This window comes from Microcystis sp. M44BS1 (genome assembly GCF_020244875.1).
Lineage (GTDB): Bacteria > Cyanobacteriota > Cyanobacteriia > Cyanobacteriales > Microcystaceae > Microcystis > Microcystis panniformis.
In genome coordinates this window covers 1-40,732 of the sequence record NZ_JADBVM010000115.1, presented here as the reverse complement: position 1 = coordinate 40,732, position 40,732 = coordinate 1, and the positions used below count along the sequence as shown (strand labels likewise).

The 40,732-nt window shown below is 44.0% G+C and carries 40 protein-coding genes and 2 pseudogenes; 23 read left to right on the top strand and 19 right to left on the bottom strand.

The genetic code is table 11. The features are described 5' to 3' along the window. Positions 1-398: 398 nt before the first annotated feature. Both IM515_RS08630 and IM515_RS08625 read right to left on the bottom strand, forming a co-directional pair. Entirely contained in the window at positions 399-680 is a 282-nt protein-coding gene (locus tag IM515_RS08630; protein ID WP_287629694.1) for a hypothetical protein, read from the bottom strand. Positions 681-757: 77 nt separating this feature from the next. After that, positions 758-3,223, bottom strand: coding sequence for an ATP-dependent Clp protease ATP-binding subunit (locus tag IM515_RS08625; RefSeq protein ID WP_004160623.1), 2,466 nt, complete (start codon positions 3,221-3,223; stop codon positions 758-760). Between the two features lie 432 nt (positions 3,224-3,655). Between IM515_RS08625 and IM515_RS08620 the strand changes: the two genes are divergently transcribed. The 7 genes from IM515_RS08620 (at position 3,656) to IM515_RS08590 (ending at position 7,126) form a co-directional block, all read left to right on the top strand. Next, positions 3,656-3,898 (top strand): type II toxin-antitoxin system HicB family antitoxin, encoded by a 243-nt coding sequence (locus IM515_RS08620; protein ID WP_016515139.1) that lies wholly within the window; start codon positions 3,656-3,658, stop codon positions 3,896-3,898. Next, positions 3,895-4,107: a type II toxin-antitoxin system HicA family toxin gene (locus IM515_RS08615; RefSeq protein WP_287629693.1), complete on the top strand. Its 213-nt coding sequence runs from the start codon at positions 3,895-3,897 to the stop codon at positions 4,105-4,107. The genes IM515_RS08620 and IM515_RS08615 overlap by 4 nt, the downstream gene beginning before the upstream one ends. Positions 4,108-4,256: 149 nt before the next feature. Then, positions 4,257-4,685: a DUF29 domain-containing protein gene (locus IM515_RS08610; RefSeq protein ID WP_287629692.1), complete on the top strand. Its 429-nt coding sequence runs from the start codon at positions 4,257-4,259 to the stop codon at positions 4,683-4,685. A 392-nt stretch (positions 4,686-5,077) separates the two neighbouring features. After that, on the top strand, positions 5,078-6,004 hold the full coding sequence (locus tag IM515_RS08605; protein WP_036401709.1) for a restriction endonuclease: 927 nt from the start codon (positions 5,078-5,080) through the stop codon (positions 6,002-6,004). A 200-nt stretch (positions 6,005-6,204) separates the two neighbouring features. Continuing rightward, positions 6,205-6,480, top strand: coding sequence for a hypothetical protein (locus IM515_RS08600; RefSeq protein WP_002801699.1), 276 nt, complete (start codon positions 6,205-6,207; stop codon positions 6,478-6,480). A 216-nt stretch (positions 6,481-6,696) separates the two neighbouring features. Beyond that, on the top strand, positions 6,697-6,906 hold the full coding sequence (locus IM515_RS08595) for a type II toxin-antitoxin system HicB family antitoxin (protein ID WP_002734849.1): 210 nt from the start codon (positions 6,697-6,699) through the stop codon (positions 6,904-6,906). Beyond that, entirely contained in the window at positions 6,899-7,126 is a 228-nt protein-coding gene (locus IM515_RS08590; protein ID WP_149987308.1) for a type II toxin-antitoxin system HicA family toxin, read from the top strand. Before IM515_RS08595 ends, IM515_RS08590 begins: the two co-directional genes overlap by 8 nt. Positions 7,127-7,273: 147 nt before the next feature. Here the strand turns inward: IM515_RS08590 and IM515_RS08585 are convergent, their stop codons facing one another. From IM515_RS08585 to IM515_RS08570, 4 genes are all read right to left on the bottom strand, one after another. Further along, positions 7,274-8,221, bottom strand: a complete 948-nt coding sequence (locus IM515_RS08585; RefSeq protein WP_287629691.1) for a PRC-barrel domain-containing protein — start codon at positions 8,219-8,221, stop codon at positions 7,274-7,276. Between the two features lie 264 nt (positions 8,222-8,485). Further along, a complete protein-coding gene (locus tag IM515_RS08580) occupies positions 8,486-9,745 on the bottom strand; it encodes a dihydrolipoamide acetyltransferase family protein (RefSeq protein ID WP_287629689.1) in 1,260 nt (419 codons plus the stop codon). A 453-nt stretch (positions 9,746-10,198) separates the two neighbouring features. After that, entirely contained in the window at positions 10,199-10,942 is a 744-nt protein-coding gene (locus tag IM515_RS08575) for a DUF561 domain-containing protein (protein WP_287629688.1), read from the bottom strand. 92 nt (positions 10,943-11,034) lie between these two features. Next, the gene (locus tag IM515_RS08570) at positions 11,035-11,202 is read right to left on the bottom strand and encodes a hypothetical protein (RefSeq protein ID WP_002756735.1); all 168 of its coding nucleotides are present in this window, start codon (positions 11,200-11,202) and stop codon (positions 11,035-11,037) included. Between the two features lie 191 nt (positions 11,203-11,393). On the opposite strand from IM515_RS08570, the gene glmU reads away from it, so the two are divergent. Continuing rightward, positions 11,394-12,764, top strand: a complete 1,371-nt coding sequence (gene glmU, locus IM515_RS08565) for a bifunctional UDP-N-acetylglucosamine diphosphorylase/glucosamine-1-phosphate N-acetyltransferase GlmU (protein ID WP_287629695.1) — start codon at positions 11,394-11,396, stop codon at positions 12,762-12,764. Positions 12,765-13,035: 271 nt separating this feature from the next. Here the strand turns inward: glmU and IM515_RS08560 are convergent, their stop codons facing one another. After that, positions 13,036-14,481, bottom strand: coding sequence for a DUF3370 domain-containing protein (locus IM515_RS08560; protein ID WP_193960566.1), 1,446 nt, complete (start codon positions 14,479-14,481; stop codon positions 13,036-13,038). A gap of 148 nt (positions 14,482-14,629) precedes the next feature. After that, positions 14,630-14,839 (bottom strand): ISAs1 family transposase, encoded by a 210-nt coding sequence (locus tag IM515_RS08555; RefSeq protein WP_409780094.1) that lies wholly within the window; start codon positions 14,837-14,839, stop codon positions 14,630-14,632. Between IM515_RS08555 and IM515_RS08550 the strand changes: the two genes are divergently transcribed. The 3 genes from IM515_RS08550 to IM515_RS08540 are packed head-to-tail and all read left to right on the top strand — an operon-like array spanning position 14,838 to position 15,799. Next, a complete protein-coding gene (locus IM515_RS08550; RefSeq protein ID WP_255520660.1) occupies positions 14,838-14,969 on the top strand; it encodes a hypothetical protein in 132 nt (43 codons plus the stop codon). The two genes, IM515_RS08555 and IM515_RS08550, sit on opposite strands and share 2 nt — an antisense overlap. A gap of 48 nt (positions 14,970-15,017) precedes the next feature. Further along, positions 15,018-15,599, top strand: coding sequence for a thioredoxin family protein (locus IM515_RS08545; protein ID WP_002787663.1), 582 nt, complete (start codon positions 15,018-15,020; stop codon positions 15,597-15,599). Positions 15,600-15,625: 26 nt separating this feature from the next. After that, positions 15,626-15,799, top strand: a complete 174-nt coding sequence (locus tag IM515_RS08540) for a hypothetical protein (RefSeq protein WP_287697956.1) — start codon at positions 15,626-15,628, stop codon at positions 15,797-15,799. Positions 15,800-15,840: 41 nt separating this feature from the next. Here IM515_RS08540 and IM515_RS08535 read toward each other — a convergent pair whose 3' ends face one another. After that, positions 15,841-17,091, bottom strand: coding sequence for an FGGY-family carbohydrate kinase (locus IM515_RS08535; RefSeq protein WP_287629686.1), 1,251 nt, complete (start codon positions 17,089-17,091; stop codon positions 15,841-15,843). Between the two features lie 2 nt (positions 17,092-17,093). Between IM515_RS08535 and IM515_RS08530 the strand changes: the two genes are divergently transcribed. Continuing rightward, complete coding sequence (locus IM515_RS08530; RefSeq protein WP_287629684.1) at positions 17,094-18,152, top strand: tocopherol cyclase family protein; 1,059 nt, start codon at positions 17,094-17,096, stop codon at positions 18,150-18,152. A gap of 93 nt (positions 18,153-18,245) precedes the next feature. Beyond that, positions 18,246-18,650, top strand: coding sequence for a hypothetical protein (locus IM515_RS08525; protein ID WP_287629683.1), 405 nt, complete (start codon positions 18,246-18,248; stop codon positions 18,648-18,650). Here the strand turns inward: IM515_RS08525 and IM515_RS08520 are convergent. After that, complete coding sequence (locus IM515_RS08520) at positions 18,640-19,125, bottom strand: DsrE family protein (protein WP_287629682.1); 486 nt, start codon at positions 19,123-19,125, stop codon at positions 18,640-18,642. The genes IM515_RS08525 and IM515_RS08520 overlap by 11 nt on opposite strands. 715 nt (positions 19,126-19,840) lie before the next feature. Between IM515_RS08520 and kdpA the strand changes: the two genes are divergently transcribed. The 7 genes and pseudogenes from kdpA (at position 19,841) to kdpC (ending at position 27,484) form a co-directional block, all read left to right on the top strand. Next, positions 19,841-21,586, top strand: coding sequence for a potassium-transporting ATPase subunit KdpA (gene kdpA, locus IM515_RS08515; protein ID WP_287629681.1), 1,746 nt, complete (start codon positions 19,841-19,843; stop codon positions 21,584-21,586). Positions 21,587-21,601: 15 nt separating this feature from the next. After that, positions 21,602-23,761: a potassium-transporting ATPase subunit KdpB gene (kdpB, locus tag IM515_RS08510; protein WP_002765026.1), complete on the top strand. Its 2,160-nt coding sequence runs from the start codon at positions 21,602-21,604 to the stop codon at positions 23,759-23,761. Beyond that, positions 23,761-24,006, top strand: a pseudogene (locus tag IM515_RS08505) (HindVP family restriction endonuclease); the annotation flags it as partial. The gene kdpB and the pseudogene IM515_RS08505, both read left to right, overlap by 1 nt. Before the next feature lie 261 nt (positions 24,007-24,267). Beyond that, a complete protein-coding gene (locus IM515_RS08500; RefSeq protein ID WP_287629678.1) occupies positions 24,268-25,476 on the top strand; it encodes an RNA-guided endonuclease InsQ/TnpB family protein in 1,209 nt (402 codons plus the stop codon). Between the two features lie 76 nt (positions 25,477-25,552). Then, positions 25,553-26,491 carry a DNA cytosine methyltransferase gene (locus tag IM515_RS08495; protein WP_287629677.1) on the top strand — a complete coding sequence of 313 codons (939 nt, stop codon included), beginning with the start codon at positions 25,553-25,555 and terminating at the stop codon, positions 26,489-26,491. Between the two features lie 139 nt (positions 26,492-26,630). Continuing rightward, complete coding sequence (gene kdpF / locus IM515_RS25880; protein ID WP_071591814.1) at positions 26,631-26,837, top strand: K(+)-transporting ATPase subunit F; 207 nt, start codon at positions 26,631-26,633, stop codon at positions 26,835-26,837. Positions 26,838-26,839: 2 nt separating this feature from the next. Continuing rightward, the gene (gene kdpC, locus IM515_RS08490; protein WP_002765028.1) at positions 26,840-27,484 is read left to right on the top strand and encodes a K(+)-transporting ATPase subunit C; all 645 of its coding nucleotides are present in this window, start codon (positions 26,840-26,842) and stop codon (positions 27,482-27,484) included. A 198-nt stretch (positions 27,485-27,682) separates the two neighbouring features. On the opposite strand, the gene IM515_RS08485 is transcribed toward kdpC, so the two are convergent. Both IM515_RS08485 and IM515_RS08480 read right to left on the bottom strand, forming a co-directional pair. Beyond that, complete coding sequence (locus IM515_RS08485) at positions 27,683-28,366, bottom strand: YdcF family protein (protein WP_287629676.1); 684 nt, start codon at positions 28,364-28,366, stop codon at positions 27,683-27,685. Between the two features lie 3 nt (positions 28,367-28,369). Next, the gene (locus IM515_RS08480) at positions 28,370-31,057 is read right to left on the bottom strand and encodes a DNA gyrase/topoisomerase IV subunit A (RefSeq protein WP_287629675.1); all 2,688 of its coding nucleotides are present in this window, start codon (positions 31,055-31,057) and stop codon (positions 28,370-28,372) included. 82 nt (positions 31,058-31,139) lie between these two features. Between IM515_RS08480 and IM515_RS08475 the strand changes: the two genes are divergently transcribed. Further along, positions 31,140-31,544 (top strand): response regulator, encoded by a 405-nt coding sequence (locus IM515_RS08475; protein ID WP_002765033.1) that lies wholly within the window; start codon positions 31,140-31,142, stop codon positions 31,542-31,544. 78 nt (positions 31,545-31,622) lie between these two features. On the opposite strand, the gene IM515_RS08470 is transcribed toward IM515_RS08475, so the two are convergent. From IM515_RS08470 to IM515_RS08450, 5 genes are all read right to left on the bottom strand, one after another. Next, positions 31,623-32,315: a M15 family metallopeptidase gene (locus tag IM515_RS08470; RefSeq protein ID WP_287629674.1), complete on the bottom strand. Its 693-nt coding sequence runs from the start codon at positions 32,313-32,315 to the stop codon at positions 31,623-31,625. Positions 32,316-32,378: 63 nt separating this feature from the next. Beyond that, positions 32,379-33,980, bottom strand: a complete 1,602-nt coding sequence (gene dndC, locus IM515_RS08465) for a DNA phosphorothioation system sulfurtransferase DndC (protein WP_287629673.1) — start codon at positions 33,978-33,980, stop codon at positions 32,379-32,381. A gap of 158 nt (positions 33,981-34,138) precedes the next feature. After that, positions 34,139-35,374, bottom strand: coding sequence for a DNA sulfur modification protein DndB (locus IM515_RS08460; RefSeq protein ID WP_287629672.1), 1,236 nt, complete (start codon positions 35,372-35,374; stop codon positions 34,139-34,141). Positions 35,375-35,770: 396 nt separating this feature from the next. Beyond that, entirely contained in the window at positions 35,771-36,505 is a 735-nt protein-coding gene (locus IM515_RS08455; RefSeq protein WP_287629671.1) for an SDR family oxidoreductase, read from the bottom strand. Positions 36,506-36,543: 38 nt separating this feature from the next. Further along, positions 36,544-37,332, bottom strand: a complete 789-nt coding sequence (locus IM515_RS08450) for a class I SAM-dependent methyltransferase (protein WP_287629669.1) — start codon at positions 37,330-37,332, stop codon at positions 36,544-36,546. A gap of 72 nt (positions 37,333-37,404) precedes the next feature. On the opposite strand from IM515_RS08450, the pseudogene IM515_RS25875 reads away from it, so the two are divergent. Together IM515_RS25875 and IM515_RS08445 are read left to right on the top strand one after the other, a co-directional pair. Then, positions 37,405-37,613 (top strand): annotated as a pseudogene (locus IM515_RS25875) (MvdC/MvdD family ATP grasp protein); the annotation flags it as partial. Positions 37,614-37,825: 212 nt separating this feature from the next. Next, on the top strand, positions 37,826-37,984 hold the full coding sequence (locus tag IM515_RS08445; protein ID WP_002750786.1) for a microviridin/marinostatin family tricyclic proteinase inhibitor: 159 nt from the start codon (positions 37,826-37,828) through the stop codon (positions 37,982-37,984). A 154-nt stretch (positions 37,985-38,138) separates the two neighbouring features. Here the strand turns inward: IM515_RS08445 and IM515_RS08440 are convergent, their stop codons facing one another. Beyond that, positions 38,139-38,618, bottom strand: coding sequence for a hypothetical protein (locus IM515_RS08440; RefSeq protein ID WP_043995662.1), 480 nt, complete (start codon positions 38,616-38,618; stop codon positions 38,139-38,141). Positions 38,619-38,895: 277 nt separating this feature from the next. Further along, positions 38,896-40,732: non-ribosomal peptide synthetase (locus IM515_RS08435; RefSeq protein ID WP_287629668.1), on the bottom strand; the 1,837-nt coding region annotated here is incomplete at its 5' end.

The following is a 40,732-nucleotide window of genomic DNA, read 5'->3' as shown; positions in this document are numbered from 1 at the left end:
GACCTAGTTTGTAGTTAACTAAGATGGTTAGCTAAAAACTGTCTTTGATTCTTTAACTTGTCCTTGTTATACTCGAAAAAGCTCGGAAGTATAAGAGTTTGTGCTGCCTATTTTTTCGGAAAAATAGGTTGTAATGGGAGACTCTTTGTTTTCCTAGACAAAAATAATTACTTTTTCAAAAAAACACTTTTCTATTTTTTTGTTGGGTATTTTATTCTCTGGAAGTCCCTAAGAGCTACTTTTGTGACTGTTTTCATGACGATCTATTTTTAGAACCTGTTTGAAAAGTTATAGGGCGTTGCTGATTTTAAGTATCAATTGTCCTCTCGGCAATTTTTAAAACCTAGCACTAAGGTAACTTGTGGATAGGAGGCACAATTTAGTATTCATGTCTTGATTCAGCGACACCGCTTTTTACCATCCTCCGATGCTGCCGCTTCTAGGCTGGTAATTGCGGTTTCTGCCGTCAAAATGTCAGGAATATCAGTTAAAATGGCAGTTTGATAAACCTGTTCATTTCTAGCAAATAAATTGATCATATCTTGAGAATAATTAGAAGCGATCGATAATAAAGCTCCAGCAAAAATATAGAGAGGTAAAGGCAAAATAAACCCCTTAGCCCATTGATAAAATTCCACCAACAAAAATAACAAAATACAACCCACAATCCAGACTTTCATCGCACTTTTTCCCCCTATTTTTACGAGAAAAGGTGAGCAAAAAGCCCACCTTTTATTTAACTAATACCAGTGAGAATTTATTCAATCACGGGAGCGATTAACTCGCGTCTTTCCCCCGAAATTACTTTCACCTTACCTTCCTCATCGATATCGACCATGGCCGTATCCCCATCAGAAACCCGTCCGGAGAGAATTTCCTCAGCCAGAACATCTTCCAATAGACGCATAATCGCACGACGTAAGGGACGAGCGCCGTAGGCCGGATTATAACCCTCCTCGATCAAGCGTTCTTTAAACTTATCAGTAACAGACAAAGTAATATTTTGTTCTGTCAGACGTTTAAACACATCCTTGAGCAGGATTTCGGCGATTTCCTTGACCTCTTCCTTATTCAGTTGACGGAAGACAATAATCTCATCGAGACGGTTGAGGAATTCCGGACGGAAATATTGTTTTAATTCCTCATTAACCAGCGATCGAATGCGATTATACTGGGCCTCGGCTTGATTATCAGCAAACTCGAAACCTAAACCACCGCCACCCTTCTCAATCACTTTAGAACCGATGTTCGAGGTCATGATCAATAGGGTATTTTTAAAGTCCACCGTGCGACCTTTGGCATCCGTCAAACGTCCATCTTCAAGGATTTGCAGAAGCATATTGAAGACATCGGGGTGAGCTTTTTCGATTTCGTCGAATAGCACCACCGTATAAGGACGACGACGCACCGCTTCCGTTAATTGTCCCCCTTCGTTGTAACCAACATAACCCGGAGGTGAACCGATTAACTTAGAAACCGTGTGCCGTTCCATGTATTCCGACATATCGAGACGGATCATCGCATCTTCCGAACCAAAGAAATAAGCGGCCAGAGCCTTAGTTAACTCGGTTTTACCTACCCCCGTCGGACCAGAGAAGATAAAGGAAGCAATGGGACGGTTAGGATTTTTCAGACCGACGCGAGCGCGACGAATGGCGCGGGACACCGCTTTAACCGCGTCCTCTTGACCGATGAGACGCTGATGTAGGGTATCTTCCATGTGCAGCAGTTTCTCGGATTCGGTTTCGGTCAGTTTATTGACGGGAACCCCAGTCCAAGAAGCGACGATGTGAGCGATTTCCTCCGCATCCACAAAGGGTTCATCGTTGCCATCTTCGCCTTTTTTGGTGGAAGCGAGATTCCGGATCTGGGTTTTGATTTCCATTTCCCGATCGCGCAATTCCCCAGCTTTCTCGAAGTCTTGACCGCGCACCGCGTCATCTTTTTGTTTGAGAATTTGCCGCAGTTCTTTATCTAATTCCTTGGCTGCTGGTGGCAATTGGGAATTAATCAAGCGCACTCTCGAACCAGCTTCATCGATTAAATCGATCGCTTTGTCCGGTAAGAAGCGATCGCTAATGTAGCGATCGGACAATTTCGCCGCCGCTTCTAGTGCTTCGTCTAAGATTTTTAGTTTATGGTGCTGTTCGTAGCGTTCCCGGAGACCGTAGAGAATTTCGATCGTTTCTTCTACGGAGGGTTCACCGACCATAACCGGTTGAAAACGTCTTTCTAGAGCCGCATCCCGTTCGATATGTTTGCGATACTCATCCAAGGTCGTCGCGCCGATACATTGCAGTTCTCCCCGGGCCAAAGCCGGTTTGAGAATATTGGCTGCATCGATCGCCCCTTCGGCTGCCCCGGCACCGATGAGAGTGTGAACCTCATCGATCACAAGGATGACGTTACCCGCTTGGCGAATTTCGTCCATGATTTTTTTGAGGCGTTCCTCAAATTCGCCGCGATATTTGGTTCCCGCCACTAACAAGCCGATATCGAGGGTGACAACCCGTTTTTCTTCGAGAATGTCGGGAATATCCTTGTTAGCAATGCGTTGGGCCAATCCTTCTGCGATCGCTGTTTTACCTACCCCCGGTTCACCGATTAGGACTGGGTTATTTTTGGTACGACGACCGAGAATTTGGATAACGCGCTCGATTTCCTTTTGTCGGCCGACCACGGGATCAAGTTTACCCTCGCTGGCCATTTGGGTGAGATTGGAACCGAATTCGTCAAGAGTGGGGGTTTTAGTGCGACCTTGGGAAGATGAACCGGCGGCCACTTCGGCGGTTTCCCCTAACATTCTGATCACTTGGGTGCGAACTTTCGAGAGATCCACGCCGAGATTTTCCAGAACCCTAGCGGCCACACCTTCCCCTTCGCGAATTAGTCCTAAAAGGAGATGTTCTGTGCCAATATAGTTATGGCCCAGTTGACGGGCTTCTTCGAGGGAGAGTTCTAAAACTCGTTTGGCTCTGGGGGTGAAGGGAATTTCCACGGCTACGAATCCGGAACCGCGACCGATGATTTTCTCCACCTCCACGCGCGCATCTTTGAGATTGACACCCATGGACTTGAGGACTTTGGCGGCAACTCCCGTTCCCTCTCCAATTAGTCCTAGTAAAATCTGCTCTGTTCCCACGAAGTTATGGCCAAGGCGGCGGGCTTCTTCTTGGGCGAGCATGATTACTTTAATGGCTTTTTCCGTAAATCTTTCAAACATAGCCTATCCATCACCTACACAAGCGACCCTAGATATGCTGATTTTAGCACGGCTTTTTAGTTTAGCCGTCTTTCAGTGATCAGTTATTGGGGATCCGCCTGGAAACCTGCCGATAAGTGGTTCACTCTTGCATAATCCCCTAGGCTCGTGGTCATCCCCATCTCTCGATCGCTTGACTATCGATCGCCCATTTTCAGGTCAAAACTCGAAGTATAAGCAGATTAAATATTACTACCTATTGACAAATGAGTGTATATGTTGTAGGACGGGGTGATATACAGAAAGTTGACCCCTATCGTTACTCTGGAGATTGTTATGCAGAAAGTTTTCGTAATAATATGTAGTTAGGCAAAGAGTCAGAGTTACATAGCTAGACTCATCCAAAGTTAATGATAAGATTGGGACATACACGGAAATGCAAGATCTACTCCTATGTTCTACAAACTTCCACTTTTGCTTACTCCTCAACCAGAAGGAGGATTTACAGTAACTTGTCCTCTTCTACCTGAACTAATCACAGAGGCGGATTCTTTGGAAGAGGTTCTGGAAAATGCCAAGGATGCCTTTGAGGCAGTTTTGGAAACTTATCAAGATTTAGGCAAAAAACTTCCAGTCAACTTGCAAGCCTTTAATCAGGAGTCACCTGCCCTAGTAGAAGCAATTATTTCTGCATGAGATACAAAGAACTAGCTCAAAAACTGAGGAGGCTTGGCTGTGAAGAAATAGAGAGAAAGTCAAAAGGATCACATAGAAAATGGCTGAATCTCTCTAATCAAAATGTAGCAGTAATTCCTGATTGGGGTAGTAAAGACTTAAAGATCGGAACACTTAAGGCAACCATAAAACAGCTAGGCATAGAGTGGAGTGCCTTTGAAGAGGCATAACAAGTCACTACATCCGATCATAAGGTAAACTACTGCTATCATCCAAAGTTAACGGTAATCAGTTATCATTAAGAAAACGCTGGATAGTTAACTTAACAGAATTAACCCCACAATCCCACCAGAAAAGCTTGAAAAACGGGGAACCGGTTATGCCAACCACCTACGATTGCGATTTAATTCTTTGGGCCCAGGATACGGCTCAACTTTTGCGGGAACAACGCTGGGATGCCATTGACTGGGAGCATTTAATCGAGGAAATCGAGGATTTGGGGAAAAGTGAACGCAGTGCGATTGGTTCTCAAATGGAGCGAATTTTGCTTCATCTGCTCAAGTGGCAATATCAACCCCAACGGCGCTCCGATAGTTGGCTGGATTCCATCAATGATGGGCGATCGCAAATTGGTCGCAAATTAGAGGATAGTCCCAGTTTACGGAGTTATCCCGCGCAAATTTTGGATAAGGAATATACCAGAGCGCGTCGAGAAGCCGCCAGACAAACAGGTTTAATCCTTAGCATTTTTCCGGAGTTTTGTCCCTATACTATCGCGCAGGTGATCGAAGATTGGTGGCCCCAGTGATAGCCTTGATTAAAGGTTAAATAATCCTAAATCCGGTTATTAAAGACTGATTATTTATTCTCCCTTTTTGCATGAGTGCATGAGCAGAAAACGGGTTTCTCCGAGAAACCCGTTTTCTGTGCGTTGCTCAACCGATTTAGTATTATGTGACAGTTGAGGGTGCGGAATGTGGGATTGATCGCCCATTTTCAGACCAAAACTCGAAGTATAAGCAGATTAAATATTACTACCTATTGACAAATTAGTATATATGTTGTAAGTCGGGGTAACATACAGAAAGTTGACCTATATCGTTGCTCTGGAAATTGTTATGCAGAAAGTTTTCGTATAATGTGTAGTTAGGCATACCTTCCACCTTCCTACCTTCCTTTCACTTTCAATCTAGATATGAGATGTCAGATTTAACAAGCATTGAAAAGATTAAACTAGAGAAATTGCTCGAAATGGGCAATGGTTATGTGCTTGATTTTTCAAACATAACCTTCCGAGAATTCGTCTTAGAAAATTTAAATATCGATATATATGATGAAAAATATAATTATAGTAGTGGCTCAAAAGCAAATCGATTAAGAGGTTTTTGGAAAGAAGAATCTAATTCTACAGTAGGAAAACTGATAGAAACACTTTTGGAATACTGGAAAACAAAAAAGTCAATAACTCGGAAAGCTATCACCACTGAGGAGGAAAATTTATTTAACGAATGTCAAAAAATTGTAGAAAGATTGCAAGGAGGTAATACAAAGAATCCTAATCAGGATTCTCAGAGGAAGGAGGAATTTTCTTCACTTCGATCCAGTCTTCTGCTGGAATTTGATAACTTTACAAAGTTAATAAATTCGGAAGATAAGAAACAGCGAGGATTTTCACTTGAAGACTTGCTAAAACGTATTTTTTCTCTTTATGAGATTCCAACTCAAAAAAGCTTTAGGAGAAATGAGGGTGGAGAACAAATAGACGGCGCATTTAAGCTTGAAGGCTGGTACTATCTAGTTGAATGTAAATGGACTCAAAACTTAACGGATATACGGCAACTTGATAGCCTTTATGGCAAAATCAGCCGCTCTGGTAAACAGACATTGGGATTATTTTTATCGATCAATGGTTGGTCAAAAAATGTATGCCCCTTACTAAAGCAGAATAATGACAAATCTATCATTTTGATGGATGGTTATGACTTACGATCTGTTCTTGTCGAGCATAATAATTTGGACCTGAAAAATTTACTTATGAAAAAGTTGGAATGCTTAAATTTGGAAGGAGAGCCATTTTACAGCGCACATCAACTATTACAAAATACTATGAACAATCAAATTGTGTAGTGTGATCGCAATCGCCGTAGGGTGCGTTCCCTGATGCAACTTCTACCGCTCCAGCGATCGATTTTGGGGAACGCACCATGCACATTGATTGAAACTGTAAGTGCGATGCCGCCCTTGTGGGCCAAGTTGGGGAATGTTAGCGAAGATTGCCAATGTTTAGGTTAAAATGGAGGGGCAAAAGTGGCAACGGGGTCAGGACAATGACAGTTAATCAACTCCGCTACAGCAAAGAAGAATTCGCTCGACGTGGTAAAGAGATTTATCAATCTCAGGTGCGCCCCCAAGTCGAGGAAGGCAATCATGGGAAGATTGTAGCCATAGATATTGAAACAGGGGCTTTTGAAGTAGCAAAAGACAGCCTCACAGCTTCCGATCAACTTTTAGCCCGATTGACCTATGCTCAAATTTGGTTCGTAAGAATCGGACATCGAGCAGTTCATCGAGTCGGTTTGATTGGGGCAAATTTATTTCAATGATTAATCAACTCTACGCTTGTTTTTGCACAATCTTCTCACTCAATTCTAGGAAGGTGGGACAATATTGGATTAATTACTAATAACCTAATATCTTATAGAGTTTTTCAAAAAGCTTGAGTTGGGTCAATGATCAGGAAACCTAACTATTTTCTAACCAAACGATTAGGAAACAGTTATGTTATGATTTTCAGAGTAAGCCTGAGATGATAAGACACCATGAAAAATCGCATCTTTACTGTTATTTTGTACAAAGAAGATAATATGTACATTGCTGAATGTCCAGAAGTTGGTACAGTAGATCAAGGAGAAACAATTGAGCAGGCGATTGCTGGATTGAAAGAAGCCACACGGCTTTACCTAGAGGAATTTACCTTACCAGAAACATCCCCTAGATTTGTGACCAGTATTGAGGTTAGTTATGCCTAAGCTGCCACGAATCTCTAGTCGGGAGGCAGTTAGATCTCTTGAACGCTTAGGCTTCGAGCAAGTTCGTCAAACAGGTAGCCATGTTGTGATGAAGAAAGAAACCGAAGAGGGCAAAATTGGTTGTGTTGTCCCTGTACATCAGGAATTGAAGGTTGGTACATTAAGTGGAATTCTGAAACAAGCCCAAGTCACCGTTGAAGAGTTCATTGAACATCTGTAAGGTCTGACAAATCACTGCACTCGAAGTGATAGCAAAAGTATTTAGTCCCCCCAGAGAACCCCCTTAGTCCACATAGCACACTTTTCTTTTTTTGTCAAATTTTATGTTAAGAAAGATGTAACTAATGGATAGGGGGACTGTCAAAGATTAACCGTCTTCGTATTCGGGGATTCTCTCTTTTTTCTTCTCGGTGATATTGATGCGGGGGGGATTGTAATCCGGTTCCACGTCATCATCCCACATATCATCCTCGGCCTTATCTTCGTAATCGTCGTACTGAGGACGAGAAAAGCTTTCTGTGCGTTCTGAGCGCGCTTCTCCCCAGTTATCTTCTTCTTCCTCGTATTCTTCCTCATAATAACGAGCTTCGGCCCGTTTTTGCGGTGGGGGAGTGGCGCGCAGGGGTTCTTTTTCCCATTCGTCCTCACTCCAGCGTTCTTCAACGGGTTTAGCGGCCTCAACGGGAGTGCGGAGGGGAATGCCCGTACCTAACTGATTTTCCGGACGAGCAGCGGGAGTATAATAAGCTTCTTCCTCTTCTCTTTCCCAGGGGGGACGACCAATACCCAAACGTTCCAAAACCCCCACACTAACTTGGGTGAGACGTTCTTCGGCCCCTTCAAAGACAATTAAGCGATTCGGACCACTGCTAACCACCTCTTCAATGGCAATTTCGTAGGTACTGATCAATTGTTCGGGGATGAGAGGCAATCCCAGGGAAGCGATGATAATGGAATGTAATTGACCACTAAGGGGATCAAATTGATAATCGCGGACTTTGCCTAAAGGTTCGCCGGTTTCCGTGATCACTTCACTACCGATTAAGGGAGTATAAGCATCGATATCGACGGATTCCAAGACGTTATCATCTTCAACGAGAACCACGTCTCCTGTCTGACTGATGCTCGATAAATACATATATTGAGGCATTCCCGACAGGGAGAGGATATTATCGCGGAGTCCCAGGGCAACTACTTCTCGTTGATCGATATCTACAAGAATATCTTTAACAACGCCGAGTTTTTTGCCTGTATTGCGAGTGATAACCTGTGTATTTAAAAATTCTGAACGTAAGCGACTATTCTCTGTGATCATTTTTTCCTATGGGTAGGCGTTAGGTCGTGGGAATACGAATTAGTGTAGGCTTAATATATAGGGCGAGATCGAGGGTTAATTTAGCGATATTGGCTTAGATCTTAAAGTTCCCTGAGATTAACACTTTTTTTAGCCTTGTTTGGGCGATAGTTTCGGGTGATAGATAGGGTTAAACCCATTTTAGCTAATTCTTTACATTTTTTTAGTAACAACAAAACAGGAGCTAGAGAGAAACTCCCTTGGCTCCTGCTGTCTAGATTCTGATTACATAGTTAAAGACTGCACCTCGGTTTCGATCAGTTTAGCTAAGTCTTGCAGGAAGGAGGCCGCATCGGCCCCGTAGATAACTCGGTGGTCACTGGTGAGATTAACCGTCATCTGTTTTTGCACCCCGAATAAACCATTATTGTGGACGACGATTTGGGGACGGGAAGCGCCCACTGCTAGGATCGCACCTTGGTTGGGGGGTAAGATAGCGGTAAAGCGATCGACTCCGAACATTCCCAGATTAGAAATGGTAAAAGTACCGCTATTATATTCTTCCGGTTGCAGTTGTTTACTGCGGGCGCGATCGACTAAATCTTTCCAACTGCGGGAGAGGGAATAGATATCCATCTGGTTAGCAGAGCGCAAAACCGGCGTAATTAAGCCACCATCGGGCATAGCCACGGCTACGGCCACGTTAATCGCCCCGTGGTATTGAATTCCTGCATCGCTATAGCTGGAATTAACTATAGGATGTTTAGCGAGGGTGTTGGCTACTGCTTTTGCTAACAGGGCCGTCATGGTGACACCCTTGGATTTTAGCTGTTGATAGAGTTGATCCAGTGGGTCGGTGGTGATAGTGTAGCCCACTTGGAAGGTGGGAACCTGTAGGCTAACCGACATATTCTGGGCAACGGCTTTTTGCAGAGTGGTGAGGGGAACAGTCCGACCGACTGGGGCGCTGGTTGGAATCGGGGCTTTAGGAACCGCTACAGGGACGCTGACGGGTTGTGGGGGAGTAATGACGGGAGCGGGGGCGGTGCTGACTTTTCCTGTCGCTTTTTCTACGTCTTCGGCGGTAATTCGTCCGTGGGGACCGCTACCCACTAGGGTTTTCAGATCCACCTTTAATTCTTTAGCCAGTTTTTTGGCCCTGGGAGAGGCGACTAAACGGCCATTATCTTTAACGGCGGCGACAGGGATCGAAACGGGAGGCGGAGCGATTTCTGGGGTCTCTACGGGCTTGCTAGGGGCAGCTGTGGCGGTTTTTCCCTGAGCTTTGGCCAGTTCAATTTCCGCTTCAGTTTCGGCGATATAGGCGATCGCTTCCCCCACGGGTGCTTCCTGGCCAGCTTCGACTAAAATTACAGCGAGATAGCCATCATAAAACGATTCCACGTCCATGTCGGCTTTGTCGGATTCGACCACTAACACCGTTTCCCCTTTGCTGACTTTTTCCCCGGGGGACTTCACCCAAGAAACTATTTTTCCTTCGGTCATGGTGGAACTGAGCGCGGGCATGAAGATATCTCGAATCATGGTGGAGTGCTTCTATCTCTAATGTTTTGAGCCATAGCGCATTTTACCACAGTTGATGGGGTTGGGGCTTTTCAGTTATCAGTTATCAGTTATCAGTTATCAGTGAGCAGTTATCAGTGAGCAGTTATCAGTGAGCAGTTATCAGTGAGCAGTTATCAGTGAGCAGTAATCAGTTATCAGTAATCAGTAATCAGTGAGCAGTAATCAGTGAACTGATAAGCTGTTGACTATCTAAATTGCTCGTTAAGATTGCAGGGGAGCGCCGGAGCTGCGGAGCAGGGAGAAGCAGTTTGAGCATTTGTACTAAAATTTCCAAGACGCGGTTTAAATTCAGTACAGCTTAACTCACATCTGATAACTGAAAACTCACATCTGGTAACTGATAACTGATTACAAAGGGAAAAAGAGAAGGGAAAACGGACCCTTCTCCGTCGTATCTAGACAAAAATTGTTCTAGTTGCCAACATGAACCGGTTGTGCTTGCAGAGATTCGACTAAACCGCGCACGGCTGCCACCATAGCCACTTCATTATCCAATTGATTGATCGCCGAACCAACACCGATACCGGCCGCTCCAGCAGCGATCGCCATAGGAGCGGTGACAATGGATAAACCGGAAGCGCAGAGGACGGGAACCTTCACTGCGTGGGAAATAGCGTGGGCTGCCGCTAAAGTCGGGGCAGCTTTTTCAATCAGTCCCAAAATACCGGCGTGACGGGGTTGACTGCTAGTGCCGCCTTCAGTTTGAATAATGTCAGCACCCTGACTAACTAGAGCTTCTGCTAGTCTCACCTGTTCATCGAGGGGTAGGAGATGGGGAACTGTCACAGACAGGGTAATTTCGGGCAGTAAGTCGCGAGTTTGACGGGTTAGGGCTAAAACTTCCGCCGCTTCAAAAATGCGTCCTTGGGCATAAAAACTATCGAAATTACCGATCTCAATTAAATCGGCTCCCGCGTCCACTGCCATCACCAACAATTCTGGCTCGACGGCCGATACACATACGGGTAAATTTGTCAAGGCTTTTACGGACCCAATTAGGTCAGCATTAGCGGCAATATCGACAAAAGTTGCTCCTCCGGCTGTAGCGGCTTTAACTACTGAGAGAACCTGCGAGCGATCGAAATTATTTAACCCACTGATCACTTTCAGGGCATGACGACGGGCGAAGGCTTGCTGTAAGGCAAAATTGATCATTAATCTACACCTATCTGGAATTCTCAAAAAACATTTTCCCACCTTCTCGCCGATCAGAGGGTGGGATTTGAGAATTCTTAGGGAAATTTTCTTTAATTTAGGTGTTGATTCTCTTGGTTTTTGCGCTTGAGGTTTTGCAGTTGTTGCAGCAGTACCTCGATTTCCGCTTCTAAATGCAGGTATTTCACCTGTTGGTCAGCTTGGTAGGTGGTGCGAATCTGTTTCATGGCGGAGGATTCCTTTGTTAGTACAGTTGTCATAGCGGTATCTATAGAGTGCTGATTATGTTTAATTGTTTCAATTTGTGTATAGTACCTTAACAATGTCTTAAAGAAAACCTTTTTATGGTAGTTTCTCAACTGGCACAGGATGAAAGAGGGGAAAAATTCTTGCAACCAAGGGGATCGGAGTGCGATATACTCAGTCGCAAACGATATTGGCAAGCATGACCATGGTAGCGGTAGCAATTTTAGCAGCGGGTAAGGGAACCCGAATGAAGTCCAGCCTTCCGAAAGTTTTACATCCCCTCGGCAGTCGATCGCTAGTGGAACGGGTGCTTAATGTCAGCGAATCCTTACATCCCCGGCGAAAACTGGTAATTATCGGTTATCAAGGGGAACAGGTGCGAAATACTCTACAGCATCTTGCGGATATCGAATTTGTCGAACAAAAGGAACAGTTAGGCACTGGCCATGCTATTCAGCAGTTAATCCCCCATTTAGAGGACTTTCAGGGGGATTTGTTGGTCTTAAATGGCGATGTTCCCCTGTTGCGTCCCGAAACCTTGCAAAATCTTCTCCAGATTCATAAAAACCATGGTAACGCTGCCACTCTCTTAACTGCTAACCTCCCTAACCCGAAAGGTTACGGTCGAGTTTTTTGTGATGGCAATAATCTCGTTAAGCAGATTGTCGAGGAAAGAGACTGTACCGATGCCCAAAGACAAAACCACCGGATTAATGGGGGTATATACTGCTTTAATTGGTCAAAATTAGCGGCGATACTGCCTAATTTAACCCCCAATAACGATCAAGGTGAGTATTATCTCACGGATGTGGTCAATTTTCTCGATCCCGTCATGGCTGTGGATGTGGAGGATTGTTTAGAAATTAGCGGCATTAACGATCGCAAACAATTGGCCGCCGCCTATGATATCCTGCAAACTAGAGTCAAAGATGATTGGATGGCCGCCGGAGTCACCATTATTGACCCTGATAGTGTCACCATTGAGGATACTGTCACCCTCAGTGCCGATGTGATTATTGAACCCCAAACCCATCTGCGCGGTGAGACGATAATCGCTTCTGGTTGTCGTCTCGGTCCGGGGAGTTTAATCGAAAATAGTCGCCTAGGCAGCGATGTAACGGTCTTATTTTCGGTTATTTCTGATAGTCAGGTGGATTCTGGTTGTCGCATCGGTCCCTATGCTCATTTGCGGGGAGAAGCGAAAATTGGGGCTAATTGTCGAGTCGGTAATTTTGTTGAAATTAAAAAAAGTGACATCGGTAATAAAACCAATATTGCCCATTTATCCTATCTGGGAGATGCCACTTTAGGGGAAAAAGTTAACGTTGGTGCGGGAACAATTACTGCTAATTACGATGGTGTGAAAAAACACCAAACTATGATCGGCAGTGGCACAAAAACTGGGGCAAATAGTGTTTTAGTGGCTCCTTTAAAATTAGGAAAAAATGTCACCGTGGCCGCTGGTTCAACTATCACTAGAAATGTCCCCGATAATGCCTTAGTTATTGCTCGCGAAAGTCAGCGTGTGATCGAAAATTGGGCAGATCAGTTTCAGTCGGTTAATTCTGGGATTTAAGGTAAGAAAACCGTTGCTAAATTCCGAGATTAGAGTCAAGATAAACGGGGAGGGAAAGAAAGAGTGGGTTGAGTACCATTCAACCGGCGTTGCTGATTTGAGATCTGAATCTTCTTGTTTGGGATTTTTAAAACCTAGACCCAAACTAACTTTTGGATGGGTGCAAGGTTGTCATTCATACCTTGATTCAGCAACGCCCTCTCAGATTAACTCCTGTCAGTTCGCCGTAACAGACAAGGCAGTCAGTGATTTTTGTCTGTTGCAATTTATTTTAATTTTCCAAAGTCTTAATTGTAACCACCTGCGGCGGTGTAGAATCAGGTGGATAAATAACATCTAATTGTACTTTTCTTTGAGTTCCTGGTTTTAAATCTAGTTTTAATAAAGGATCTAAAACCTGCCCTGTTCTATGCCATAAATGTACATAACGGGTTTGTTGTTTACCTTGATCATCGCTATATTTTAAACGCACTGTGCCACGGAAAAAGGGAAAGTCTAATGATGGTTTTCTAAATTTAATTCCTTTTTCAGATAGTCTATCTTCTTTTAATGAAGTTTCTAAAGTGATGCTAACTGTCTGATTTTTATTAGTGTTATTAGTTAAAGGTATGTTGAGTTGATATTCTACCCCATAGTTACCATGTGCTTCGTAAGCAGTATCAGGATACCGCACTAGCATTTTTGCGGTTTGGCTTTGTTCTGTTCCTAACCTTCCACCCCGTAAGGTGGCTATGGGATAAGAAATAGTTTTACCTGGTTCGGGAATAGTCAGGGTTTGGGTTTTGGTGTTGTCTGTGAGGTTTGCTTTCCATGTTGCACCTTCGGATATACCTGCGACTCTGCTGTAAATTAATTGACCTCCTTTTGCATCTGGGGGTGTGGGGGTTTTATCTCTTGGTCCTGCAAAGTTACCGTTATTTAATAAGTCTTGCCATTCTTTTAATGTGGGTGCGCGCTCGCTACCATCAGCATTTTTTTTCGCAAACATGGCTAAACTCGCTGCATAAATTTTACCACTGCTATTTAATCGGAAAAAACTGGATCTCCCATTGACAGGTTTTTCTAAATTTCTGACTGGGATAGGATGGTTTAATAACATTTGACTTCCCCCAGCAGCAATGACTATTCTTGCTGGAAATTCTTTTTGACGTACTCCCCGCAAAACATCCGCTACTGCTCTTGCACCTGGTCCAGAAAATGCTTTACCATCGTTATTTTCTATGTAGGGTTGCAAGGTGACAAACGGTGCTTCTGTCATTAAATAACTCGCACCTTGTAAAATGTTAATAGTGATAGGTTTTTGACTGGGATTATGTAAAATTACTCCTATATATAAGGTTTGTAAATCCTTGGGATTGTGGGTATAATGATGAGCAAATAAATCAAATCTGCCTTGAATGGGAAAGTTTAAATGTGCGGCTGGAACTTTTTTGTTATTAGGTGTAAAAGTAGAAAGTAGAATACCTTCATTTTTGATCCATTCTGGACTGTTGCTATTAAAAACAGGTATTTTATCTAAACTACCGGGTAAAGGGCGCACTTCTCCAGTTTGTACAATTTCTTGGGGTGCTGGTTTTGCAGGTGTTTGGGCGTTTACTTGATTTTTCTGATGATAGCTATTGAAAGTTGTACAGCCGATAGTTTGAGTAATCGCTAATCCTGATATGATGATGAATACAGGTTTGAGGATGTGGTTTTTTGCTTGCAAAGTTCCCATAATTTGATTTTTCCAGTAAGTTTGCCATTTGCCAGTTTGCCGTTTGCCCGGAGCATCTCATTTATGCAAGTGAGTAATTATACTTGTCCCTAAAACTGGTTTCTAGCAAGGCTTTCAAAATAGCTTGACATACAACCTGATTTAGGGGTTACAAAGGTGTTTCCGCTCCATACCCCAGAGGAATCCCACTGGCATCTTCATTAAATGTAACATAGAGTACCCAATGGAGACTATTTTCGATACTCCAATGTCTGCGAATCACCTCGGCGTGTTTTTGGGCATCCGCTGCTAAACTACTGATGAAGAAGCGAATTTCTGTAGTAGTTTTATTCCACAATTGGCGGACACTGCGAACTATGACTACTGCAGCTCTAACCAGTAATTTAGATAGGTCAATGGCTTATCAGTTCACTGATTACTGTTTAATGTTTACTGATTACTGTTTACTGATGCTGGTTAAGGTCTTAAATTTGCGCGATGAAGCATGAAATGCTATAAAAATCTCAGTCCTCCCTATAGAAAAGAGTATAAACTTTATGGCACGCACCGAGTCCACAATGTTAGATTTGGGGACAAAAGCTCCCAGTTTTGCCTTACCCGATGTGGTTTCGGGTGAAACTATCTCTCTGGACAGCTTTGCGGCTAAAACCGCTCTGTTAGTCATCTTCCTCTGTGAACATTGTCCCTTTGTTAAACACATTCAAGAAGAACTTACCCGTCTAGGTCGCGATTATGCTAACACCAATCTGGGCATCCTCGCCATTAGTTCTAATGATGTGGAGAAATATCCCGATGATTCGCCGGAAAATTTGAAAAAAATGGCGATAACTCTTGACTTTAAATTCAATTTATGCTATGACGAAAGCCAAGAAGTGGCGAAAGCTTACACGGCAGCCTGTACTCCCGATTTTTTCCTCTTTGATAGTCAGCGCATTCTAGTCTATCGCGGTCAATTGGATGATAGTCGTCCTAGTAATGGCGTACCGGTGACAGGCAAAGATCTTCGCGCCGCTATTGACAAGGTTTTAACCGGTCAACCGGTGCCGACAGACCAAAAACCCAGTTTAGGCTGTAATATCAAATGGAAACCGGGTAATGAGCCACCCTATTATGGTTAATTAACGAAGGGTGTAGGGTGTGGGGTGTGGGGAAATGGGGAAATGGGGAAATGGGGAAGTGGGGAAGTGGGGAAGTGGGGAAGTGGGGAAGTGGGGAAGTGGGGAAGTGGGGTGTGGGGAAGTGGGGTGTGGGGAAATGGGGAAGCTGTCTCATCACCCTATCACCCCAAAACCCTATCACCCTATCTCCTGAATACTGACTCCTGACGACCGACTCCTGACGACCGACTCCGTTATGAGACTATTTCAATAGCGTAACCGATTGCTGGGCTAATAAGGCAGTACCATAGGCTGCTTGATCCTGTTGAGATAAAAGCACGGGAACCCCTAAATGACGCTGGCGAATTATTCTCCAAGTCGGATTTTTTGCCCCACCACCGGCGCTATCAACTCGCTCTAATTTATTGGCCCCCAATTCCTGTAAACGCTGATAACCTAAAGCTTCAATGCGGGCAATACTTTCTAGTAAACCATGCAAAAATTCTAGAGGATTATCGGGGCGAGGAGTCAGTTTTGCGGGTAAAAAAGGATCATTAATGGGAAAGCGCTCGCCGGCTTTTAGGAGGGGATAATAATCTAAATTACTTTCTTTTTGTCCATCTATTGCTAAACTATAATTTCTCAATTCTTCATCAGAAAAAAACTTCTTTAACACTGCTCCCCCCGTATTAGATGCCCCACCAGTTAACCACAAATTTCCTAAACGATGACTATAGATGCCATAGTTACTATCATCAACTTTCTGGCTACTTAATAATTTTAAAACTAAAGTTGAACCTAAAGATGTCACCCCATCCCCTAAAGAATTAGCACCACTGGCTAAAAATGCCGCTATGCTGTCGGTAGTTCCCGTATAAATTAAACAATCTTTCGGGATAGCAAAACGAGTCACTAAATCTGGTTTAATAGTATCGATCGCTGTACCCGGGGCAAAAATTTGCGGTAATAAATTAAACATCGGTAAATTCTCTAACCAATCGGGATAACAGAGATTTTCGAGATCATAACCTAACTTTAAGGCATTGTGATAATCACTAATTCCCAGTTTACCGTGCAGCAGAAATGCTAACCAATCCGCTTGCGAGAGAAAATAACGCGCTTGCGAAAAAATTTCTTGTTCACTCCACCAAAGTAATTTAGCTAAACTAGAGGTGGCACTAATTACGGGATGGTGAGGGGGTGCTATAGCTTTAATTGCTTCTAAAAACGCAATTCCTCGCCCGTCATTGTATAATATTGCCTCAGAAAGAGGATTACCCCAATTATCACATAATAACACCGTCGAGGAAGTACCATTAATCGCGATCGATTTAAGTTCTGAACGCACCGAATCCCCTAGATTATCCAATAAATAAAATAAGGCCTTTTGCCAATCCTGAAAATTGGCATTAGTGAAGGGATAATGAACCTCAGCGACGATATTTTTGCTAGAATCAATAGCAATCGCTCGCGCTCCCGACGTGCCAAAATCAATACCTAAAGATAAACTCATTGATGTCTTCACAACCCCCTCATTCTGGCTACCATTGGGATGGTATCACTCCCCGATTCTTTGAAGGTTGGTACTTCCGAGTCATGATTCCGCAATTAGCCGACGGATTCGCCTTTATGTATTCTATTCAAGACCCAAGGGGCGGTCAAGTCAATAGCGGTGGAGCAGTACAAATTTTAGCCATAGAATCTAATTATCTTTGTCGCACTTTTCCCGATACGGATCAATTTTGGGGAAGTCGTCAGGAATTAGCCATTATCCATTGGGGAAAAACTAACTTAAAAATCCGTCCCCGTCTGCTTTCTCCGTCAGATTTTTTTGAGTCTATTCGAGAAGGTTATCAAGCAACAGCACACCAGCAGCAAGGACGAATTTATGATCCCGTCACTGGAGAAATCTGTCAATGGGATTATCGCATTGAAACTAGGTACACTTGGGGAGATAACAAGCGTCCACCCCAAGCAACAGCAGGAATATTATCTTATTTACCGATTTTTGACCCAGGTTGGCAGATTTTAACTGCTCATGGTTTAGCAACGGGAATGATTACCTATCGGGGAAAAAATTACCAATTTGAGAATGTACCTTTTTATAGCGAAAAAAATTGGGGTTATTCTTTCCCCGAAAAGTGGTTTTGGATTAATTGTAATGCTTTCCCTGAAAATCCCGATTTAACCTTAACCGCAGTGGGTTCTACCCGGAAAGTTCTCCACTGGACGGAATCGGTGGGAATTATCGGTATTCACTGGCAAAATCGCTTTTATAAGTTTGATATCTGGAATTCTCAACTAACTTGGACAGTGCAACCCTGGGGATACTGGGAAATGAGGGCAACTAACGAGGATTATACCATTGTCTTAATCGGGATCAGTGATCATCCTCCCGATCGCGTGCGTGTACCCACAGAAAAAGGTCTCTGTTTTGCTTGTCAAGATACCCTCAAAGGTAAATTGTCGATAAAATTGGCTGATAGTCGTGGTAAAACCATTATCAATGCTTCTAGTGGTCTAGCTGGTCTCGAAATTGGCGGTATTTGGCTATCAGCATGGATAAAACGGTGAGTTAAATCACCATTGCGACGGGAGAATATCACTCTATTCTTGATTGATCGGTATTAAGATGGAGTCAGTTTTTGGTCGCTAAAAAATTGTTTCATGAACCAACCTTCTCTCAATTTTGTTGAGCAATTAGTGATAGCAGAAGTGCAGGAACAGTTAAGGAATTTACCTGCTTCTTTTCGCAAATATCGCTCGGAGATTAAAATCGATCGAGTCATGAATAATGCTATTCAAATTCTGCCCCGCAGTTTCAAAACTTTGGGGGAAAAATATCACGACTATCACACCCGAAGATTAAGAATAAAAATTGCTGTAGAAAGAGCGATCACTGATAGGCTGCATGAGCTAAAATTTTATTATGTAGCGCAGACAGAAGTGGAAGATGAAGAAAATATTCCCACGGAACCAAATTCTGAAAGGTGGGATAGCAGAGGCTGCATCTCAGACAAAATTGAGATGCAGCCTGTAGATTCTCTGGAAAATGCCAGATTTACCAGCTAATTACTTTAACCGTTTCCTTAAATAAATTTGCTTCTAGGGAATCGGGAGAACTTGTCACCACACCGGCAATTAGAGCTTCGGGTTTTATGGCTGCTTGTTTCATACAGGAGGGACAAATTAAGACTTTTCCCCCTTGACTGATGAAATCTACTAACATTGCTTGCAGGGTTTTACCAGTGATACCGTTAGTGTGTTGAGGAATGGTCGTCGCTGCCAGGTGCACCCCTGTAATATTCAAAAAAATAGTGGTTGAGTGACCTTTTTTTAGCATATTGGTAGCGACACCGATTGCCATTGCAGCTCGCCAAGGATCATCGGTGGTTAAATTAACAAATAAATCGGATTTTTGTTGACCGACAGCAATTATTGCTTCGTTAGTTTGTACTGGAGAAAGGGAAGGATTAGCCAAGACTGGGATAGATGTAACTAAGGATAATCCCACAAGCGAACCAAGGGCTAAAGATTTTAACAACATTTTCTTGTCCTCTTGCTGCTGGGTACAATGAAAACATTTTCATTATGATGATTTCTGGAAAATCTTGTCAACAGACAGCCTGTCAAACTTTAATTTTTGTTGCAGATAACAAAAACAATAAGGTGAGATAAGTAGGGTTTGCAGCAAAAAGTTTTTCCTGGGGGCAGGCTTCGGCCGTGAGATCAGCCGAACGGGTGTGGGGAGTGGGGTGTATGATTTTACCGATTTTGAGGGGGTCAATTACCTAATTTTCAGGTAAAAAGTAGCTAAATTTTCCCACCGAACAATCCCATATCTGGTACGTTTTGATTTCAAAAAGACCTAAAGATATTATCCAACAAGGTTTTTAGATTGATTCAGCAATCTCTAATTAAAAATTGCGATGGCGTTTGCATAATTATTCCTGTTTGTTCAGCCACTTGTGACCTAAAAGCCTAAGAGTCACTGATAATTGCTAATTGTTGGTATTGCTGCATAAGTGCGTAAAAGCTGATAGGACAACGAACGGAAAAAATATAGATTGTCAAGACGCGACAAATCGCTATAATCATCCCAGCAGAGGCGATAGTAACCCCTCGATCATCCACTGGTTAATGATCGCTAATGATTAGACAAACTTGGTTTTCTCAAGCGGTTTCGAGACAGCGAACCCGTGATTTTCCCAGTCGATCATTGATCGAGCCTCGACGGGCCTTTTTTTGGAGTTGATCGAACCATGTTGCAAGGATGGATTCAAATCGCGCTCACGATCCTGATAATCGTGGCAATCACCCCCTTTTTCGGGCGCTATATGGCTAGGGTGTTCATGGAACGGAGAACCCTACTCGACCCACTGTGCGATCGAGCCGAGAATCTTCTTTACAGCTTCGTCGGGGTGAAAGGGAAAGAGAATATGACTGGATGGCAGTACGCCTGCGCCGTTCTCTACAGTAACGCGGTAATAGCAGTTCTGGTTTTTTCCCTGATTGCGGGCCAAGGAGTCCTTCCCCTCAACCCGACGGGGATCCCCGCCCCCACTTGGGACACCACGCTACATACGACGATTTCCTTTATCACCAACACCGACCAACAGCATTATTCCGGAGAAACCACCCTCAGCTACGGGAGTCAGATCTGGGGTCTTGGCTACCAGATGTTCACCTCGGCCGGAACCGGTCTAGCGGTGGGGATCGCCTTTATTCGGGGACTGACGGGGCGACCGTTGGGCAATTTCTACGTGGATCTGATCCGAGCGATCACCCGTATCCTCTTACCGATCTCGATCGTGGGGGCAATTGCCCTGATCATCGCCGGAGTCCCGGAAACCCTCGCTGGCCCGGCGATCTTGCCGACGCTAGAAAACCCCAACCTGAGTCAGGCGATCGCCCGCGGTCCAGTGGCCCACTTCGAGATCATTAAGGAATTGGGAGAAAACGGCGGCGGCTTCTTCACCAGCAACTCGGCCCACCCCTTGGAAAACCCGAACGGATTCGTCAATCTGGTGCAGTTGGTAGCGATTCTCTCGATTCCCACCTCCCTGATCTATACCTACGGGATTTTCGCCGATAATCTCAAGCAAGCTCGGTTAATCTATCTAATTCCCCTCAGTATTTTAATCGGCTTTACGATCATCACCGCGATCGGGGAATATAACGGCAACCCGGCGGTTAACTCCCTGCTAGGGGTGGAGCGAGCGGTTAACTTCGAGGGCAAAGAAGTACGCTTCGGTTGGGCGCAATCGGCCCTGTACGCGGTAACTACCACAGCCACCATGTGCGGTGCGGTGATCGCCATGCACGATTCCTTGATGCCGAACGGCGGCTTCGTCACCCTCTCGAATATGTTCCTGCAAATCGTTTTCGGAGGCCAGGGTACTGGTACCGCCTACCTATTTGCCTATCTAATCCTTGCGGTATTCGTCACCGGGCTAATGGTGGGAAGAACCCCGGAATTCCTCGGGCGCAAAATTGAGAAACGGGAAGTGGTGTTAGCCAGTTTTTTAATTCTGCTGGTTCACCCGATCGCCATCCTCATCCCTGGAGCGATCGCCCTTGCCTTTCCTGACTTTCAGGGCATCAGTAACCCCGGCTTTCACGGATTATCTCAAGTTATCTACGAGTACGCTTCCGCCGCCGCCAATAACGGGTCAGGATTCGAGGGACTAGGAGATTCCCAACCCTCGCCGATCGCGATCGCAGATGGAGCAAAACCGACGCTCACAGCCCTTTGGTGGAATCTCAGCACCTCCTTCAGTTTACTGGTTGGACGGTATATCCCGATCGCCGCCCTGCTCTTGTTAGCCGATGGGATGTCCCGCAAACAACCGGTTCCCGCCACCACTGGAACCCTCCGCACCGATACCGGACTCTTTACCGGCGTGACGGCGGGGGTGATTTTAATTCTCGGCGCGCTGACTTTCTTGCCGATATTGGCCCTCGGGCCGATCGCAGAAGCCTTTCAAATCCCGCGGATGATCGGCTAGGAGTTTAGACAATTTATGAGAACGAACAAAGGAAATTCTAAGTCCCCCCGACCGTTGCGAGTGCCGAGAGGTCGCCGGGACGACCGCCGCCATACCCCCAAGGTAAACCGGACAGGTCTCTATCAACGTGCGATCCGGCAGTCCTTCCTCAAACTCGACCCGCGCATCGCCGTGCGTAACCCAGTCATGTTCGTGGTCTGGTTGGGAACGATCGTCACGGCCTTAGTCACGATCAACCCGAATCTATTCGGCACAATCGCCGCAGACAGCGGACAACAACGGCTACTTAACGGCATCATCACCCTGATCCTCTTCTTCACGGTGCTGTTCGCCAACTTCGCCGAGGCCGTCGCCGAAGGACGGGGGAAAGCCCAGGCCGATGCCCTACGCTCCACCCGCAGCGACACAACCGCCCGAAAAATCCTGGCCGACGGCTCGATCGAGTCGGTCAGTTCCACGGCCTTGGGTCGGGGCGATCGGGTGAAACTGGTGGCCGGGGACGTGATTCCCGCCGACGGGGAAGTGATCGAGGGAATCGGTTCGGTGGATGAATCGGCGATCACCGGAGAATCGGCCCCGGTCCTCAAACAACCCGGCACCGACATCGCCAGTTCCGTCACCGGCGGTACGCGGCTTCTCTCGGACGAGTTGACAGTGCGGATCACCCAAGATCCCGGCCAGGGTTTTATCGATCGCATGATCTCCCTGGTGGAAGGGGCCGAGCGCACGAAAACCCCCAACGAGATCGCGCTGACGGTACTTCTGGCCGTGTTAACCCAAGTCTTTTTAATTGTCGTCGCCACGATTCCGCCGATCGGGAACTATATCGCTGGTTTCCTGGAAACGAGCCTCAGTCCTGCGGTGGCGAATACCTTTCGAGCCGGTTCCAGTATCGCCATCTTGATCTCCCTCCTCGTCGCTCTCATTCCCACGACGATCGGCGGTTTATTGAGCGCGATCGGCATCGCCGGGATGGATCGTGTGGCTCAGTTTAATGTCATCGCCACCTCCGGGCGCGCCGTGGAAGCCTGCGGTGACGTCAATGCCCTCGTTCTCGACAAAACGGGAACGATCACCCTCGGCAACCGGCTGGCTGACGAATTTATCCCCGTCAACGGTCATAACCTCGAGGAATTAGCCCGCGTCTGTCTAGCGGCCAGCCTTTGCGACGAAACCCCGGAAGGACGCTCGATCGTTGCCTTAGCCCGGAATTTGGGCGCAACCCCCCCCATCGATGGTCAACCCGGCGAGGCAATCCCATTCTCGGCTCGTACCCGCATGAGCGGCACCGATAGAGACGGCGAGGAATACCGCAAGGGGGCCGTAGAAGCGATTAAAGGTTTCGTCCGTTCTAGGGGTGGTTCCGTTCCCGATACCCTCGATCAGGCCCAGGAAAGGGTTTCCCGTTTGGGGGGAACTCCCCTCGCCGTCTGTCGGGGTAACGATATCTACGGGGTGATCTATCTCAAAGATATAGTGAAACCAGGATTAAAAGAGCGTTTTGACCAATTACGGCGCATGGGTGTGAAAACGATCATGCTCACCGGCGACAACCAGATCACGGCCTCGGTGATCGCGGCGGAGGCGGGGGTGGATGATTTTATCGCCGAGGCTACCCCGGAAGATAAGATCGAGGTGATCCGTCGCGAGCAATCCCAGGGCAAGTTAGTTGCCATGACGGGGGACGGCACTAACGACGCACCGGCACTGGCCCAGGCTAATGTCGGTGTGGCGATGAACTCTGGAACCCAAGCGGCGAAGGAGGCGGCTAATATGGTGGATCTGGATTCTGACCCGACCAAGCTGATCGATTTAGTGACCATCGGCAAACAGTTATTAATTACCCGCGGCGCCCTGACCACGTTTTCGGTAGCTAACGATATTGCTAAGTATTTCGCCATTATCCCGACAATTTTCGCCGCCGCTGGGATCGGTGCTTTAAATATTATGGGTTTGAAAAGCGCTCAATCGGCGATCGTCTCAGCCCTGATCTACAATGCCCTGATTATCCCCGTTTTGATTCCCCTAGCACTTAAAGGCGTTCAATTTCGCCCGCTCACCGCTGACCAACTATTGCGGCGCAATATCCTCATCTACGGCGTGGGGGGCATGATTGCGCCGTTTATTGCGATTAAGATTATTGATGAGATAATTTCAGCGATCGGGTTGAGGTAATGGCAAAATCTGCAATATTTAAGCCTAGTTTATTCGGATTGAAGCACTCGAATCGGGATTTTACCCAAAAAGAAACCTGGGGTAAAAATCAATTTAATTCCTCATTTCCAGCTTCTTTGTGCGCTTACTTAGATGGGAAAGGACTGAAAAATGTATATCTGAAACTCGATGAAAATTTAAAAATTCAACCTGCGGAGTTAAGTACAAAAGAGTTATACGGTCTAGCTCCCGATTCCGATAATTTATCTTGAATGTCGGGGTAAAGACCCTCGCTTTTAGAGACGGGATGAAACCCCGACCATTACAAAACAGCACTTCGACAAGCTCAGTGACACGAAGCACGACATTTCGACACATTTCGAGGGGCTTCGATGTAAAGGCTCAATGTAAAGGCTCAATGTAAAATCTCAGTGTTCACATTTCGACAATCTCAGTGTTCACTAAAATCTTGACAATCCGATGCTCTACAGGTTAAAATAAAATAAGTTGTTTGAGGTCGATAAACAATGATTGTCTTAGAAATGAAAGCCGTGGTCAAACCAAGTCAGTGTTCTGCCATTGATGAAGCTATTCGTACAGTACAATTCATCAGAAATAAGGCTTTAAGGCTTTGGATGGATGCCAAGAGAGAAGACAAAATCGATAAATATTCTCTCAATAAATATTGTGCAGTTCTCGCCAAGCAGTTCAAGTTTGTCGATACTCTAAATTCTACTGCTAGACAAGCATCGGCCGAACGGGCATGGTCAGCTATTGCTCGTTTCTATGACAATTGTAAGAAAAAGGTTAAAGGTAAAAAGGGTTATCCTAAGTTTCAGAAAAATAATCGTTCTGTGGAATACAAAAACTCTGGGTGGAAACTATCGGAGGATAGAAAGAAAATAACTTTCACAGATAAGAAAAACATTGGCACGGTTAAACTAAAAGGAACCAGAGACTTAAACTTTTACCCTATTGACGAAATTAAACGAGTTAGGATTGTTAAACGAGTAGATGGTTATTATGTCCAATTCTGTCTTAGCGTTGATATTCGGGAATATGCTAAACCCCTAGAACCAACAAAGAAATGTGTGGGATTGGATGTAGGCTTAAAAGTTTTCTACGCTAACAGTGATGGGGAAACAGTAGAAATACCGCAATACTATCGCCAAGCAGAAAAAAGATTAAACCGACTGAATCGGAAGAAATCTAAAAAGTTTAGAAAAGGTCAACCCCAATCAAACAACTACCAAAAAGCTAGAAAGAGATATGCTAGAAAGCATTTAAGAATAAGTAGGCAACGTAAAGGCTTTGTCGAAAAAGAGGCATTGCGCGTCATTAAATCTAACGATTTCATCGCTTACGAAAACTTAAATATTCAAGGCATGGTAAAAAACTCTAAACTAGCTAAATCTATTAATGATGCGGCGTGGTCAACTTTTCGACAATGGTTAGAGTATTTTGGCTTTAAATATGGTAAGGCTACAGTAGCAGTGCCGCCTCATAATACCAGTCAGGATTGTTCTAATTGTGGTCAAAAAGTCCCTAAATCTCTATCTACGAGAACCCATGTTTGTCCCCATTGTGGCTATGTAGAAGATAGAGATATTAACGCCGCTATCAACATTCTCAAAAAGGGACTAAGTACCGTGGGACACACGGAAACTAATACGCTTGGGGAGAGATTCCCTCTGGTTTGGTTGGATACGTCCTGCCAGATTAAGGAAACTCAGTGAACCAAGAATCCCTCGCTTAAGCGCGATGGGAGTGTCAATTTACGCTTTCGAGAGTCAATTTAGAGGAGAAAGCAAAATGATCACAATCGATTTATTCGCTGGTTGTGGTGGTTTATCTTTAGGGTTCCAAAAAGCGGGGTTTACTATTGTGGCTGCATTTGATAATTGGATACCTGCTATAGATGTCTATAGAAATAACTTTAGTCATCCGATATTTAATGTCGATTTATCTAGAGAATCTAACCAAGAAATATTGGCTCAATATAATCCTGAGATTATTGTCGGTAGCCCTCCTTGTCAAGACTTTTCCAGTGCCGGTAAGAGAAACGAGGGTTTAGGACGAGGGAGTCTAACGCTCACATTCGCTGAAATTGTCACTAGAGTAAGTCCCCAATGGTTTGTTATGGAAAATGTGGATAGAATTGAGAAAAGTAAAATACTCATTCAAGCAAAACAAATTTTTAAAAGCCATGGTTATGGTTTAACTGGAAAAGTTATTAATTCTTGTTACTGCGGAGTTCCTCAAACTAGAAAAAGATATTTTCTGATCGGTAAAATGAAGGAAGAAGACGATTTTTTAATCGATGAAATCAATGGAAATCTATCAAGTAAACCTCTGACTGTATTTGACTATATGGGCAAAGAATTAGATATAGAATACTATTATAGACATCCTAGAAGCTATCAAAGAAGGGCGATATTCAGTATTTATGAACCTAGCCCTACTATTCGAGGAGTAAATCGACCAGTTCCCAAAACCTATCGACAACATCCCGGTGATGCTTGTCATCTTCAGGAAAAATTAAGACCGCTAACAACGAGCGAGCGAAGCTATATCCAAACTTTTCCTAAAGACTTTATTTTTGCTGGAACAAAATCTAATCTAGAACAAATGATTGGCAATGCGGTTCCTGTTAATTTGGCTAGATATGTGGGCCAATGTATTCTTAACTATGAATTGAAAAAGGGGAAAAAGATAACCGATCGACAACTACAGCTAAGTAAGTGGTTATAATTAAATTGAAAATAGATTTTGTCTTTGATCCCCCCTTAATCCCCCCTTGATAAGAGGGGTGCCTGATAATTTTTAACGCCTACTTACTTATTTTCTTGATTTACTGGCAAAAACAAATCTCCCAAAAACTCTAATTCTTATGAAAGCATCCCTTAGAAAACACCGATTTTTCTGGTATATTTTCTTAAATTTCTGTCTAACAATTCTTTTCTCCTCCATCGTTCAAGCTTCTACGGGAAGCACTATCGATAGGGGGCAGGCCTTCGCGTTAACCCTTTTAGGATTAGTCGCCTTTGCTTTATTTATCTACCTATTTTTTGTCATCTTTATACCGGAGAGGTTTTAATTATGAGTTTTGCACGCGAGGCCGGTAGAGCCATCCGTTCTACCCTAGTTCTCTGGGTGATCACTGCGCTGATCTATCCTTTCTCGATGATCGCCATCGGTCAAATTCTTTTTCCCTGGCAAGCAAACGGGAGTTTAATTACCAATAATCAAGGTCAAGTGGTGGGTTCGGCTCTAATTGGGCAACCTTTCACCAGCGATCGCTATTTTAATAGTCGTCCGAGTACCACCGCCTACAGTACGGCCGATCCGAAAAACGATCCTAACAAGATCCTGCAAACCGGAATTTCGGGCGCGAGTAACCTAGCTCCCAGTAACCCTGTATTAATCGATCGCATTAAAGGAAAACCCGATCCTGATCCAGCGAAAGCTATAGAGGGGGAGATTCCTCGATTAGAGAAAGCGGGAATTAAACCCACCGCCGCTCTGGTATATACCTCTGGATCGAGTCTCGATCCCCATATCACCCCAGAGGCCGCCAGAGCGCAGATCGAGCGGGTGGCGCGGGTGCGGGGATTACCGACGAATCAAGTAGAGATACTGATTATCAAAAACACCGACGAGCGCTTTCTCGGCATCTTTGGCGAACCGGGGGTTAACGTGCTGAAACTGAATCTGGCTCTAGATGCGATCGCCAATACCCGATAGGCCTCTGATACTAAATCCTATTTAAGTAGGGCTTGCTGAATAAATCTTAAAACCTTGTTGGATAAGGCTTTTAGACTTTTTTTCCCTTAAAAAGTGCCGACCATTGGAGGGATCGGGGGTAAAATCCCTGGACTTTTTCCCTGAAAATTAGGTAATTGACCCCCTGAAAATGGGTAAAACCCCACCCCCACCGATTTTTTACCTGATCTTACCTTGAGATTCACATTTAAAACCTTGATCTCGCCAAGCTTCTAAATCAACGGAATTTAAGGGGATAACTTGCCAACAGGGGGGAGAGATTAATTGTCCGACAAAAGCCCAAATTATACTTCTAGTCACATCTAACCCAGTTTTTAGCTTTGATTCGTGATTACCCGGCACACCAATTTCTCTGACTGCATCGATTTCTACTGCTATACCGTGGGATTGCAAGTGAATTGCTGCTAACCATTGAGCGCGAGGTAAATGAGTCGGAGAGGTGACAACTTTTACTTTATGTACTCCCCATTGTTTTAAAATTGGCACAGCAAAGAAAAAATTGCCGAAGGTAGAATTGGCACACTTTTCTAACCAGACGTTAGTTTTTGGCGCTTTTGCTCGTTCAAATAGTAATAAAATACAGGGGTCTTTCGAGCCTTCGGAAATCAAAATCGGTATATTGGGGTATTGCTGGGCCAGATTAGCTGCATAAATTTCCCGACGAATGCTGCCCCCCAAAACTAAGATGGCATCAACGGGTTTTTGTTGATTAATTGGCCAGCGGATGGCTAGATTAATCGCTAAATTAAGGATAATAAACCCAAAAACCAGAATCAGAGTTAGTTTTAACCATCTTTGCCAATGCCGGTGTTTACGCGCAACATTTTTCGGTTTTTTCGCCATTGTTTAGAGATGGTGTAACAATTGTACTTTGATAATTTTTTCTGCGGGGTTGAGTTTGACTAATTGTGAACCTGTCCCGTCTTTACCCGTAACCATCACAGTTTCCACCTCTAAGGGTAGTTTTCGCTCCTGATTGGTACTTAATAACACTATACTCCCCGGCCGCGCCGCTACCATGGCCGCTAAACTATCCTGTTTGTTAACGAATTGTAAAGCAGGTGAACCAAGATCGCCTAATTGTGATAAACGTAAATTCTCGATCGCCAGTCTTTTTCCGTAACCTAATCCCGAAATCAGCAGCAGATTTTCCCGATGAGGGAGAGAAACACAACCAGCTAGATGTTCCCCGTAGCGCAACCGCAAAATTGCTAAACCCTGGGCAGATTTACCCATCATTGGCAATAATTCCTCGCGCACGGGATAACGCAACACCCGACCGCTACTGGTGGCGATCGCTAAGTCCAGGCCCTCGTGAGTAAAAATAGCACCATATAGGCGATCGTCTTCTTTCAATTTCATCAGGGACAAACCCCGACTACCAACCCCCTCTAATTCATTGATGGGAAGTCGCTTTATTCGCCCCTGTTGACTCAGTAAAAGCAATTCTTGATTTTTTTGAGGTTCTGTGAAGAAAAATTGATTTAACACCGCTTCTGACTCTTTTTGGGCGGTTTTGGTCAGCAGACTGGAGATTAACACCGGTTGATTCGCTTGCGGGGGGACTTCCTGGATAGCAATCGGGTAAGCTTTGGCATTATCGAGGATAACTAGGAAATTTTCCCGTTTTTCGATCGCCTGTTGATAGATAATTAAACCCCGGTCCGGCGCTCGCTCTTCCGCTGTCGTCCAACTAATTTTATCTTCGGCATCAAGCAATAAAATCGCATTTTCTGGGGGTTCTTGGGGCGTAAATAGGCTTAAACTCGGTGCATTCTCACTCTCAGACTTTTTCTTAACTTTATTCTCCTGTTTTTTAACTTCTGACTTCAAAGAGGGTGTAGGGTGTGGGGTGTGGGGTGTGACCCCCCCTACCCCCCCGACATCGGGGGGGTGTGGGGTGTGGGGTGTGGGGAAGGAAACCTCTTTCATCTGTGGGGGTGAAAATTTTTTCATCGGGACTGTCTCCTGTTTTTTAACCACAGAATCCTGTTTCTTCCCTGCTGTCTCCTGTTTCCTGTCCCCCGACTTGCCGGTGCGAATTTTTGTCCGTCTGCTATCGGCGAATTTTTTCTTTAAAGAGCGCAATTCTTTTTTCAGAGACTTGAGAAACTCCTGACGGTTATGGAGGAGAGTTTCCAACTGTTGAATTTTTGTTTGTAATTCCGTCGCTTCCGTCTCTAACTTTTGTCTTTCCAAACCAGTTAAACGACGCAGAGGCATAGCCAAGATAGAATCAGCTTGTGCGTCACTAATGCCCAATTCTGCCTGAAAACGATACTTAGCCGTCGTCCCATCGGGAGCATTTTTGAGAATATCCACCACTCGATCGATATTCTGCAAAGCTAATAATAAACCCTCGACTAGGTGTAAGCGATCGCTGGCCTGTTGCAACTCATCGCCATACTGACGGGTGAGAGTTGTTTCTCGAAAGCGCAAGAATTCCTGTAAAACTTCTTTTAAAGACAACTGCCGGGGTTGATTATCGACCAAAGCGAGGATAATCGCCCCAAAATTAGTCTGTAGGGCCGTTTGTTGGTATAAAGCGGCCAAAACCTGCTGCGGTTGACTTTCCCGCTTTAATTCAATCACCACCCGAATGCCTTCGCGATTGCTTTCATCGCGGATATCGGCAATTCCCTCCAATTTCCCTAAATTAACTAATTCGGCGATTTTTTCAATCCATGCAGCCTTATTCACCTGAAAAGGCAACTCAGTAACCACAATTGCCGTCCTTTCCCTTCGGCGCTTGCCCTCAATGATAATTGTTTCAGTTTTCGCCACTCCGCGCACGGGAATAATCCCCCTACCGGTGCGATAAGCCTCCCGAATGCCGGTATCATCTAAAATCTCGCCTCCCGTGGGAAAATCGGGCCCAGGGATAATTTCTACTAACTTTTCCTCGCTTAAATCGGGATTATCAATCAAAGCGATTAAACCTTCCACCACTTCCCCTAAATTATGGGGAGGAATATTAGTCGCCATCCCCACCGCAATACCTGAACAACCATTAAGAATCAGTATCGGTAACTGAGCGGGTAAAACAACGGGTTCCTGTTGAGAATTATCAAAATTACTGCTAAAATTAACGATAGCTTCGCTAATTCCCCCCAAAACCGCCTGATCACCGATGCCGGCCAAACGGGTTTCTGTATAACGCATGGCCGCCGGGGGGTCGTTATCGATCGAACCAAAGTTACCATGGCCCGATAAAAGTGGGTAACGACTGGAAAAATCCTGTACCATACGAACCAGTGCCTCGTACACTGACTGATCGCCGTGGGGATGATATTTACCCAAGACATCCCCCACCACCCGCGCACATTTACGAAAAGGGCGATCGGGAGTTAAACCCAGTTCGTGCATAGCGTATAATATGCGACGATGCACTGGTTTTAGTCCATCGCGTACATCCGGCAAGGCTCGCCCCACGATCACACTCATGGCATATTCTAGATAGGATCGTTCCATCTCTTGGTGTAAGGCCGTGGGTATAATTTGACCACTAGCTAAGAAATCCAGTTGTTTGGCCATGAGTCTCTCGTTTTCAATCTGTCTAGCTGTGAATCATAAGGCATTTTGTCCGTTTTAACCTTGTTTATCCCTGAGCATCCCTATGACGACTGTTTTGATTGTAGAAGACGACCCGATTAATTTTCGCGTTTTTGCCAAAATTTTGACCAAACGAGGTGGTCTAGAGGTTAAAGGGACCGAAGACGTGGAAGAAGTGCTTCGTATTGCTCGGGATAAGGAAGCGGACGTGATCTTAATGGATGTCTCCCTCTCCCATAGTGTCTATGAAGGGAAAGCGGTAGATGGCATTAAAATCAGCCAAATTCTCAAAGCTAACCCCGAAACCGCCGATTTACCCGTTATTCTCGTCACCGCTCACGCTATGGAGGGCGATCGAGAGAATTTTCTCAAGCAGAGTCAGGCCGATGGTTATATTTCTAAACCGGTGGTTGATCACCAAGCTTTTGTTGAGCAAATTTTGGCGATTATCCCTCGGGATTCAGTCTAAGCTTTGAGTCTTCTTTTGTTAGTATATCAGTATTGATATAGGGTGGCTGCTTTCAGTTTACCCCTAACAGCTATCTCCCTAATCCGCCACTCTGCCATAGATGGCGTAGGCTCGATCGAGCGACCAGGCCCACATCTGATCCCCTAGGGAAAAATGCCACCATTCCCCCTTATGTCGGCTAAATCCCGCCTCCTCCATCACTTTAGCTAATAAAACTCGTTTTTGATGATAACTCTGTTCTCGTGGGCTTTTTGCGGCGATATAATAATCGGGATGCGATCGCTCTCCGATCTCATCGATTTCTCCTCCCATGTCGATGGTTTGTCCCTTCTCATCCACTAGGGTAATATCGATCGCCGCTCCGGTACTATGGGGTGGCGGGGTGGCGGCATTATCGCTGGGAATTGCCCAAATAGTGTAAACTTCTGTTAAAATCGCTTGACTTTCTGCCTCCGATAGTTTCTCTTTGGCTAATCCTCTTGTGTCTAGGAGAGTCTGAAAAGTATAATCGACCATAAATTGTTGCACTTCGATCGGTCGATAGGCATCAAAAATCAAAATTTGCCAACCGGGTTGATAGACTTGCAGACGGTTTTGAGCGTCAATCAGGGGATTTAACACCCCTTGTCGCAAAAAATAGGGAGATTTACCCCGATAATTAGCTCCTAATTTCTCGTAAGCATGGGGAGAAGGGATAACAAACTTATCTGCGGGTATAGGTACTAGGGGTTCCCCACATTCACGAATAGGAATTTTTTGGTAGGGTTTCATCGCGTCGTCGGGAAATGGTAATTTTATTGATGGTCAACTCGATCGCCAGTTTACATAAACCCGTTATTCTTCCTCCTCATCGGTTGTAGGGAATTTCATGCTGGCCCAAGTTAACTGTTTTTGTGGGTCTTTTTCCGGTTCACTAAAACTCTCTTTGAGTTGTTCTTTCACCTGAGCAATATTGCCACTTTGAGCGGCATTCTTTAGATCATAGACATAACGAGCATTTTCGATCGCTTCCTCTTTACTACGAGAACTAGACTCAAAGCATTTTTCTAGGTCTTTGTAAATACCCTTGCGAGAGATTTTGAGAAAATATTGACGTTCTGTATCGATTAGTTTAGCCAATAATTCTAGGTGCATGGAATCCTCGGCACAGATATCCGCGAGTATATCCCATTCTTCACTCCCCAAAAGATTATTATCCGCTCCCGGTCGCGGGTCTTGAAAAGTTTCTCCTGTCACTTGTTTATAAATCTTTGGTAATTGGTCATCAAATTCGTGCTTTTCTTCCCTCCAAATCCGGCGAATTTCGCTGAGTTCCTCCGTGGTAATTAGGGTAATATCTTTCATCTCCTCTGGGGCATTAGTACGCACGCTCTCCTGAGCCTCTAATACCCTTCTCAGCCAATATTCCCGCCATTGTTTAGTATAAGGGCCCGGTATGGGTTCGATCGATATTTCTCCATTTAAGTTTCTTTCAAATAATTGTACTTTCCCAACAAGACGACGAAAATCACGTCTCTCTCTATCATCCAAAAGGTCTAATTCATTTCTAAGTTCTACGAGCGGTTGTAACCATTCTTTTTCTTGGTCATTCTGAACCATCATACTCAGAGATGTATCTTTATCTACCAAAGTACAAACCCAACAACCAAAACGGGAACTTCCACAGCTAGGACTGGAAGTATCTACCACTAGGGGGCATTCATTATCCGCAGTCGCTCCTCGATACATTGCTAATAATTCTTTGTTATCTCCTCCCCAGGGATTTTCCCACTGCATTAAGTACATCCATACTTCATCAGTACGCCAATCTTCGATCGGACTATAAACGAGAGAATTGGGCATATTTGCATTAGGACTCAAACGCTCGCGAAGTCTTTTAGCTTCTAATTTTTCCATCACCTTAGCACGACGAGAGCTTTCTGTTTTGCGGATTCCCAAAACTAATATTGTTTCCCCACAATTTCTGATGACTTCACGAATAAAGTTATTAGAAGCGTTAATTTTCAGTCTTCCAGTACACCAACGAAATTTCAAACGGGGAGCAGGATAACCCTTACCTATTAATCCACTCCAAAAGCGATCTTCCACAGCAGGATAGAGTAAATGTGATTTAAATGGCATTCTGTGAGCTTCTGAAGCTTTTTCCAGCTTTTCCATTGACTTTCTAACCCATGCAGAGACAATGGGGTTTTCAACCATTGTGTCGGTGGTGATGACATGAATAGTTTTTTGTCGCTTCTCTAATGGTAAGGCAGCGATCGCATTCCAGATTAACTGTAAAACTGCTGAACTATCTTTTCCCCAAGAAACACCAATAATCCAAGGAATCTCATCTAAACAGTAGAGCTTTTGTACTTCTTGAGTCAGTAGTTTAATATCTTCTACGAACTCATCAATAGTACGATTCGGTAATAGAGAGGTTTGGATTGCGGTCATTACATATATACTTTTAAAGTTCTCCTCTCTATACTCTATGTCTAATTAGTAAAACCTATCAATAGGCACAGGAAAAGAGAGAAAAAGCAAAACTGCTCAATCTCTGTTTGTGATTTCAGAAGGTATATAAGACTGAATTGCTCTAAATCTACTCGAAACTAGATTAAAGATATACCAGTTTTCTCTTGTACGGCATCTCTGGCGATTTTAAACGCTTTATCGACTGCTGTTGTCTGTGTAACTATCTTTTTAGCACCAGCATCATCAATCACGATACTATTTAGCCATAAAGCTGAGTCACGGGTATAATCCAAACCTGCAAGTGCTTTAATTAGAGCTTCTCGCTGTAAATCAGTGAATTCTTCGCCAAAAAAGATGAAATGTCCAATGCGACTGAGTACCTGAAACCCAACCGTATTAAAATCCACACGCTGTTGTCTGAGATCGTATAAGTTGAGATTGACCGTTTGAGATGCGGGTTGTAGCAAAAGTCGCCAAGTATCGTTATTTTTGGCGAATTCTGTGTAAAAAATCTTCAGTCTCTCTGACATCAGCAAAAATTCACTCTTGCTTTGACGAAAATGAGATTCTATAACTGGTTTTCGAGATGAACCAAAAAGAAATTCAGCGACGCCGATTCTTAACTGACTCATAGTAAACATATATTTGGTGTCTTTTCCGATAGTACGAGAGATTTTATCAATCCGTCCATTGAAAATGACTAAATCTTTAGTAATTGTCCGAGTCAACTTAGCAAGAGGATCGGTAACGTCGAAAGCAGCCAATAAAGCAGGAGGGATGGGTTTATTTTTGGCACAATCGGCAAAATCTTGATGAATTTGATCCATATCTGCTTCTTGAACCACCAGCACAGTTACGCTGTCGTTACGCAAGTCAGGTTTTTCAGGTAAAACTTTTTCGATCGCTTTTAACCGATGTTGACCATCAGTAACATAAAGTTCTACATCTATTGGCATAACAGCATAACCGAATTTGACTGGACCTGCACCATAGGTAAAAACTTTGATCGGTGTATTCGAGTTAAAGATGAATGGGGGCAAAATATACTGGTCCGTATCTAGCAAATACTTTGCAATCTCGTTAACGTGCTGACGAATGAGCGGTCTGTTCATGACTTCATCCGCGTTAGACTTATTCTTTTTGGAATCAGCACTCTGTAATTTTGCCAATTCAATCAGCAGACTACAAGGTAGAGAAAAAACTAGATGAGTTCTTCTTCCCTGTTCGTACACATGACAATTAAAAACTCTCGCTCCTGATGTGGCCGAATCAGCGAAAGCTAAACTCTGCGCTTCATCTTGTCTTTGACAGTGTACAATGTCAGCAGTGGAACGGTAGCCGTCGTCATTGACAGCCGATGTGATCTGAGTCATAATTAACCTTGAAAAAATGTCCAAAAACAATTAAGTACATACAAACGTCCGAGAAGTCCTACTGCAATAGGTACTTATCGGAATTTTTGTTTATGTACTGAATCTAGTTTAAAGAAAGCTTTTAGGCTTGTCAATAGCCCATATAAAGTTAAAATACCGTTTTTGCAGTCAAGATATGGACTGATTTTGGTTTTTGCAGTCGAAAAGTGGATTAATAGGTAAAATTCATCGGGGTATAGGTAAGATACCCAAAACAGCGATCGCATACTACAAAACTTATGTACTATGATCAACCCTTAATCCAACTTTAAAAACCCGCTCCCCACTCCCTCCTATACCTTTTAAAGAGGATTTAGTATCACTTTCCCGGGTTGAGGGTTTAAGTCCAGTTAGGGATTAAAGAGTAACTCCACCGTCCACGGGTAAAACCACCCCTGTCATATAGGGGTTGATAATCAAACTCAATACTGCTAGGGCGACTTCTTCGGGTTGCCCTAAATGTTCGACAGGTAGAGCAGAAACCGCCCATTTGCTCAGGTCGGAGCGTTCCGAATCACCTTGACTGGTCCAGATGCTTGTATCTTCTATTAATCCGGGGGCAACAACGTTAACGCGAATAGGAGCGAGTTCTAGGGCGAGGGCGCGTCCAAATACGGCTACGGCACTATTAGCGGCGGCTATGACGGAAATTCCGCCCATTTTGGAATATTTGAACATAGTGACGCTGGATGTCAGGGTAATAGAACCGTCCTTGGCCAAAGTTTTCAGGGAGCCACGCACTGCTAAAAAGGTTGCCCAGAATTTCTCCATACCTCCCCGGGCCGTTTCTGTGGTCATTTCAGTTAATAAGGCTCGCGGCATATTTCTGTCTCCCAGAGAGGTGACTACTAAATGGTCAAAGTTGCCAATTTCTGCAAAAAAGGTATTAACAGAATCTTCTTGTAAAAAATTAACAGTTTTGGCTTCAATTTCCCCGGAAATTAGGGCAACGGCGGCAGCTAATTTCTCTTGAGAAGCATGGGAAAGCACCACTTTTGCCCCCAGGGAGAGCAATTTTTCGGCAATCGCTAGGTCAATCCCGGAGCTTGCACCAATAATAACGACTTTTTTACCCGATAAGGAATCAAACATTTTTTTGTCTCCAAAAATTCAAGAAAAACTGACAACTATTACAGTATATTGACTGGTTTTTGGGCAGCAACTAACCAATAAGTTATGACCGAGGAACTTAGCAAATTATCGAGAGGCTTAATGTTTAAATTATAGGTTTCTTCGTCTAATTTTCCTGATTGCAATTCCTCGGTTAACCAAGACTTAAGATGGCGAAAATGTCTGAACCAGCACTCCTCCGTCACCTCGACAAATTGAACATCTTTAAACCCTGTCTGTTGATAAAGATTTTGATACTCTGCCCTATCTTTGACCGTGTTTGCTTGGGGAACTGTCCAATCCCCTAAAAGTTCCGTTGTGGCAAAACTCAGATCTGAGAGAATTAAGGTTCCCCCCGGCTTTAATACTCGCCAAGCTTCTTGGAGAAATTGCTGTCTAGTATTAAAATAAAAAGCCGCTTCTACACAAATAATTTGCTCAAAAGAATGATCGGCAAAATCCATCTCTACTGCGTCCATTAACAGAAATTTACCCTCGGGAAAATTCAAGAGACTTCTGGCAATTTGTGTCGGAGAAATGTTAATCCCTACAATTGCTGTCAATGGATAATATTTGAGAAGATAATGAGTAGTTGCTCCTAAACCGCAGCCAACGTCAAGAATTGTTCCCTGTTTGTTGGGAATAAATTCTAAAAGTTTCTCCATCAGAGTAGAGGATGCTTCCTGTTGATCTTGAGTATGGGAGAGCCAATAACCGACATTAAAAAACTCTCTTTCACCATAAAACTCTCGAATCGAAGGACTACAAATTAAATCATCGAATCTACTAATCCATTCATTTTTATCCATTGTTAAAATCACTTAACTCTCGCGACAAAAAACTACATTAGTCTAACACGATTGGGCTTAGTAGAGCGGGAAGTGGGTTATAGCAAGGCTTGCCCAACTGGTGTTAAGGTGCTAGATATTGACCGCGTGGCTGAGGCGATAGAAAAAAAAGAGCCGCACCTTTTCCCTTAGATACCGATAAATTTCCCTGAGAGGTTCAACTAACAGCCCAATTTAATGGTAAAAAAAGTTTTTATCAATTAACCTATAACCATCAATCTATATTATCATATCTGGTCAGGGACAGAAGTTATCGCTTTTGAATTAGGAATGGGGAGCGGAGAACAGGGAAGGAAACTGGCGTACCTGATGACTCTGAATACCGCTATAAGTGTCACCGATGGGAGTGCGGGTAAGGTGAGGATTTGACTTGAGTAAGACGGCAATATATGTTACTATCACAGGGTAATCGCAGCTATCTTGAAAAAGCTGCTACTCAAAACTAGGAATGACCATGAATTATCCTAATAGCGAACAAAGTAAAGCAATCCCCTTCTTTGCTCGTTTTTTATCTGCGGACCAAGACGAGGCTCCGACTCCCGATTCCCCCCCTGATTCTGAACCCGCTCCCGTTTGGACTTGGAAATGGCCTTCTGACTGGGAAGATAGTTAATTAATTTAAAGATTGCTTTCAGTAATTCAGACAGAAATAAACTGCCGCCATAAGTCAAGCAGGAGTAAGATTTATGGCGGTTTTTTGTTGTATTTAGGGTTTGCTAAACAAGTCAATTGGCCGGTGGAGGCAGCAGTGCTTACTTAAGTTAAAACTACTCTTCAGCAATTTCGACTTCTTTGGGAGCAACAGGTTCTTCGGCAGTAATTTCTACTTCAATAGCCTTTTTCAGGTTAAGTTTTAGAACTTGAGAAATTGGTAAACCTTCCACCTCATTGATGAGATATTCTTGAGTTTCTGTTTCACGACGCTTGAGATAGACTGTTTTAAGCAGTGCCTCAATGCCATAACCCGTCACAATGTCGCCAATAATGGTAGAGAGGCCTAAGACCCCAAGTCCACCAATTAGTCCCAGTGGACCGCCTAACCCAAAAAGTGCGTAAATCATAGGATAGGCAGTAGTGCTGGAGGCGGCAACAGCAATAATAAAAATAATGCCGGGAAGTCCAAGAGAAGCAAGTTTTTGAACAACTTCGTCCAGAGAAATTCCCCAGGAGACAAGTTTTTTGTTGATTTCTGTGGGATTAATTCCGAGAAAATCATTGGGAATGGCCGTTTCAGTAGTTTCCGTCATTGATGAGACTCCTAAAATCACTAAGTTGGATTGGTTGGTCGGGATTTCAGTCATATAAAATCCATGGTAAGGCAAAAGAATACAAATTGGCTGTCTAGCAATCAGATGCCTTGCAGCATTCTACATTAGTCTTCCCGTTCACACAACTTGTAGAAAATCGTCAGTTCTTAGATTAAATCCTGTTTAAAAGATAGAGGAGATTGGGGAGAAACAATTGATAACTGAGTTTTTAAAGTTGAATTGGCAGTTAACCATAGTCTTAAAAACGGGTTTGGTATCAAATCTCAAGGCAAACTTTTAATTCTTCAGCTAAAATCTGGACATGGGGTTCCACCATAATCGAGACATGATTTCCTAGGACGAAATGAATCTCAACTGGCTCTGTAGAAAATTCACTCCAGCCTAAAGAAGAATCCTCGCAATCTCTAGCTATTAAATCTTTATTTGGATCATCAGCTAATTCCTCACCGGCCCGTATAATCGTAATTTTACCCGGATAAATCTGTTTAGGGAGATAATCAATCAGACATAAACAGCTAGTTTTATAGGCTTGGACAATTTTTTCAAGCTGCCTAGTTTCCGCATTGGGGGGAAGCATATTAGCCAGTTTAAAAAAGTTTAAGGCGTATTTTAATTGTTCCTCCACTGTTAAGACTTGAAGAGTTTCATAGGAAATATCGATGGTTTTATCTAAATAAACTTCGATACCTTTGCTGACTTCAGCTAACCACCGCGCATGATCCCAATTAATATAATCAAGCAAAATTTGTTTGTCTTTATAGGTGGGTGCTGAAGAATCAATGATTGCTAGTAATGCCACTTGTTCACCCTGATTAACCAACTGTTGAGCCATTTCAAAAGCCACATTACCACCGTAGGAATGTCCTCCCAAAAAGTAGGGTCCTTGGGGTTGTAAATCCTGCATGGCTTGAAGATAAATACTGGCTATATCCTCAATGCGACTGATTTCTCCAAACTGTTGATAGAGATCATTTTCAAAACTGTAGAAAGGTTGATCTTTTCCTAAATAACGTCCTAAATGGTAAAAATAAAATGGTCGTCCTCCAGCGCCTGGAACACAGAAAAAAGGCGGCTTTGAACCCTGGGGTTGAATAGGAACTAAACAAGACTGGTTAGAGGAATCTGCATCGGTTTGGATAATGGTCGCTAACTGTTCAATAGTTGGGTTTTGAAATATTGTAGTTACGGCAATTTCTTTGCCTAACTGTTCTTTAATTTGGGTGATTAAATAAGGAGCTAAAAGGGAATGGCCACCGAGATCAAAAAAGTTATCCTGCACGCTAATTTTGTCAATCTTTAGCACTTTTGACCAGATTTGCACGAGGTTTAATTCTAACTGATTACGCGCTTCAATAAATCTGTCTGAATCACTGGTGTTACTGGGAGCTTTTAACGCACGGCGATCAATTTTTCCGTTAGCTGTTAAAGGGAAAAACTCCAGCAGCACAAAAGCACCCGGAACCATATAACCGGGCAATTTATCGCTAAGAAATTGACGCAAATCGCCACTTGTTAGCTTTACTCCTAGCTTAGGCACAATATAAGCAACTAACTGTTTTTCCCCCGGATTATCTTCACGAACAATCACACAGGAAGACTGTAGCGCCTCATTTTGACTAAGTACAGCCTCAATTTCTCCCAATTCAATGCGGAAACCGCGAATTTTTACTTGATTGTCAATCCGTCCTACATATTCAATATTACCATCGGGTAAATAACGCGCTAAGTCTCCTGTTTTATATAATTTTGACGGCCCATTGCCCCCCTTATTAAGGGGGGTTGGGGGGATCACTTCATCCTTCTCAAAAGGATTAGGAATAAATTTTTCTTGGGTTAATTCGGGACGGTTAAGATAACCTTTGGCTAATCCTGCACCAGCAATATGTAATTCTCCTACTACACCAATCGGGACAGGTTGCAGATTTTTATCCAGTAAATAGATTTGGGTATTGGCAATCGCTTTACCAATGGGAATAGTTGTCGCTGTAGAAGCTACGTTTTCCACTAAATACCAAGAAGAAAACGTTGTATTTTCCGTTGGACCATAGACATGAAGCAACCGTTGTGGCGCACCTTTTTCTAGTACCTCTTGT

Coding starts and splice junctions, on each gene's coding strand:
- glmU (WP_287629695.1), top strand. CDS start 11,394: ATGGTAGCGGTAGCAATTTTAGCAGCGGGTAAGGGAACCCGAATGAAG.
- IM515_RS08545 (WP_002787663.1), top strand. CDS start 15,018: ATGGCACGCACCGAGTCCACAATGTTAGATTTGGGGACAAAAGCTCCC.
- IM515_RS08450 (WP_287629669.1), bottom strand. CDS start 37,332: ATGGATAAAAATGAATGGATTAGTAGATTCGATGATTTAATTTGTAGT.
- IM515_RS08470 (WP_287629674.1), bottom strand. CDS start 32,315: ATGAAACCCTACCAAAAAATTCCTATTCGTGAATGTGGGGAACCCCTA.
- IM515_RS08625 (WP_004160623.1), bottom strand. CDS start 3,223: ATGTTTGAAAGATTTACGGAAAAAGCCATTAAAGTAATCATGCTCGCC.
- IM515_RS08605 (WP_036401709.1), top strand. CDS start 5,078: ATGTCAGATTTAACAAGCATTGAAAAGATTAAACTAGAGAAATTGCTC.
- IM515_RS08495 (WP_287629677.1), top strand. CDS start 25,553: ATGATCACAATCGATTTATTCGCTGGTTGTGGTGGTTTATCTTTAGGG.
- IM515_RS08530 (WP_287629684.1), top strand. CDS start 17,094: ATGTCTTCACAACCCCCTCATTCTGGCTACCATTGGGATGGTATCACT.
- IM515_RS08535 (WP_287629686.1), bottom strand. CDS start 17,091: ATGAGTTTATCTTTAGGTATTGATTTTGGCACGTCGGGAGCGCGAGCG.
- IM515_RS08500 (WP_287629678.1), top strand. CDS start 24,268: ATGATTGTCTTAGAAATGAAAGCCGTGGTCAAACCAAGTCAGTGTTCT.
- kdpC (WP_002765028.1), top strand. CDS start 26,840: ATGAGTTTTGCACGCGAGGCCGGTAGAGCCATCCGTTCTACCCTAGTT.
- IM515_RS08630 (WP_287629694.1), bottom strand. CDS start 680: ATGAAAGTCTGGATTGTGGGTTGTATTTTGTTATTTTTGTTGGTGGAA.
- IM515_RS08620 (WP_016515139.1), top strand. CDS start 3,656: ATGTTCTACAAACTTCCACTTTTGCTTACTCCTCAACCAGAAGGAGGA.
- IM515_RS08455 (WP_287629671.1), bottom strand. CDS start 36,505: ATGTTTGATTCCTTATCGGGTAAAAAAGTCGTTATTATTGGTGCAAGC.
- IM515_RS08560 (WP_193960566.1), bottom strand. CDS start 14,481: ATGGGAACTTTGCAAGCAAAAAACCACATCCTCAAACCTGTATTCATC.
- IM515_RS08590 (WP_149987308.1), top strand. CDS start 6,899: ATGCCTAAGCTGCCACGAATCTCTAGTCGGGAGGCAGTTAGATCTCTT.
- IM515_RS08550 (WP_255520660.1), top strand. CDS start 14,838: ATGACTACTGCAGCTCTAACCAGTAATTTAGATAGGTCAATGGCTTAT.
- IM515_RS08580 (WP_287629689.1), bottom strand. CDS start 9,745: ATGATTCGAGATATCTTCATGCCCGCGCTCAGTTCCACCATGACCGAA.
- IM515_RS08440 (WP_043995662.1), bottom strand. CDS start 38,618: ATGACGGAAACTACTGAAACGGCCATTCCCAATGATTTTCTCGGAATT.
- dndC (WP_287629673.1), bottom strand. CDS start 33,980: ATGACCGCAATCCAAACCTCTCTATTACCGAATCGTACTATTGATGAG.
- kdpA (WP_287629681.1), top strand. CDS start 19,841: ATGTTGCAAGGATGGATTCAAATCGCGCTCACGATCCTGATAATCGTG.
- IM515_RS08520 (WP_287629682.1), bottom strand. CDS start 19,125: ATGTTGTTAAAATCTTTAGCCCTTGGTTCGCTTGTGGGATTATCCTTA.
- IM515_RS08570 (WP_002756735.1), bottom strand. CDS start 11,202: ATGACAACTGTACTAACAAAGGAATCCTCCGCCATGAAACAGATTCGC.
- IM515_RS08585 (WP_287629691.1), bottom strand. CDS start 8,221: ATGATCACAGAGAATAGTCGCTTACGTTCAGAATTTTTAAATACACAG.
- IM515_RS08600 (WP_002801699.1), top strand. CDS start 6,205: ATGACAGTTAATCAACTCCGCTACAGCAAAGAAGAATTCGCTCGACGT.
- kdpB (WP_002765026.1), top strand. CDS start 21,602: ATGAGAACGAACAAAGGAAATTCTAAGTCCCCCCGACCGTTGCGAGTG.
- IM515_RS08525 (WP_287629683.1), top strand. CDS start 18,246: ATGAACCAACCTTCTCTCAATTTTGTTGAGCAATTAGTGATAGCAGAA.
- IM515_RS08575 (WP_287629688.1), bottom strand. CDS start 10,942: ATGATCAATTTTGCCTTACAGCAAGCCTTCGCCCGTCGTCATGCCCTG.
- IM515_RS08595 (WP_002734849.1), top strand. CDS start 6,697: ATGAAAAATCGCATCTTTACTGTTATTTTGTACAAAGAAGATAATATG.
- IM515_RS08485 (WP_287629676.1), bottom strand. CDS start 28,366: ATGGCGAAAAAACCGAAAAATGTTGCGCGTAAACACCGGCATTGGCAA.
- IM515_RS08460 (WP_287629672.1), bottom strand. CDS start 35,374: ATGACTCAGATCACATCGGCTGTCAATGACGACGGCTACCGTTCCACT.
- IM515_RS08475 (WP_002765033.1), top strand. CDS start 31,140: ATGACGACTGTTTTGATTGTAGAAGACGACCCGATTAATTTTCGCGTT.
- kdpF (WP_071591814.1), top strand. CDS start 26,631: ATGAAAGCATCCCTTAGAAAACACCGATTTTTCTGGTATATTTTCTTA.
- IM515_RS08610 (WP_287629692.1), top strand. CDS start 4,257: ATGCCAACCACCTACGATTGCGATTTAATTCTTTGGGCCCAGGATACG.
- IM515_RS08445 (WP_002750786.1), top strand. CDS start 37,826: ATGAATTATCCTAATAGCGAACAAAGTAAAGCAATCCCCTTCTTTGCT.
- IM515_RS08615 (WP_287629693.1), top strand. CDS start 3,895: ATGAGATACAAAGAACTAGCTCAAAAACTGAGGAGGCTTGGCTGTGAA.
- IM515_RS08480 (WP_287629675.1), bottom strand. CDS start 31,057: ATGGCCAAACAACTGGATTTCTTAGCTAGTGGTCAAATTATACCCACG.